The sequence below is a fragment of the Bradyrhizobium sp. 141 genome (genome assembly GCF_023074055.1).
GTDB lineage: Bacteria > Pseudomonadota > Alphaproteobacteria > Rhizobiales > Xanthobacteraceae > Bradyrhizobium.
The window spans coordinates 219,507-274,626 of sequence record NZ_JADPKR010000026.1; the positions used below are offsets into that span (position 1 = coordinate 219,507).

The 55,120-nt window shown below is 65.4% G+C and carries 55 protein-coding genes, 1 tRNA gene and 1 pseudogene (1 of these 57 running past the window's edge); 25 read left to right on the top strand and 32 right to left on the bottom strand.

Annotation, left to right across the window (positions count from 1 at the left end):
- Nucleotides 1-225: 225 nt before the first annotated feature.
- Entirely contained in the window at nt 226-672 is a 447-nt protein-coding gene (locus IVA81_RS09640; RefSeq protein ID WP_247315086.1) for a hypothetical protein, read from the top strand.
- A gap of 56 nt (nt 673-728) precedes the next feature.
- Here the strand turns inward: IVA81_RS09640 and IVA81_RS09645 are convergent, their stop codons facing one another.
- Entirely contained in the window at nt 729-1,571 is an 843-nt protein-coding gene (locus IVA81_RS09645; RefSeq protein WP_247315087.1) for a GNAT family N-acetyltransferase, read from the bottom strand.
- 117 nt (nt 1,572-1,688) lie between these two features.
- Here IVA81_RS09645 and IVA81_RS09650 point away from each other — a divergent pair, with 117 nt between their 5' ends.
- Together IVA81_RS09650 and IVA81_RS09655 are read left to right on the top strand one after the other, a co-directional pair.
- Entirely contained in the window at nt 1,689-2,393 is a 705-nt protein-coding gene (locus IVA81_RS09650; protein ID WP_247315088.1) for an SDR family oxidoreductase, read from the top strand.
- Between the two features lie 272 nt (nt 2,394-2,665).
- Nucleotides 2,666-3,490 (top strand): outer membrane protein, encoded by an 825-nt coding sequence (locus IVA81_RS09655; RefSeq protein ID WP_247315093.1) that lies wholly within the window; start codon nt 2,666-2,668, stop codon nt 3,488-3,490.
- Nucleotides 3,491-3,544: 54 nt separating this feature from the next.
- On the opposite strand, the gene IVA81_RS09660 is transcribed toward IVA81_RS09655, so the two are convergent.
- On the bottom strand, nt 3,545-4,606 hold the full coding sequence (locus IVA81_RS09660) for a serine hydrolase (RefSeq protein WP_247315095.1): 1,062 nt from the start codon (nt 4,604-4,606) through the stop codon (nt 3,545-3,547).
- A gap of 281 nt (nt 4,607-4,887) precedes the next feature.
- On the opposite strand from IVA81_RS09660, the gene IVA81_RS09665 reads away from it, so the two are divergent.
- Entirely contained in the window at nt 4,888-5,277 is a 390-nt protein-coding gene (locus IVA81_RS09665; protein ID WP_247315097.1) for a metalloregulator ArsR/SmtB family transcription factor, read from the top strand.
- Nucleotides 5,277-5,768, top strand: a complete 492-nt coding sequence (locus IVA81_RS09670; RefSeq protein ID WP_247315099.1) for an SRPBCC family protein — start codon at nt 5,277-5,279, stop codon at nt 5,766-5,768. The genes IVA81_RS09665 and IVA81_RS09670 overlap by 1 nt, the downstream gene beginning before the upstream one ends.
- Nucleotides 5,769-5,858: 90 nt before the next feature.
- Here the strand turns inward: IVA81_RS09670 and IVA81_RS09675 are convergent, their stop codons facing one another.
- On the bottom strand, nt 5,859-6,191 hold the full coding sequence (locus tag IVA81_RS09675; RefSeq protein ID WP_247315102.1) for a hypothetical protein: 333 nt from the start codon (nt 6,189-6,191) through the stop codon (nt 5,859-5,861).
- 398 nt (nt 6,192-6,589) lie between these two features.
- Between IVA81_RS09675 and IVA81_RS09680 the strand changes: the two genes are divergently transcribed.
- Entirely contained in the window at nt 6,590-6,856 is a 267-nt protein-coding gene (locus IVA81_RS09680) for a hypothetical protein (protein WP_247315107.1), read from the top strand.
- 30 nt (nt 6,857-6,886) lie between these two features.
- On the opposite strand, the gene IVA81_RS09685 is transcribed toward IVA81_RS09680, so the two are convergent.
- The 4 genes from IVA81_RS09685 to IVA81_RS09700 are packed head-to-tail and all read right to left on the bottom strand — an operon-like array spanning nt 6,887 to nt 11,237.
- The gene (locus IVA81_RS09685) at nt 6,887-8,107 is read right to left on the bottom strand and encodes an ABC transporter substrate-binding protein (protein ID WP_247315109.1); all 1,221 of its coding nucleotides are present in this window, start codon (nt 8,105-8,107) and stop codon (nt 6,887-6,889) included.
- A 19-nt stretch (nt 8,108-8,126) separates the two neighbouring features.
- Nucleotides 8,127-9,113: a tripartite tricarboxylate transporter substrate binding protein gene (locus IVA81_RS09690; RefSeq protein WP_247315112.1), complete on the bottom strand. Its 987-nt coding sequence runs from the start codon at nt 9,111-9,113 to the stop codon at nt 8,127-8,129.
- A 41-nt stretch (nt 9,114-9,154) separates the two neighbouring features.
- Nucleotides 9,155-10,351, bottom strand: coding sequence for a CaiB/BaiF CoA-transferase family protein (locus IVA81_RS09695; protein ID WP_247315113.1), 1,197 nt, complete (start codon nt 10,349-10,351; stop codon nt 9,155-9,157).
- Between the two features lies 1 nt (nt 10,352).
- Entirely contained in the window at nt 10,353-11,237 is an 885-nt protein-coding gene (locus IVA81_RS09700; RefSeq protein WP_247315116.1) for an IclR family transcriptional regulator, read from the bottom strand.
- 211 nt (nt 11,238-11,448) lie between these two features.
- Here IVA81_RS09700 and IVA81_RS09705 point away from each other — a divergent pair, with 211 nt between their 5' ends.
- Nucleotides 11,449-12,291 carry a hypothetical protein gene (locus IVA81_RS09705; protein WP_247315119.1) on the top strand — a complete coding sequence of 281 codons (843 nt, stop codon included), beginning with the start codon at nt 11,449-11,451 and terminating at the stop codon, nt 12,289-12,291.
- A gap of 4 nt (nt 12,292-12,295) precedes the next feature.
- On the opposite strand, the gene IVA81_RS09710 is transcribed toward IVA81_RS09705, so the two are convergent.
- Entirely contained in the window at nt 12,296-12,958 is a 663-nt protein-coding gene (locus IVA81_RS09710) for a response regulator transcription factor (RefSeq protein ID WP_247315120.1), read from the bottom strand.
- Entirely contained in the window at nt 12,955-14,337 is a 1,383-nt protein-coding gene (locus tag IVA81_RS09715) for a HAMP domain-containing sensor histidine kinase (protein ID WP_247315124.1), read from the bottom strand. The genes IVA81_RS09710 and IVA81_RS09715 overlap by 4 nt, the downstream gene beginning before the upstream one ends.
- A gap of 191 nt (nt 14,338-14,528) precedes the next feature.
- Between IVA81_RS09715 and IVA81_RS09720 the strand changes: the two genes are divergently transcribed.
- Nucleotides 14,529-15,446, top strand: a complete 918-nt coding sequence (locus tag IVA81_RS09720) for a DUF3280 domain-containing protein (protein ID WP_247315127.1) — start codon at nt 14,529-14,531, stop codon at nt 15,444-15,446.
- Nucleotides 15,447-15,521: 75 nt separating this feature from the next.
- Here the strand turns inward: IVA81_RS09720 and IVA81_RS09725 are convergent, their stop codons facing one another.
- From IVA81_RS09725 to IVA81_RS09735, 3 genes are read right to left on the bottom strand one after another with little or no spacing between them, the layout of a single operon-like run.
- The gene (locus tag IVA81_RS09725; RefSeq protein WP_247315129.1) at nt 15,522-16,553 is read right to left on the bottom strand and encodes an L-idonate 5-dehydrogenase; all 1,032 of its coding nucleotides are present in this window, start codon (nt 16,551-16,553) and stop codon (nt 15,522-15,524) included.
- A gap of 23 nt (nt 16,554-16,576) precedes the next feature.
- A complete protein-coding gene (locus IVA81_RS09730; RefSeq protein WP_247315130.1) occupies nt 16,577-17,344 on the bottom strand; it encodes an SDR family oxidoreductase in 768 nt (255 codons plus the stop codon).
- A gap of 11 nt (nt 17,345-17,355) precedes the next feature.
- Nucleotides 17,356-18,555 carry a mandelate racemase/muconate lactonizing enzyme family protein gene (locus IVA81_RS09735; protein WP_247315133.1) on the bottom strand — a complete coding sequence of 400 codons (1,200 nt, stop codon included), beginning with the start codon at nt 18,553-18,555 and terminating at the stop codon, nt 17,356-17,358.
- 180 nt (nt 18,556-18,735) lie between these two features.
- Between IVA81_RS09735 and IVA81_RS09740 the strand changes: the two genes are divergently transcribed.
- Together IVA81_RS09740 and IVA81_RS09745 are read left to right on the top strand one after the other, a co-directional pair.
- A complete protein-coding gene (locus IVA81_RS09740) occupies nt 18,736-19,503 on the top strand; it encodes a GntR family transcriptional regulator (protein ID WP_247315135.1) in 768 nt (255 codons plus the stop codon).
- A 24-nt stretch (nt 19,504-19,527) separates the two neighbouring features.
- Nucleotides 19,528-20,892, top strand: a complete 1,365-nt coding sequence (locus IVA81_RS09745) for an MFS transporter (protein ID WP_247315136.1) — start codon at nt 19,528-19,530, stop codon at nt 20,890-20,892.
- A gap of 52 nt (nt 20,893-20,944) precedes the next feature.
- Here IVA81_RS09745 and IVA81_RS09750 read toward each other — a convergent pair whose 3' ends face one another.
- From IVA81_RS09750 to IVA81_RS09760, 3 genes are all read right to left on the bottom strand, one after another.
- Nucleotides 20,945-21,181, bottom strand: a complete 237-nt coding sequence (locus IVA81_RS09750; RefSeq protein ID WP_247315137.1) for a hypothetical protein — start codon at nt 21,179-21,181, stop codon at nt 20,945-20,947.
- A 97-nt stretch (nt 21,182-21,278) separates the two neighbouring features.
- Entirely contained in the window at nt 21,279-22,538 is a 1,260-nt protein-coding gene (locus tag IVA81_RS09755) for an arsenic transporter (protein WP_247315140.1), read from the bottom strand.
- A gap of 166 nt (nt 22,539-22,704) precedes the next feature.
- Nucleotides 22,705-25,182 carry a PAS domain S-box protein gene (locus tag IVA81_RS09760; protein ID WP_247315141.1) on the bottom strand — a complete coding sequence of 826 codons (2,478 nt, stop codon included), beginning with the start codon at nt 25,180-25,182 and terminating at the stop codon, nt 22,705-22,707.
- A 222-nt stretch (nt 25,183-25,404) separates the two neighbouring features.
- Between IVA81_RS09760 and IVA81_RS09765 the strand changes: the two genes are divergently transcribed.
- The 4 genes from IVA81_RS09765 to IVA81_RS09780 all read left to right on the top strand — a co-directional run bounded on the left by IVA81_RS09765 (nt 25,405) and on the right by IVA81_RS09780 (nt 30,006).
- Nucleotides 25,405-26,496: a putative zinc-binding peptidase gene (locus tag IVA81_RS09765; RefSeq protein WP_247315144.1), complete on the top strand. Its 1,092-nt coding sequence runs from the start codon at nt 25,405-25,407 to the stop codon at nt 26,494-26,496.
- A gap of 165 nt (nt 26,497-26,661) precedes the next feature.
- Nucleotides 26,662-28,677, top strand: a complete 2,016-nt coding sequence (locus IVA81_RS09770; protein ID WP_247315147.1) for an acetyl/propionyl/methylcrotonyl-CoA carboxylase subunit alpha — start codon at nt 26,662-26,664, stop codon at nt 28,675-28,677.
- A gap of 166 nt (nt 28,678-28,843) precedes the next feature.
- On the top strand, nt 28,844-29,710 hold the full coding sequence (locus IVA81_RS09775; protein WP_247315151.1) for an isocitrate lyase/PEP mutase family protein: 867 nt from the start codon (nt 28,844-28,846) through the stop codon (nt 29,708-29,710).
- Nucleotides 29,707-30,006, top strand: coding sequence for an acylphosphatase (locus tag IVA81_RS09780; protein WP_247315153.1), 300 nt, complete (start codon nt 29,707-29,709; stop codon nt 30,004-30,006). The genes IVA81_RS09775 and IVA81_RS09780 overlap by 4 nt, the downstream gene beginning before the upstream one ends.
- A 174-nt stretch (nt 30,007-30,180) precedes the next feature.
- Here IVA81_RS09780 and IVA81_RS09785 read toward each other — a convergent pair whose 3' ends face one another.
- A complete protein-coding gene (locus IVA81_RS09785; protein WP_247315156.1) occupies nt 30,181-31,701 on the bottom strand; it encodes a PAS domain-containing sensor histidine kinase in 1,521 nt (506 codons plus the stop codon).
- 144 nt (nt 31,702-31,845) lie between these two features.
- Here IVA81_RS09785 and IVA81_RS09790 point away from each other — a divergent pair, with 144 nt between their 5' ends.
- From IVA81_RS09790 to IVA81_RS09800, 3 genes are read left to right on the top strand one after another with little or no spacing between them, the layout of a single operon-like run.
- On the top strand, nt 31,846-32,403 hold the full coding sequence (locus IVA81_RS09790; RefSeq protein ID WP_246929627.1) for a MarR family transcriptional regulator: 558 nt from the start codon (nt 31,846-31,848) through the stop codon (nt 32,401-32,403).
- Between the two features lie 17 nt (nt 32,404-32,420).
- Nucleotides 32,421-33,086 (top strand): DUF4166 domain-containing protein, encoded by a 666-nt coding sequence (locus IVA81_RS09795; RefSeq protein WP_247315159.1) that lies wholly within the window; start codon nt 32,421-32,423, stop codon nt 33,084-33,086.
- Nucleotides 33,083-34,519, top strand: coding sequence for a TIGR01777 family oxidoreductase (locus tag IVA81_RS09800; RefSeq protein WP_247315160.1), 1,437 nt, complete (start codon nt 33,083-33,085; stop codon nt 34,517-34,519). Before IVA81_RS09795 ends, IVA81_RS09800 begins: the two co-directional genes overlap by 4 nt.
- Before the next feature lie 4 nt (nt 34,520-34,523).
- Here IVA81_RS09800 and IVA81_RS09805 read toward each other — a convergent pair whose 3' ends face one another.
- Nucleotides 34,524-35,378 (bottom strand): LysR family transcriptional regulator, encoded by an 855-nt coding sequence (locus tag IVA81_RS09805; protein WP_247315162.1) that lies wholly within the window; start codon nt 35,376-35,378, stop codon nt 34,524-34,526.
- A gap of 112 nt (nt 35,379-35,490) precedes the next feature.
- Here IVA81_RS09805 and IVA81_RS09810 point away from each other — a divergent pair, with 112 nt between their 5' ends.
- A complete protein-coding gene (locus tag IVA81_RS09810; protein ID WP_247315175.1) occupies nt 35,491-35,913 on the top strand; it encodes a 4-oxalocrotonate tautomerase family protein in 423 nt (140 codons plus the stop codon).
- A gap of 129 nt (nt 35,914-36,042) precedes the next feature.
- Here IVA81_RS09810 and lipB read toward each other — a convergent pair whose 3' ends face one another.
- A complete protein-coding gene (lipB, locus tag IVA81_RS09815) occupies nt 36,043-36,792 on the bottom strand; it encodes a lipoyl(octanoyl) transferase LipB (protein ID WP_247315195.1) in 750 nt (249 codons plus the stop codon).
- Nucleotides 36,793-36,859: 67 nt separating this feature from the next.
- On the opposite strand from lipB, the gene IVA81_RS09820 reads away from it, so the two are divergent.
- Together IVA81_RS09820 and IVA81_RS09825 are read left to right on the top strand one after the other, a co-directional pair.
- A complete protein-coding gene (locus IVA81_RS09820) occupies nt 36,860-37,102 on the top strand; it encodes a FliM/FliN family flagellar motor switch protein (protein WP_018647371.1) in 243 nt (80 codons plus the stop codon).
- A 182-nt stretch (nt 37,103-37,284) separates the two neighbouring features.
- Nucleotides 37,285-37,369, top strand: a tRNA-Leu gene (locus IVA81_RS09825).
- 129 nt (nt 37,370-37,498) lie between these two features.
- Here IVA81_RS09825 and IVA81_RS09830 read toward each other — a convergent pair.
- The 12 genes from IVA81_RS09830 to IVA81_RS09885 all read right to left on the bottom strand — a co-directional run bounded on the left by IVA81_RS09830 (nt 37,499) and on the right by IVA81_RS09885 (nt 49,549).
- Nucleotides 37,499-38,473: a tripartite tricarboxylate transporter substrate-binding protein gene (locus IVA81_RS09830; RefSeq protein WP_247315198.1), complete on the bottom strand. Its 975-nt coding sequence runs from the start codon at nt 38,471-38,473 to the stop codon at nt 37,499-37,501.
- Between the two features lie 23 nt (nt 38,474-38,496).
- Complete coding sequence (locus IVA81_RS09835) at nt 38,497-39,213, bottom strand: GntR family transcriptional regulator (protein WP_247315200.1); 717 nt, start codon at nt 39,211-39,213, stop codon at nt 38,497-38,499.
- A 23-nt stretch (nt 39,214-39,236) separates the two neighbouring features.
- A complete protein-coding gene (locus tag IVA81_RS09840) occupies nt 39,237-39,977 on the bottom strand; it encodes an SDR family oxidoreductase (RefSeq protein ID WP_247315203.1) in 741 nt (246 codons plus the stop codon).
- Nucleotides 39,978-40,001: 24 nt separating this feature from the next.
- Nucleotides 40,002-40,772 carry an SDR family oxidoreductase gene (locus tag IVA81_RS09845; protein ID WP_247315206.1) on the bottom strand — a complete coding sequence of 257 codons (771 nt, stop codon included), beginning with the start codon at nt 40,770-40,772 and terminating at the stop codon, nt 40,002-40,004.
- A gap of 15 nt (nt 40,773-40,787) precedes the next feature.
- Nucleotides 40,788-41,168 (bottom strand): carboxymuconolactone decarboxylase family protein, encoded by a 381-nt coding sequence (locus IVA81_RS09850; protein ID WP_097658866.1) that lies wholly within the window; start codon nt 41,166-41,168, stop codon nt 40,788-40,790.
- 29 nt (nt 41,169-41,197) lie between these two features.
- Entirely contained in the window at nt 41,198-42,433 is a 1,236-nt protein-coding gene (locus IVA81_RS09855; protein WP_247315227.1) for an ABC transporter substrate-binding protein, read from the bottom strand.
- Between the two features lie 35 nt (nt 42,434-42,468).
- Nucleotides 42,469-43,719: an ABC transporter substrate-binding protein gene (locus IVA81_RS09860; protein WP_247315229.1), complete on the bottom strand. Its 1,251-nt coding sequence runs from the start codon at nt 43,717-43,719 to the stop codon at nt 42,469-42,471.
- Between the two features lie 34 nt (nt 43,720-43,753).
- Complete coding sequence (locus IVA81_RS09865; protein WP_247315231.1) at nt 43,754-44,461, bottom strand: ABC transporter ATP-binding protein; 708 nt, start codon at nt 44,459-44,461, stop codon at nt 43,754-43,756.
- Nucleotides 44,448-46,220, bottom strand: coding sequence for a branched-chain amino acid ABC transporter ATP-binding protein/permease (locus IVA81_RS09870; RefSeq protein WP_247315468.1), 1,773 nt, complete (start codon nt 46,218-46,220; stop codon nt 44,448-44,450). The genes IVA81_RS09865 and IVA81_RS09870 overlap by 14 nt, the downstream gene beginning before the upstream one ends.
- A 2-nt stretch (nt 46,221-46,222) precedes the next feature.
- Complete coding sequence (locus IVA81_RS09875; protein ID WP_247315234.1) at nt 46,223-47,158, bottom strand: branched-chain amino acid ABC transporter permease; 936 nt, start codon at nt 47,156-47,158, stop codon at nt 46,223-46,225.
- A gap of 79 nt (nt 47,159-47,237) precedes the next feature.
- On the bottom strand, nt 47,238-48,623 hold the full coding sequence (locus IVA81_RS09880) for an MmgE/PrpD family protein (protein ID WP_247315237.1): 1,386 nt from the start codon (nt 48,621-48,623) through the stop codon (nt 47,238-47,240).
- A 32-nt stretch (nt 48,624-48,655) separates the two neighbouring features.
- On the bottom strand, nt 48,656-49,549 hold the full coding sequence (locus IVA81_RS09885; RefSeq protein WP_247315240.1) for an NAD(P)-dependent oxidoreductase: 894 nt from the start codon (nt 49,547-49,549) through the stop codon (nt 48,656-48,658).
- Between the two features lie 256 nt (nt 49,550-49,805).
- Between IVA81_RS09885 and IVA81_RS09890 the strand changes: the two are divergent.
- From IVA81_RS09890 to IVA81_RS09905, 4 genes and pseudogenes are all read left to right on the top strand, one after another.
- Nucleotides 49,806-51,065 (top strand): annotated as a pseudogene (locus tag IVA81_RS09890) (MmgE/PrpD family protein); the annotation flags it as partial.
- Between the two features lie 120 nt (nt 51,066-51,185).
- The gene (locus IVA81_RS09895; RefSeq protein ID WP_008557256.1) at nt 51,186-51,575 is read left to right on the top strand and encodes a carboxymuconolactone decarboxylase family protein; all 390 of its coding nucleotides are present in this window, start codon (nt 51,186-51,188) and stop codon (nt 51,573-51,575) included.
- A gap of 11 nt (nt 51,576-51,586) precedes the next feature.
- On the top strand, nt 51,587-52,402 hold the full coding sequence (locus tag IVA81_RS09900) for an N-acyl homoserine lactonase family protein (protein WP_247315243.1): 816 nt from the start codon (nt 51,587-51,589) through the stop codon (nt 52,400-52,402).
- A 130-nt stretch (nt 52,403-52,532) separates the two neighbouring features.
- Nucleotides 52,533-53,141 carry a cysteine hydrolase gene (locus tag IVA81_RS09905; RefSeq protein ID WP_247315245.1) on the top strand — a complete coding sequence of 203 codons (609 nt, stop codon included), beginning with the start codon at nt 52,533-52,535 and terminating at the stop codon, nt 53,139-53,141.
- A 342-nt stretch (nt 53,142-53,483) separates the two neighbouring features.
- Here the strand turns inward: IVA81_RS09905 and IVA81_RS09910 are convergent, their stop codons facing one another.
- Entirely contained in the window at nt 53,484-53,675 is a 192-nt protein-coding gene (locus IVA81_RS09910) for a hypothetical protein (RefSeq protein ID WP_247315248.1), read from the bottom strand.
- A gap of 59 nt (nt 53,676-53,734) precedes the next feature.
- Nucleotides 53,735-54,160, bottom strand: coding sequence for a response regulator (locus IVA81_RS09915; protein ID WP_247315251.1), 426 nt, complete (start codon nt 54,158-54,160; stop codon nt 53,735-53,737).
- A 95-nt stretch (nt 54,161-54,255) separates the two neighbouring features.
- On the opposite strand from IVA81_RS09915, the gene IVA81_RS09920 reads away from it, so the two are divergent.
- On the top strand, nt 54,256-55,120 hold the 5' portion of the coding sequence (locus IVA81_RS09920; RefSeq protein ID WP_247315253.1) for a chemotaxis protein CheB. It continues 143 nt past the right edge of the window; 865 of the gene's 1,008 nt are visible here — the first part of the coding sequence; its start codon is at nt 54,256-54,258; its stop codon lies off the right edge, out of view.

Genomic DNA, 55,120 nt, shown 5'->3' on the forward strand with positions numbered 1-55,120 from the left:
GCTGTTGGCCGCCCGCGATCAACTCCGATCAACTGGTTATGAGGCGCGTTTTTCGGAACGAAGTGCCTGTCAGCCGCGAATTACGGTCGACTTGCCGCAGCGGTTCCGCGGTTAATCCCGTGTCTTAACCAATAATTAATTATACGTTTGCGGGTGGGCGACGGCCCGGCCTAGCGTAGCTGCGGGGAGCCGCAATCGCTTAAGCCAAACGAGTTGGTGCGTATCATGACGTATAGAATGCATGGGGCCTTGCTCGCCTCGCTCAGCGCAGCCGCGCTGCTCCTTCCCGCCAATGACAGTTTTGCCAGACCCGGCGGCGCCGCGCCGCATGGGGTGACGGCTGCGCCGTCCGGCGCAATGGCGCGTGCGCCGATCGGGCCGGGAGGTCGGTTCCATCGGCGAAATAATCCCTGGGTCTATTGGCCCGGGGGCGGCGGATTCTTCTACGACGGCGCCGGCTACAGCCAGCCCTTCGTCGATGCCGGGCAGCCGGTCTCCACCGATGTGCGCTACACCTACACCTATGACGTTCCCTGGGACTGGACGCATCGCTTCCCGCCGAACGTCGTGCCGTCCGACCGGCCCTATGTGCCGAGCTGCCCGACGGAGCAGGTGACGGTGCCCGGCCGCGGCGGCAGCGAGCACACCGTCAACATCATGCGCTGCTACTGAGCGCTTTTGAGCATGATCTTTTCGGAAAACCGCTTCACACTTTTCCGGATCATGCTCTAGCCCAGCTCAAAGCTGGTCACGCCGAAGACGCGCTCGATGCGCAGCGGCGCGATCAGCCCCGTGTACATCCGCGCGGTCTCGAACACCGGCTTGAGCCCGAGCGCCTCCGCGAGCGCGATCGCCTCGGGATTGACGGCGGGGACGTCGAGGAAGACTTCGCCGATACCGGCACTCGCAAGCAGGGCCTGGACGATCGCCTCCGCCGCCGCGCGGTCGTCGGCGACGAGCGGGCCGATCTTGTGGCCGGTCCGGCACGGCCGGATCACGCCCCACGCGGCGAGCTTGCCGTCGCGCACCAGCGCTCGGCCGACATGGCCCGACGTGTTGATCCAGGCGCGCAGGAAGGCGCTGCGCCGCGCCGGGAAGACGGTGGCGTCGTCGGCTTCCACAAGCGCAAACGGGATCGTGTCGAGCGCAACGACATCGGCGGGCGGCCTCAAGGGTGCGGCGACGATGCCGCCATAGCGGATATTGGCGTAAGCGAGCTGGAAACCGGATTTCCTGTAATTGTCCTGCTGCGCCACGACGCCGTCGAGCCCGATCACGCGCGAGCCCGCATGCGCGATCGCCGCGTCCCAGATGCGCAGGCCGTGGCCAGAGCCGCGCAAGTCTGCGCGCACGATATAGAAGCCGAGGAAGGCGAAGCGGTCGTCGTAATTGACGCAGGAGATGGTTGCGGCCGGCTCGCCATCGATCTCGCCGACGAAGAAGCCTTGCGCGTCGGCGACCGCGAAGCAGCCAGCATCGGAGAGGCCCGGATTCCAGCCCTCGGCCGCGGCCCAGTCGATGGCGAGAAAGATCTCCTCGGGGCGCAAATTGCGGATCTGCAAATCACTCATCTCGCATTGCTCATGAGGTGCGTCCTTCGACCATGGACCTGCCGACGGATCTGGCTGTAGAAGGCCTCATGATAGGCCGAGCCTGTGGCTCGCCTCAACTCAAAGGGATGATCGGCCATGGCAGCAGAGAAGGTTGCGCTCGTTACCGCCGGCGGCAGCGGCATGGGGGCAGGGGCTGCGCGACGGCTGGCGGCGGACGGGTTTCGCGTCGCGATCCTGTCGTCGTCCGGCAAGGGCGAGGCGCTGGCGGCCGAGTTGGGCGGGCTCGGCATCACCGGCTCGAACAAGGAGAACGACGACCTGAAGCGTCTCGTCGACGGCGCCATGGCGAAGTGGGGACGGATCGACGTGCTCGTCAACAGCGCCGGGCACGGGCCGCGTGCGCCGATCACCGAGATCTCCGACGAGCAGTGGCATACCGGCCTCGATACGTATCTGCTGAACGTGATCCGTCCGACGCGGCTGGTGACGCCGATCATGCAGGCGCAAAAGGGTGGCGCCATCATCAACATCTCGACCGCCTGGGCGTTCGAGCCCAGCGCGATGTTCCCGACCTCGGCGGTGTTCCGCGCGGGCCTTGCCGCCTTCACCAAGATCTTCACCGACACCCATGCGGCCGACAACATCCGCATGAACAACGTTTTGCCGGGCTGGATCGACAGCCTCCCGCAGCTAGATGCGCGCCGCGACAGCGTGCCGATGAAGCGCTACGGCAAGGTCGAGGAGATCGCGGCGACGATCTCGTTCCTGGCCTCCGACGGCGCGGCTTACATCACCGGCCAGAACATCCGCGTCGACGGCGGACTGACGCGCTCGGTCTGAGGCACCCAGAGCCGAATCGCGCTCTGGCGGCCTTGTCGTGATACGACGCGGGTGCGCGCTGCGCGCCGGTGATGGTGGTTGATGCGTGGCTCTCAGGCCACACCCGTCATCCGTTCGCACGATCTGAGGCGCACACTACGTCACAGTCCTTGCGAACTTCGCCGCAGCCCAAGACGAGCAGCGGCGCACGCCCTATGCCCTCACTGCGCCGGTTGCCTTTGACCCGCGCGCATTCGAACGCGAGGTCAATCGCGTGGGGCAAGGAGACTGGAATGAACAAGTTTTTGCTGGCGATCGCTTCGGTTGTCTTGGGGACCGCATCCGTTCAGGCGGCCGACCTCGCGGCGCACTACACCAAGGCGCCGGTGATGGCGCCGGCCTATAACTGGACCGGCTTTTACGTCGGCGGCAATGTCGGCGGGCAGTGGGGCAGCGCGAACCCCGCCACCACCACCCTGTTTCCGGTGGCCGCCTATTTCGCGGACTCGAGCGTGACTGCCATCGGGTCGGTCGGCGCCCAACACATCAACAGCTCCGGCGTGACCGGCGGCTTCACCGCCGGCTACAACTGGCAGGTCAACAACGCCGTGCTCGGCCTCGAGGGCGACATCAACTATTTCGGCTTCAAGGGCAGCGCGAGCAGAACGGCATTGTATCCCTGCTGCGCTCCGACCACCTTCACCGTCAATTCGTCGGTCTCGGCCGATTGGCTCGCCACCATTCGCGGTCGCATCGGCTTTCTCGCGACACCGAGCTGGCTGATCTACGCCACCGGCGGTGCCGCCATCGCCGAGGTGAAGGGCAACTTCAGCTTCACGGACACCTTTGCAAGCGCGACCGAGTCCGGAACGATCCGCGACACCCGCGTCGGCTGGACAGCAGGCCTCGGCGGTGAATATGCCGTGGGCAACGGATGGTCGTTGAAGGCCGAATATCTCTACGTCGATCTTGGTCGCAGCAGCATGACCAGCAACAATTTGAATGTCGGTGTGGCGCTGCCGGCCCAGACCTTCACCCACTCGGTCGATCTGAAGTCGAACATCGTGCGCGTCGGCGTGAACTACAAGTTCGGCGGACCGGTCGTTGCCCGATACTGAGCATCCGTTCAGACTCTGGCGTGGAAAGCCCCGGCTCGGCCGGGGCTTTTCTTTTTAGCCAGCGTGCGATGCCACCAGATGCGCGAGCGCGGGCAGGATCTTGTAGCGGGCGATCTCGTGCGGATACTCGCCGCGATTGGCGAGCAGAACGATGGCGATCCGCCGCGCAGGCACGAGCCCAATATAGCCTGAGGCGTTGTTGAGGCCGCCTGGCTTGTCGACGACGGTGGCGTCCGGAAGATGCACGGTCTCCCAGGCCATGGCCTGTCCGAATTTTTCGTCGACGCGGACGGACTCACGCTGCGTCATCCGCAGCGCCTCGCGCAAATGCGGATCGATCGCCCGGCCGTCGACGCAGGCCGCTGCGAAAGCGGCAAGATCCCGGGCGGAGGAGAACATCTGGCCCGTGCCGGGAAAGTCGAAATAGCTCTGCTGGCTGCCGATTGGGCCGACCGCCATGCCCTGGTCGGAATAGCCCTGGACCACGCGCTGCATCCAGGCTTCGTCCATGACGGCGCGATTGTCTGCACCGCGCTCCGGGATGAAGGTGGCTTCCATGGCGAGGGGCCGGAGGATGCGGTGCTGGATCAGCGCGTGGATCGGCTTGCCGTAGCAGCGCTCGAGCACGAGCTGAAGCAGCACATAGCCGGCATGGGTGTAGATGCGCTGCCGGCCGGGCGCGATGCCGGGCGCTGGCGCGAAGGCATTCAGCATGGCGATGAACTGCTCGCGCGTGTACTGCTCGTTCGGCCAGGGCGGATGGTCGGTCGGCAGCAACAGCCCCGAGCTATGCGTGACCAACTGGCCAACGCTAACGTTGCGGATATAGTTGCCTTCGAGCTCGGGCAGATATTTCGGCAGGGGGTCGTCGAGCCGCAGCTCGCCGCGCAGCACGCCGAGCGCGACAAGCGCCGCCTCGAACGGTTTTCTTAAAGAGGCGAGGTTGAACAGCGTGTCCGGCGTCACCGGCCGCTTCGTGACATCGTCGGCAAGACCATAGCTGAAGAACTCGACATGGCGCCCGGCATAGAGGGCGGCGGCGAGGCCGCCCGCATGGTCCGGCGTCGCGGTCGGCGCCAGCTCGTTCGCGACGATGTCGCGCATTTGCGCGATCATGTCAGAATCTGCCGAGGCGCGGCGCGGCCAGGCGAGGGCGAGTGGAACGAGCGCTGCCCGGGAGAGCGCGCGCCGGGTGAGGTGCGATGAAGTGACAACGGCTGGCACGGCTTTGACGCATGTGTGATGCGCCCCCGGGGCCTTCTTAGCGTGAAGAGGCGGACGTCCCAATTCACGATTGCGCGTTGTCGGTTCCGCCTTGCGGGGCTCGCGACAAAATAACTTAGCCCTTCAGCTAACAATCATTGACGCCGGATAATGGCGGCTCTATAGTTAGCTTCATGGCTAACCAATTATCCCCCCTCGACCAGGTCTTCTCGGCGCTCGCCGATCCCACGCGGCGGGCGATCGTGATGCGGCTCTGCGCGGGGGAGGCGTCGGTCGGCGAGCTCGCCGATCCCTTCGACATGGCGCTGCCGAGCTTCATGAAGCACATCCATGTGCTGGAGACGAGCGGGCTCGTTCTGTCGGAGAAATCCGGCCGCGTGCGCACTTGCCGCCTCAGCCCGGATGCGCTCCTCGGTGCGGAGGACTGGTTCCAGCGGCAGCGCGCGATCTGGGAGGCGCGGCTCGACCGGTTCGAAGCCTACGTGACGAAGCTCAAGAAAGAGAAGGAGAGGGCGGCCGCCAAGCGGCCGTCCCGCACAACAAAGAAGAAAGGTTCTGAGTGATGACGAATTCTGCCAATCCCGCTCTGTCGCAATGGTCGCTCGAGCGCGAGATCGTGATGTCGCGCGTGATCGACGCGCCGCGCGATCTGGTGTTCGAGGCGTGGTCCGACCCGAAACATCTGCCGCAATGGTTCGGGCCGAAGGGGTTCAAGGTCGAGACCTTCGAGATCGACGTGCGGGTCGGTGGCGTCTGGCGCTTCAACATGATCGGCCCCGACGGCACCGTCTATCCAAACCGCATGCGCTTCCGCCGCATCGAGCGGCCGTCCCTGATGGAGATGGATCACGGTCTTGACCAGGACGAGGACCCCGGCATGTTCCGCTTCACCGTCACCTTTGCCGAGCAGAGCAATGGCAAGACCGTGCTGATGATGCGCCAGCTGGCCTCGAGCGCCGAGCAGCGTGACGGCATGATCGGTTTCGGTGCAGTCGAATACGGCTACCAGACGCTGGACAAGCTTGCAGCCTATGTGGCGGGCATGAAGGGGTGAGGACAGATGCGGTCCCGGCTGAGGACAAGCCGGGACCGTTCATGCGCGCACCGTCAAAGTTCGGTTGCCGAAGCGCGATCGACGGCGCAATTAGCGCCGTGGTGTAGTGCCGTTGGACCGTGGAGTGGTCTCGTTGCGCATGCCTGGAGCGCTGGAAGCGCCTTGTCCACCGCGTTCCGTATGGGTGATTCCGCCACTGCCGGAGCCGGAGCCATCTCCGGCGCTTCCTGAGCCAGCACCGCTACCGCCTGCACCGGCGCCTGCGCCTGCGCCCGCTCCTGCACCTCCCGCACCGCCGCCGGCGCCACCAGCACCGCCAGCGCCACCGCCCGCACCGCCACCGGCGCCTTGTGCGATCGCTGCGCCGACCGAAGCACCGGCCAGCATCGCGGCTGTGAAGATCGTCAGAATTGTCTTACGCATGTTGTTTCTCCTCGATGTTCATGTCGGACCAATCACGCCCGCCGCCAACCGTTCCTGCACGCGTTGATGTGGAGGGGCTGTGTCGGCGAAGGTGCTTGGCGGCGCTATCGCAGGTTAGTTTCGGGTCCCAAGTCCGGAACATCGTTCGGGATTAATGCCGGAGGCCAAGGCACCGCTGGAGACATCGTTGAAGGAAGAGCAACGCATGGCCGCCTGAATCGATTGCAATGTCGGGAAGGTGACGATGGAATCTGTCGCAGCAGCGCCAGGCGGCGTAATTATTCGCCTGCTTCGCCAGGATCGAACCATCGGCGCGCCAGCCGGTGGTGTTTCAGGCCTTCAGCCCCGGCCGTGCCCCGCCCGGTAGGAACGATCGTCGTGCTCCGGCTTTGCCAGTGATGACGCACATTATCTTCAGCGACTATCGCAATCCCGCCGCGGAGCAGGCTTACGAGATCGCCTGGGATTTTCTCGCCCGCACCGGCGCCATCCGCGACGAATTCCAGGCCTGCGTATTCCTGGCGCAGCGGATTACCATGATGGTCGAGCAGGGAGAGACGAACCGGATCCGCATGGCCAATCGCGCCATCTCGCTATATCAGCGCTACGTCGCGGAGAGCGACGACGTCATCCGCAGCGGCGGCCGTCGTGCGGAAGGGCGTTGAGCGCGGCACGCGAACCAGCCTCGCGCCGCCTCATTCCCTGGTCTCGTCCGTCACGATGTCGCCAAGCTTCTGCCAGCGCTGGCCGTCGAACTGCACCATCTGGAACTGCTTGTTGACGCGATAGTCGGTCGGCGAGGTCGTGACCGAGATTCCCGGCAGCGTCAGGTCGAGCTCGACGTTCCTCAGATTGGCCGCCTGCCGCATCACGTTGTCGCGGGTGAGGTCGTCGCCGCATTGCTTCAGCACCTGAATCAGGAGCTGCGCGGTGATGTAACCGTAGACGTTCAGGTTCGAATCCTTGTCGCCCTCGGGATAGTATTTGGCCATGAAGGCGAGATAGCGCTTCATGCCGGGATCGTCCTTCCATTCGGGATCGGCGGGATCCTTGACGTAACCGACGCTGACGACGCCCTTGGAATTGTCCAGGCCCGCCGGCTTCAGCACGGCGCTGAGCGAGGATGCGTTGATGTCGATGATGTGCAGCGGCTTCAAGCCGATCTCCGCGACCTTCTTGATCGCCTGCGCCGCCTGTTTCGGGGTCGTCGCGCTGAACAGCACGTCGGCACCGGCATCCCTAAGCCGCAGGATCTGCGAGTCGATCGTCGGCTCGGTGATCTCGTAGGACGTCTCGGCCACGATCATGTTCGCCTTGTCGCCGAGGCCGGCCTTGAGGCCGGCGAGATAATCCTTGCCGAGGTCGTCGTTCTGGTAGAGCACGCCGATTTTGGCATTCGGATGGTTCTTCAGCAGGTACTGCGCGTAGATGCGGCCCTCGACGAGGTAGGAGGGATTGAAGCCCATGGTCCAGGGAAAGTTCTTGGGATCGGTGAAGCGCGCCGCGCCGGTCGCGGCAAACAGCTGCGGGATTTTTTTGACGTTGAGATATTTCTGAACGGCGACGTTCGGCGCGGTGCCGATGATCTGGAACGTCAGCAGCACCTCGTCGCTTTCGACCAGCCTGCGGGTCTGCTCCACGGTTTTCGGCGGCGAGTAGGCATCGTCATACTGGATCAGGTCGACCTTGCGGCCGTTCACGCCGCCCTGGTCGTTGATCATCTTCATATAGGCGGCCTGGGTCTTGCCGATCACGGCATAGGCCGAGGCCGGGCCGCTGAGCGGCACGGTCTGACCGACCTTGATCGCCGTGTCGGAGGCGCCGGAATCGTATTTCTTCTGCGCCTGCGCTGCCGAAATCGAGAACGCGAGAAGCAGCGCGGAGGCTGTGATGCGTGCGAGAGAAGTGCTTGTCATGTCCGGTCCCTCCCGATTGCTATTCGCCCTTGAGACCGGCGTCGCGGATCAGCTTGGTCCATTTCTGTGTCTCGGCGTCGATGAACTGGCCGAACTCGGCCGCATTGCCGGCGCGCACTTCGAGGCCCTGAGCGGTCAGCTTGTCCCTGATCGCAGGTTCTGCCAGCGCGCGCAGAACTTCGGCCTGGAGCTTGTCGACGATCGCGCGCGGCGTCGTCGAGGGCGCCATGAAGCCGTACCAGCCGGCGGCAGCCACGTTGGGAAAGCCCTGCTCGCGCAGGGTCGGCGCCTGCGGGTAGAGTGCGCTGCGCGCCGGCGAGGCGACGCCGAGCACGATGAACTTGCCGCTCTGGATGTAGGGCAGGGCGGTCGGCAGCGCCGTCAGCGTGGCATCGACGCGGCCGGCAAGCAGCTCGGTGTAGGAGGCGGCATCGCCCCGGAACGGGATGTTGAGACCCTTGACGCCGGCGTCGCGAAACAGGAGCTCGCCGGCAAGGTGCGGCTGCGAGCCGGCGCCGGGCGAAGCGAAGGTCAGCCCATCCGGCTTTGACTTGCCGTAGGCAATCAGCTCGGGAAGCGTCTTGAACGGCGCGTCGGCGCTGATGATGAGAAACAGCGGCGCGACCACCGCCATTGCCACCGGCTGCAGATCCTTGCGGTCATAGGTCAGCTTGCCGAACAGCGCCTCGGCCGTGGCGTAGGGGGCCGCGACGTAGAGAATGGTGTAGCCGTCGCCCGGCGCATGCGCGAGCATGTCGTTGGCGATGCGGGTGCCGGCGCCCGGCTTGTTCTCGACGATGAATTGCTGATGCAGGCTGCGGCCGAACTCCTCGGCGAGTAGGCGCAGCGAGATGTCGTTGGAGCCGCCGGGCCCGTAGGGCGAGATCAGCCGCACCATTCGCGACGGCCACGCATCCTCGGCGCGTGCCTTCAGGCCCGGGCCGGCGGCCAGGCCACCTGCGATTGTGCCCAGCAGGGTTCGTCGCGTGACTTCGAGTGATGCCACGATCTTCTTCCTCACTTTTGTTGTCAGTCTTCTTGTTACGCTCAGATCACCTTTCGCTCGGTGAGCCGTTCGATCTCCTGGTCTGAAAGGCCGAGCCAGTCGCAATAGACTTCGTGATTGTCCTGGCCGATGTCGCCGGCGGCGTGACGCATGCGCGTGGGGTCGACGGTGAAGCGCGGAACGGCGTTGGTCATGGCAACCGTGCCGAAATCCTTGTCAGGGACACGCGTGATGACTTCGCGCGCCTTCACTTGCGGGTCGTCGGCGATCTGGTCGATGGAGTAGATCGGGGCGAGCGTTCCCTGCGCGGCGTTGAATCTCGCGAGCACCTCGTCGAGCGGATGCGCGGCGCACCAGTTGGCGAAGATGTCGTTGAGCTCGGCGGCATGCTTGACGCGCCGGTCGTTGGTGGCGAAGCGCGGATCGTCGATGAGGTCGGGCCGCTCGATCGCCCGGCAGTTCGCCGCAAACAGCGCGTTGGTCGAACCCGCGAGCGTCACCCAGTGATCGTCGCTGGTGCGAAACACGGCGGCCGGCGCCGAATAACCGTTGGCGTTGCCGATCCGGCTGCGAATGGCGCCGAGCTGATCGTGCTCGATGGCGAGGACGTCAAGCAGGCGGAAGGTGGCTTCGGTCAGCGAAAGATCGATCTCCTCGCCGGAAGCATTCGGGTCGCGCGCCCGTTTCCACAGCGCCGCGAGCACGCCGACGGCGCCGAACAGGCCGCCGATCGAATCTCCGATCGGGTATCCTGGATGGGTCGGCTCGCCGTCGCTCTCCCCCGTGATGTAGGTGAGCCCGCCCATGGCCTCGAAGATGCGGGCAAAGCCGGGTCGCTCGCGATAGGGGCCATCCTGCCCGAAAGCGGTGGCGCGCAGAATCACGAGGCGCGGCTGGACCGACCACAGCACCTCCTTCGACAGGCCCCATCGATCGAGCGTTCCCGGACGGAAATTCTCGATCAGCACGTCGAAGCGCGGAAGCAGCTGTTTGAACAGCGCAAGCCCGTCCGGCGTGCGCAGATCGAGCGTGGCGAACTTCTTGTTGCGGTTGGCCGCCTTCCACCACAGCGGCTTGCCGTCCTTGAACGGCGGAAAAGCCCGCACGCCGTCACCGTGCCCGGGCATCTCGATCTTGAGCACGTCCGCGCCGTAGTCGGCCAGCAGCGTTGCGGCAAAGGGTGCTGCGATGATCGTCGCGATGTCGAGAACCTTCAATCCCTCGAGTGGTCCAGCCATGTCATGTCCCGGCGCTTGTGATTTTCTTGGTTTTGCGCGGCGGCGTGAGCTCTGCCTGTCCGACGATGGCGCGGATGCTGTCGGCGAGTGCCGCGATGCGCGGCCCGATCTCGCCCTCCAGCTGGCCCGGCTGCAGCCGGAACGCGGGGATGCCGCAATTGATCGAGAACGACTGCTTCGATTCGCTGGCGTGAAACAGCGGCGCGGCGACCGCATGGATAGAGGCCATGTACTCGCCCCAGCAGGTGCAGAAGCCGCGGCTTTTGCCTTGCGCGATCCCGGCGCGGTATTTGTCACGAAACGCCGACCATAGCTCGGCGTCTTCGGCTGCGATGTTCCGTTCGAGCCGGTCCGCATCGGCCGGCGGCAAGGTCGCTGCGGCGGCGCGTCCCATCGCGGTCATCACCACGGGAATCGGCATGCCGATGTCGGGCACGTGCGGTCCGACATCGCCGGAGCGCGCGGTCTCGACATAGATCATCGAGGTGGCGTCGAGCAGGCCGATCGAGACCGTGCCGCGGACGCTGAGCGCCAGTTCCTGCATCATGGGCCGGGCCACTTGGCGGAATTGCATTCCGGCAAGCAGAGGATGCGCGATCCGCAGCGCCCGCGCGCCGACGCGGTACTTGGCTCGCTCGGCGTCGTAGCGGAGATAGCCGAGCTCGGCCAGCGTGTGGGTCAGCCGCGCGACCGTCGGCCGCGGGATGCCGGTCAGCGTCGACAGCTCCATGTTGCCGAGCAGCGTGCTGCCGGCCTTGAACGCCTCGAGCACGACGAGCCCTTTTGCCAGCGTCGTGGCGAAGGCGGCGTCATCGACACTCTCCGCCAGCACCGCGGCGGCGGAGGAAAGTGGATGTCGAGGTTTGGCGGAATCTATCCCGGGCATCCCTAACTATCGGACGGAGAGACTTCGAATGTCCAATAAATTCGACTATTTGGCACTAAATGTCCGCTATGTGGACGATGTGGCTACGCCGAGGTTTCGCTGAAGCATGCGCTCAACTGATCGAACACACAGATTTTTGTCGTGATTGCATGTCGTCCTGTGACAGGATTATTACGTCGGCATGTCAGATCGATAATTCTTGGAGCAGTTCATGTTGCAGTGGCAGGCGCGGTCGAATCCCCTCGCGTGGTGGTGGGGGTCCCTCACGCTCGTGAGCGGCGCCAACATCCTCGTTTGGTTCATGCTGTACCGCGAGTTCTACCCGACGCCTTTGGGAAGCCTCGGTGGCGGCTCGGACATCGGGCTGATGTTCCTATTGTGCGCCGGCTATGTGTTCGGCTGCGCGTTCCGCTCGATCCTGCCGCGCGCCGACGTGCAGCGCATCTGCCTGTTCGACACATGGCTGTCGAGCGTCGTCGTCGGCCGAACGGTCGCGACCGTGGCCGAGCTCTGCTTCGTCGCGCAATGGGCCATCATCCTGCACCAGCTCGGCAAGATGACAGGCGCCGAGACGGTCGTGAACATCGCGCTCGTGATCGTGCCCATCATCATCATCGCGGAGTGCTTCTCCTGGTACGCGGTCGTGACCACCAACTTCCTCTACAACGCGATCGAGAATTCGCTCTGGGCGGTCACCTTCTTCCTGGCGGGCATCGCGCTGTGCCGCCTCATGCCGGAATTCCAGGGCCTGGTGCGCTGGGCGCTGATGTCAGGCATCGTCGGCATCGCCTGCTTCCTGGCCTTCCTCGTCACCGTCGACGTACCCATGTATTTCAGCCGCTGGCGGGCAGGGCACGCCGAGGGCAATAGGTTTCTCGGCTTCCTCGAAGGCCTGCACGACGTTTCGACGCGCTGGGTGGTGACCCACGACATCGCGCATTGGAAGGGCGAGCTGACCTGGATGTTCCTGTATTTCAGCGCCGCGGTGTGGTCGAGCCTCGCGCTCTGCGCGCTCTATGCGATGGAAGGCTATCTCACGCGTTATCTGGCCTGAGCGATCAGGCCTCGCCGAGATCGAGCTGCGTCAACAGTCCCTGGCGGAGCGCCAGGCGGACCAGCTCGATGTCGGAGCCGACGCCGAGCTTGTCCTTGATCAGGGAATGCAGGTTCGCCACCGTCTTCGGGCTGACGTGGAGCGTCTCTGCGATCTCGTCGGTCGTCTTCTCCGCGAGCAGCAGCCGCAGCACCTCGAACTCTCGGGCGGTGAGGACGTCGGCAGCCGAGCTTTCGCCGCCGAGCCGGCTCAACGCCAGCTCGTGGTCGATGTCGGGGCTGATCGCGATCTTGCCGGCGAGCACGTCCATCACGGCGCGCACCAGCGTCTCGGGCGGGCTGGTCTTGGTGACGTAACCCCTGGCGCCGGCGCGGATCGCCTGCACGGCGAAGCCCGCATTCTGGTGCATGGTGAAGATGAGAATCTTTGCGCCCTTGTCCCACTGCCTGATCCGCCTGACGGCCTCGATGCCGCCGATGCCGGGCATGCTGAGGTCCATGATGACGAGATCGGGCGCCTCGGATTTGTACAGACGATAGGCTTCCGCGCCGTCGGCCGCTTCAGCGATGACGCGCAGGCCCGGCTGCTTCTGGAGCACGGAGCGATAGCCCTCGCGGACGACGGAATGGTCGTCGACCAGCAGGATGGACGCGTCGGCCGCGCTCATGCCGCATGCTCCAGCGCCTGCCGGTCGGGGGCGGCGAGCGGAATGACGACGCGCAGCGCCGAGCCCCCGTTGAGGCCGACTTCAAAGTTCATCCGGCCGCGCAGGGCCGCAACGCGCTCGCGCATGCCGAGCAGGCCCATGCCGGATTTGACCGACGCATCGTTCGGCCGGCCGTCGTCGTCGATGGCAAGCGTGATCTCGTTTGCCGCCATCGTCAAATGCAGGCCGACCTTGATGGCGCCGGCATGCTTGGCGGCGTTGGTGAGCGCCTCCTGCACGATGCGGTAGAGGTTGGCGCTGATCGCGGCGGGCAGGGTCTCGAACGCGCCGTCGAAATGGATCGTGAAGCGCGTCTCGCCGCGGCTGCGTCCGTTCCAGCCCGCGACGAGGCCTTCCAGGCTCGCAACCAGCCCGAGCTCCTCGACGTCGGGCGGGCGAAGCCGGAACAGCGCGCCGCGCAGCGTCTCCATCATGCCGGTCGCGGTCCGCGCGATACCGTCGCATTCGGACAGCAAAGCGGGGCAGTCCTGCGCGGCGGTCTGGCGGGCGGACGAGGCCAGCGCGCGGATCGCGGCCAGCGACTGGCCGAACTCGTCGTGCAGCTCGCGGGCGAGATGGCGGCGCTCGTCGTCCTGCAGCGCGATCAGCTTTCGCGTCAGCTCGCTGCGTTCGGCAAGCGCATTGTCGAGGCTTTCTGCGAGATGGTTGAAGCCGTCGCGGATCGCGGAGAGTTCGGCGAGATCGAACGGCGGCAACCGCGCCGTGAGGTCGTTGGCCGCGATCCGCTCGAGGCCGGTGCAGATCAGGCGCGTCGGCCGCAGCGCGCGCGCCAGCGCGGCATAGACCAGCAAGCACAACAGCGGCAGCGCGATCGCAAGCGCAATCATCAGGCGGCCGGCCTCATGCCACGCCTCCGCCGTCTGCACGGCCGGATCGACCGACACCACGGTCTCGCCGAGCTTGGCTCCGCGCACGATCACAGGCCGTGCCGCTTCGCGGCCGGGATCGAACAGGCTGCGATAGAAGGCCGCGAAGGCCTGCGGCGGCGGGCTCGCCGGGGCCGGCGCACCGCTGCAGAACCGCTGCAGCATCTCGCCGCTCGCGCCGCGGAAAGCCAGACACAGGCCGGGCGTCATCACATAGGCCGCGACGGGGTCGAGATTGGGAAAATCGCGCGGGCCGGCCACCCATTGGATCTTGCCTTGTTGCAGCTCCAGCGATTTCGCCACGATCGCGGCGATGCCGTCGATGCGCGCGTGCACCGCGCGGTCGGCCGCGATCAGGAAATAGGCGGAGATTGCGGCGAAGCAGGCGGCCGTGATGGCGGCCACGCGCAACGTCAGACGGACCTTGAGATCGAATCTCGGGCGGTTCCACATCGAGGACACCTGGCGCGAACGGGTTTGTCGCAACCGCATTAAACGGCAGAACGCCAGTCGCGGAAAGCGCTACGCTCTGCCGCAGTGCAATGTCGTGAAATTTTCCCGGCGCTCGCCGGGACGCTCGCCGTTGCAGGGGCTCGGGCTGGCCGCCGAGATTTGCGAACCGCTTCCTGCTGCGAGGCCCGCACATGCACCTCTTCCGGTTGATTCTCTCTGCTTTGCTCCTCGCTGTCCTCGTGGCTGTCCGGCCTGCCGACGCGGGCCCGGAGGCGGCCGCGGCAGCACCGGCCGGCGTGTCGATCGAGGATTTCCAGTATCTGGATACGTCCGGCGAGCCGGTCGACCAGACCGCCGCCCACGAGAAGCGGCTGGCCGCATTCATGGTCGCGCTGCGGCGGGATGTCGGGGCGGACAAGCGCTATCAGCTCACGCCCGCGGGACAAGCCGACGCGAAATTCAAGGTCGTCGGCGGCGTTCAGAAGACGAGCACGCTGGTGCAATGGGCGCGGGTCGCCGTGATCGATACCGGCGCCAGGAAGGTCCTGTTCGAGAAGCTCTACACGTTCCGCGGTGACAACGACGAGGCCTGGGACCGCGCCGAGGCGTTCCTCGCCCGCGAGGTTATCGCGGCGCTCGCGCAGCCTGCGCCGGTCGCGCTTGCCGTGTTCGATTTCGAGCTCGAGGACATGACCGCCGCCTCGGGAGGCACCTTAGCCGCTTCAGACGCCTCGTACCTGGCCGAGGTCACTGGCGGCGTGCGTGACGTCCTCGGCCAATCCGGGCGCTACCGCATCGTCGACGTCGGCAGCGCGAGCGGCGATGCGGCGAAGGCGGGCGCTTTACGCGACTGCGGCGGTTGCGAGGCGGCGATTGCGCAGAAGCTGGGCGCCGATCAATCGCTGATCGGCGTGGTGAGGCGGGTCAGCCGCACCGAATACACGCTCGGCTTCCAGGTGCGCGACGCCAGCACCGGCGCGGTGCTGGCGCGTGGCGACAGCGGCCTGCGCCTGGGCGCGGACTATTCCTGGAAACGGGGCGCCGTGCGGCTGGTGAGCGATCGGCTGATCGAGAGCCAGCAGGCCGCCGACGGGGCTAAAGAGCGATGAGATTCATCGCTCTTTAGATCTTTTGTTTGAGCATGATCTTATCGGAAAACCGCTGCACACTTTGCCGGATCATGCTCAGAAAGTAAGCTGCACCTTCATCGATTGCGAGCGGTCGCTGGCAAGCTCGAAGGCGGCGACCGCGTTCTCGAACGGCATGGTGGCCGTGATCAGCGGCTTGACGTCGATCAGGCCTTCGCCCATCAGCCGCACCGCAAGCTCGAACTCGGGGTCGAAGCGGAAGGTGCCGCGGAGCTGCAATTCCTTGGCGACGATGGAATTGATCGGCAGCGTCATCTCGCCGCCGAGGCCGAGCTGCACCAGGGTAGCGCCAGGGCGCAGCAGGTCGAGCGCGGTGCGCAGCGCAGCCTGATTGCCGGAGGCTTCGAACAGCGTATCGAACACGCCCTTGCCGGCACGCCAGGGATCGAGCGCGGTGGCATCAGTCGCGACGTTGATGGCGTGACTGGCGCCGAGCTTTTTGGCGACCGCGAGCGGCGCGTCAGCGACATCGGTCACCACGATCTCAGCGGCGCCGCCGAAGCGCGCGACCAAAATCATCAGCGCGCCGATCGGACCGCAGCCGGTGATCAGCACGCGCTTGCCGAGCAGGGGGCCGGCCTGCCTGCCGGCATGCAGGCACACCGCCAGCGGCTCGGCGACCGCAGCTTCCGCCAGCGAGAGCTTGTCCGCGATCGGCACGGCCTGCGTGGCGTCGACCGTGATGAACTCGCGGAAACCACCTTGCACATGGGGAAAGCGCATCGCGCTGCCGAGGAAGCGCATGTCGAGGCACTGGTTGCGGATGCCCTCCTGGCAATGCAGGCACTGGCCGCACGGCTTGCTCGGATTGACGGCGACGCGCGTGCCTGCCGTCACGCTGGTGACGCCGTCACCGACGGCGGCGACCACGCCGGCGATCTCATGCCCCAGCGCCATCGGCTGCTGGATGCGCACGACGCCGAAACCGCCATGATGGTAGTAGTGCAAGTCGGAGCCGCAGATGCCGCCGTTGGCGATCTTGACACGGACCTCGCCCGGGCCGGGTGCCGGATCGGGATAGAGGTCGATCCGCAGGTCTTTCGGGGCGTGAATGACGACGGCGCGCATGGTCTCGTTCCCTGTTTCGCGGGTTACATCGCGGCGATCATGCCGCCATCGACATAGATGATCTGGCCGTTGACGTAAGTGGAGGCATCCGACGCGAGGAAGATCGCCGCGCCCACCAGCTCGTCCGGCTTGCCCCAGCGCTTCGACGGGATACGGCCCATCAGCCAATTGTTGAACTCGGTGTTGTTGACCAGCGCCTCGTTCATGTCGGTCAGCATGTAGCCGGGGCCGATCGCGTTGGCCTGGATGCCGTGCTGGGCCCATTCCACCGCCATCGAGCGGGTCAGGTTCTTGATGCCGCCCTTGGCGGCGGTGTAGGGCGCGATGGTGGGACGCGCGAGCTCGCTGCCGAGCGAGCCGATATTGATGATCTTGCCGTGCTTGCGCGGGATCATGCGCTTGGCTGCCTCGCGCCCGATCACGAAGGCGCTGGTGAGGTTGGTCTCGATCACCTTGCGCCATTCGTCGGTGGTGAATTCGACCAGCGGCTTGCGATGCTGGATGCCGGCATTGTTGACGATGATGTCGACGGCAATCCCCTTTTTGTCGAAGTCGTTGAACGCGGCGACGATCGCCGGCTCGTCGGTGACGTTGAACGCGGCGCCTTCGGCCTGATGCCCGGCGGCGCGAAACTCGGCGACAGCCTGCTCGACTCGCTTGGGATCGACGCCGTTGACGATGATCCTGGCGCCTGCCTTCGCCATGCCCTCGGCGATGGCGCGGCCGAGCCCGCGGGAGGAGCCGGTCACGAGCGCGGTGCGGCCAGAGAGATCGAAAAGGGACGTGCTCATCTCGAGAATCCTTAAGAGTTGGAGCGGCGCACGCTCAGATCGGTGCGGTCGAAGACGGCGGGTAGGAGGTCGACGCCAAGGCCGGGTCCTTCCATCGGATAGACAAAACCGTCCTTGATCACGGGCATTGTGGTGACGAGTTCGTTGTACCAGCCTTTGTAGAACGCACGCACCGATTCCTGGATCAGCGTGTTGGGCTGGCTGAACGACATGTGGATGGCGGCGACGAAGCCGATCGGGCCGATGCAATCGTGCGGCGCGAAGGGACGGTGATAGGTCTCGGCCATCGCCGCGATCTTGCGGCCCTCGGTGAGGCCGCCGGTCCAGCACAGATCCGCCATCACCACGTGCATGGCGTCGCGGTCGAGCATGTCCTTGTAGGGGAAGCGCGAGCCGAGCGTCTCGCTGGCGCAGACCCAGACGTCGGTCGAGCGCGCATATTCGGCGAGCGCCTGCGGCGAGTTCATCCGGATCGGGTCCTCGTACCAGGTCGGTTTGTAGGGTTCGAGCGCGCGCGCGATCTGCTTGGCGGTCGGCAGATTCCACAGCGAATGGAGCTCGACCATGATCTCCATCTTGTCGCCGACGGCTTTGCGGATCTTCTCGAACGGCTCGATCGCCTGCTTCATCTGCGCTGCGGTGATGTAGAGGCCCTTGTTCTCCTGGGCCGCCGGATCGAACGGCCAGATCTTCATCGCGGAGATGCCGCTTTCCAAAAGGCTTTCAGCCAGCGCGTCGGCGCGGTGCATGAAGCCGTCGAGATCCTCGTAAGGTCCTTTGGAGGCGCCGAGATTCCAGTTCGCGACCGGGCTGATATTGGTCGAGCGGACATATTGCGTGCCGGCGCAAGTGTTGTAGATGCGCTGCTTGTCGCGGCAGAGGCCGCCGAGCATCTGGTGCACCGGCTGGCCGCAAACCTTGCCGAACAAGTCCCACAGCGCGATGTCGATCGCGGAGGCCGCGCGATATTCCACGCCCGTGGATGACTGCGCCATCGGCAGGTTCAACATGTCGCGATGGATGGCCTCGATGTGCAGGGGATTGCGGCCGATCAGGCGGCCGGCAAAGGTGTCGTGGATCTGCGCTTCGACCGCGCCCGCGCCATAGAAGGTCTCACCGAGCCCGATCACGCCCGTGTCGGTATGGACGCGCACCCAGATGACGTTGGAGAACTCCTCGGTGCGCAGGGTTTCGATCGACGTGATCTTCACGGCAACAATCCTCCCGTCGGGTCCATAGCGCCCGCTTTGTTTGTCATTTCTGCGCCGCCATTGCCGGCGGGACCCGGGGGAGTCTTACGCCCGCTTGTAATATATCACAACATGTTTTAGGGATATCACAAACAAGGTGCCGCCGCGCGAGGCGAGAACGCGGGCTGACGGGAGGACGACATGGCACGGCGCAAGCGCGCGCTCGAAGTGGTGAGAAACGACGGCGACGGCGAGGGCAGGCCCTCCCGGCGCAACCGCCTCAACTTCTTCGAGCTGGCCTATCAGAAGATCGAGGAGCTCCTCGTCCATTGCGAGCTCAAGCCCGGCCAATTCATGACCATGCTGGAATTGCAGGAGATAACGGGCTTCGGCCGCACGCCGGTGCACCACGCGGTCAATCGTCTCTCCGCCGATACGCTCATCATCATCCGTCCGCGTCACGGGCTGCACATCGCGCCGATCGATCTGGCGCGTGAACGCATGCTGCTGGCCCTGCGCCGCGACATGGAGCGTTTCGTGATCCGCCTCGCGGCCGATCGCGCCAGCCTCTCGCATCGCAATCAGGCGCTTCACATCGAGCGCCTCCTGCGCGAGCGCCGCGCCAACCTGACGCTCGACGAATTCAACAGCATAGATCGCCGCATCGACGCGCTGGTGCTGGAGGCGGCCGGGGAGCCGTTCCTGGTGCACACGCTGCGGCCGCTGCACACGCTGTACCGGCGCATCGGCTACATCCACCACCGCTTCATGCCGGGGCAGGCCGACCTGTCAGGCACGATCGATCATCATCTCGCCATTCTCAACGCGGTGGCCAACCGCCGCGTCGATGACGCCGTGAAGGCGAGCGATGCGCTGATCGACTACATGGGCGAGATGTTCACGGGCATGGAGGTGGGGATCGACCCGCGCCTGCTCGATTGCAGCATCGAGCCGCTGCTCGGGGCGTAAAGAGTTCTAGGGAGAAGACCAGACATGTCAACGATGGTGATGCCAAAACCGACCGCGAGCGAAGCCGCGGTCCGCTACCTCATCACGAACTACAGCCCCAAGGGCAACAAGGTCGGCTGGCTGATGATGGCCTCGATCCTGGTCGAAGCCTGGGACCTCTATTCGATCGCCTTCGTGCTGATCTTCATCAAGGAGCAATACAATCCCGATCCGCTGATGCTGGGCCTGGCCGCGGCGGGCACGCAAGGAGGCGCCCTGATCGGCGCGCTGCTCGGCGGCTGGCTGTCCGACAAGATCGGCCGCCGCGTCATGTTCCTGGCGACGATGGTGCTGTTCATCGTGCTGGCGCTGGCTCAGGCCTTCGTGCCCGATGTGTTCTGGCTCGTCGTGATCCGCTTCCTGCTGGGCATCCCGCTCGGCTCGGACATCTCGACCGGCTACACCTACATCATGGAATCCATGGCCAAGGGTGAGCGCGAGGTTATGGGCAACCGCTGGCAGTTCATGTTCGCCGTCGGCGAAGTCCTCACCATCGGCGTCATCGTGATCTTCCTGCTGATCGACATGCAGCACGAGATGCTGTGGCGCGTGACGCTCGGTCTCGGCGCGCTGCCGGCGCTGATCATTCTGATCATGCGCCACGACGTGCCTGAGACCGCTGTCTGGCTGGTGCAGAAGGGACGCTACCGCGAGGCCAAGCAGGTCGCGCGCGAGATGTTCAATGACAATCTCGACATGCTGCCGGACCGGGACGTCGAGGTGCCGAAGGTCTCGACCCGCGCCTTCCTCGCCGACCTCAGGAAGGATCCGATTCGCTGGCGCGCCACGGTGTACGGCTGGATCGCCTGCTTCGCGCAAGCCAGCGAATTCTCGACTTTCGCGTTCTATCTGCCGGTGCTGTTCGTGATGGTCGGCGTGTCGAGCGTGCTCGGCATCAATCTGGTGACGATGGCGCTGTTCTCCTTCGCCGCCCTGTCGGGCTGGGTCGGTCCGCTGCTGACGCCGAAGATCGGCCACCGCGGCATCTCGATCGCGGGCTTCTCGATCGTGCTGGCCGCGCTGCTGGTCGCGGCCTTCGCGCTCTACACCGACAACAAGATCCTGCTGCCGTTCGCGGCCGCCGCGATGCTGTGGGGCCATTATTGGGACGCGTCGAATTGCATGACGATCCCGACCATGGTCGCCAAGCCGAAATATCGCGGCACCGCCAGCGGCTTCGCCTACATGTTCGTGAAGCTGCCGTCGTTCCTGGCGATCTTCCTGTTCCCGACGGTGTTCGCCGCGATCGGGCAGGCGAATGCCACGCTGATGGTGGCGATCTTCCCGCTGATCGGATTGCTCGCCGCAATCTTCATCCTGCCGGAAGTCTACGGCTACGAGAACGACTGACGACGCGCGGGCCCGGTCGCGGCGTCATCGCCGCGATCGGATCCCGACGGGGCTACGGGCTCAGGAAGACGGGATCAATCCCGACGCCATGGCCGAGCAGGCCAATCGCCTGGAGCTGGGCGCTGTGCAGGTCGATCTCCACGATCGCGAACAGGGTCAGCAGCACCACGGCCGAGACGAGGAGCAGTGGGTGGGACCTTTCCGCCCCGCCCTGGCTCGGCGCGGTGAAGCTCTGAAACGCGCGACGCAGGGAAAAGCTCTGCGGCAATGCCTTTGACTGGATCTGCATGATGAACCTCCTTGCCGCGCCCTAAGAGGCCGCGCGACAAGTTGAAGGATAGCTCCGGCCTCAGCGGCGACATTGATACGCCGCAAAGAGCTTGCGTTTATCGGATCGCAGCTGCCAGCGCCGCGACCAGGGCGGGCGGCGTGACCAGCAGGCCGAGCTTGAGGAACGGCCAGGCGCCGACCTCGATCTTCTCCCGGCGGAGCGCGACCAGCCAGAGGATGGTGGCGAGCGATCCTGTCACCGACAGATTGGGGCCGAGATCGACGCCGATCAGGATGGCGCTGACGACCGGGGCGGGCAAATGATCGTTGGCGGCGACCGAGCCGGCGACGAGGCCGACGGGAAGGTTGTTGGCGATATTCGTGGCGATTGCGGTGGCGATGCCCACGCTCCAGGCCGCCTGCGGGACCGATTGCGCCACCGCCTGATGCAGCAGCGCGCTGAGCTGCGCGATCACGCCGGTCTTGATCAGCGCCTCCACCATGACGAACAGCCCGCCGACCAGCGGCAGCACGCTCCAGGACACGCCGCGCAGCACCGGCAATGGCGATTGCCGGCTGAGCAGCAGCACGATCGCGGCCGTCACGCCGCCGCAGATGAAGGTCGGCAGGCCCAGTTGCTTGTCCAGCGCCGACGCTGTGACCAGCACGACGCCGATCGCGACGATGCCGATGGCCGTCAGCTTGCCGCCGCGGCCGAGCTTGGGATGCGGCACGCTGCGCGCGATCGTCTCCTCTTTCAGCGCCCGGTGCTGGGTCAGGCGCAGCACGATATAGGTCAGCAGGATCGAGGCCGCCGAGGGCAGGGCGAACAGGCGCAGCCATTCGGTGAGCTCGGGCATGCGGGCGCCGAACACGACGAGATTGGCGGGGTTGGAGATCGGCAGCACGAAGCTTGCGGCATTCGCAATGAAAGCGCAGACGAACAGATAGGGCAGCGGTTTTGCGCCGGCCGCGCGCGTCGCGGCATAGACGGCCGGCGTCAGCACGATCGCGGTGGCATCGTTGGAGAGCAGCACCGTCACGAGCGTGCCGACGAGATAGATCAGCAGGAACAGCCGCTGCGGCGAGCCGTCAGCATATTCCACCGCGAGCGCGGCGAGATAGTCGAACAGGCCCTCGAGCCGCGCCAGCTCGGCGATCAGCATCATGCCGATCAGGAAGAGGTAGACGTCGACGCCTTTTTCGATGCCGGTGAGCGCGTCCCGCCATGGCAGCAAGCCTGATAGCACCAGGGTGCTCGCACCGATCACGGCCCAGACCGCCTCGGGCAGGCGAAAGGGACGGATGATGACGCAAGCGGTCGCGACGACAATGATGCTCCAGGCCCAGATGGCGTCAGACGGCGGGGTCGGCAAGTGGATCTCCAGAATCCGTTCCTGACTACCGTGCCCGGAACGGGGCCGCCAGCCTCAAAAATTCACTACCGCCAAGTAATCCAGACTGCTTCTGCGGAAAGATTCTGGATTGCTTCGCTTCGCTCGTAACGACGGAGTTTGGGGTAGCCTCCAGCACCCATAACGATCACCGCGTCAGTGACAGCTTCTCCGTGATCGCCTTGCGCAGAATCCGCGACAGCGATTCCACCGAATACGGTTTCTGGATCAGCTCGAACCCGCGATGCGCGTTTTCGGCGAGCACGTTGCTGTAACCGGAGGTGAGCACCACGGGCAGGCCCGGATAGCGCTCGCGGATGATGCCGGCGAGCTCGACGCCGTTCATGCCGGGCATGATGACGTCGGAGAACACGAGGTCGACGGCGAATTCGTTCTCGCCGAGGATCGCGAGCGCCGCGTTGGCGTTGGCGACGCGGCGGACGACATAGCCGAGATCTTCCAGAAGCTCGGTCGAGAACTGGCCGACATCGTCATTGTCCTCGACCACGAGCACGCGGTAGCCGCGCCCGGTGGTCGCAGCCTCGTGGGTCAGCGCCGCGGCTTCCTTCTCGGCGGTGGGGCTCTGCGCCTGGGGCAAATAGATGGTGAAGGTCGCGCCTTTGCCTTGCGTGCTCGTCACCGCGATGTCGCCCTCGGACTGCTTTGCGAAGCCGAAGGCCTGGCTGAGGCCGAGGCCGGTGCCCTTGCCGACCTCCTTGGTGGTGAAGAACGGCTCGAAGATGGAGTCGAGATGGTCCGGCGCGATGCCGCTGCCGGTATCCGAGACCGAGATTGCGACATAGTCGCCGCCGCGCGCCGATTGCGCGCGCAGGCTTGGAATGCCAGAGACGTTGCGCACGGCGATGGTGAGGCGGCCTTCGCCGTCCATGGCGTCGCGGGCGTTGATGGCGAGGTTGATGAGCGCGGTCTCGAACTGGGCGATGTCGGCGACGGTGAAGCAGTCGGCATCGTCGATCTCGACGACGATCTCGATGCGGCCGCCGACCAGCGGCCGGACCAATTGCGCGACGCCCTCGACCTGGCTGCCGACGTTGAAGATCTGGGGTTTCAGCGGCTGCCGGCGCGCGAACGCCAGAAGCTGCGCGGTCAGCTTGGAGGCGCGCTCGACCGTCTCGGAGATGGCATCGACATAGCGGCGGCGGCGCTCTTCCGGCAGCTCGCGCCGGCGCAGGAAGTCGGTGGCCGAGCGGATGATGGTGAGGAGGTTGTTGAAATCGTGCGCGACACCGCCGGTGAGCTGGCCGATCGCCTCCATCTTCTGCGACTGCCGCAATGCTTCCTCGCCGCGGCGGCGCTCGGTGATGTCGACGGCCTCGGGCACGGCGCCTGTGATGTTGCCGTGGCGGTCGAGCACCGGGCGCATGCCGAAGTCGAAATCACGCTCGCCGACGGGAAGGCGCAGCCGCATCTCAAGCCGCACAGCTTCGCCCTTGAGCACGGTGTGGAAGGCGTCCTGCACCAGCGCACTCATGCCTTCCGTCGCGCTGAACCAGGGGGTCTCCCACAACGGCTTTCCGATCACATCTGCAGAGCTGGCCTTGATGCCGTCGAGTGTGGTTCTGTTGGCGTAGAGCAGCTCGCCCCTGAGATTGACCAGGCCCTGATACTGGTTGCTGGTTTCCAGGATCGCGCGCAGCCGGGCCTCGTTGAATTCGAGCTCGGCGGTGCGCTCGGCGATGCGTTCTTCCAGCGTCTCGTTGAGCCGCCTGAGCTCGATCTCGGCCTGCTTGGCGACGGTGACGTCGTGGGCAACGCCGATGAAGCCGATATGCTTGCCGGTCGGGTCCCAGCGTGGCTGCGATTCCGAGCGCAGCCAGCGCCATTCGCCGCTGGCGTTCTTGTAACGCGCTTCCAGCACGAAGGGTTTGAGTGACGCTTCGCCTTGCACGGATTGCTGGAGCACGTGCGGCAGGTCGTCCGGATGCAGCACCTTGCGCCAGTCGAAGTCGATGGCCTGATCATAGGGCAGGCCAACGAAGTCGACATAGGCCTGGTTGGCGAAGGACCGCTTGCGATCGAGCTTGGTCACCCAGATCGGCACCGGCGCGCTGTCGGCGATCAGCCGGAAGCGATCCTCGCTCTCGCGCAGGGTCTCGCGCGCGAGCATCTGGCCGGTGATGTCGATATGGGCGCCGACGAGGCGGATGGCGCGGCCGTCCTTGTCGCGCTCGATCTTGGCGACGACTCGGATCCAGCGGGTCTCGCCGTCATTGGGGCGGATGATGCGGTATTCGGCGGTGTAGTCTTCGCTCGTGCCGGCGAGAGCCTCGAAGAAATGCTTGACCGTCGCTTCGCGATCCTCAGGATGGAGGCGATTGACCCAATCCTCATGTGACTCGTCGGCGGCCTCGAGCGGCAGGCCATGAATCATCAGATATTCGGGCGAGCGGCGGTTCTTGAATCCTTCGCGAAAGTCGACCTCGACGCCGCCGACCTTACCGATGCGCTGGATGCGCGCGAGCTCGGCCTCGCGCTCCTGGAGCGCGCGATAGGCGTTGTCGCGCTCGCGCGCGACGTCTTCGAGGTGCTGGCGCAGCCTTTCGGCGGCGATGGTTTCGGGCAAGGGATCGTTCAAGGCGTCGGCCGTTGTCATGCGGTTGCGCACGTGCCGGACCGATATTCACACAGACGGAGCGTGATGGCCATTGTTTAGAGGAAATAGACTGTCTGGAAGGGCCGGTGCCGAGCCGGGACGTGCGGAAAGTGCAGTCAGGCAACCCCGGGTCTGGCATTTTGTTCCTGAAGTTGGAACGATGCAGCTGCGGATGCGTCTTCGCGAGGCGCCACGACTCTCATTCGTCAGACTCCTTTCCGAAGAGGCTAAAACTTGAAGCTCTTTGTCTGCCAGGCCTGCGGCAACGTCCTCTATTTCGAGAACCGTGCCTGCGAACGCTGCGGTCATCGGGTCGCCTTCCTCCCCGAGAAGGAGACGATGTCGGCGATCGAGTCTGACGAAGAGGCCTGGAGGACACTGGCGGGCAAGGGCGAAAGCCGGATGCTGTGCCGGAATGCCGAGTACGATTCCTGCAACTGGCTGACGGATCCAGGCGAGGGCAACGGCTATTGCCGCGCCTGCCGCCACAACGGCATCGTCCCGGATTTGTCCGACCCCGCCCAGCTTGCCGGCTGGCGCGAGCTGGAGGTGGCAAAACACCGTCTGTTCTATTCCCTGATCCGCTGGAAGCTGCCGCTCCAGACCCGGCAAGACGACCCCGAGCATGGCCTGATCTTCAATTTCCTCGCCGACGATCCGAACAGCGGAGAGAAGATCCTGACCGGCCACGACAACGGCCTGATCACGATTGCGCTCACCGAGGCCGATGCCATCGTGCGCGAGCGGCGCAGGCTCGAGATGGGCGAGCCCTACCGCACGCTGCTCGGACATTTCCGCCACGAGGTCGGGCACTATTTCTGGGACGTGCTGGTGCAGGGCGGCGGCAAGCTCGATGAATGCCGCGCGGTATTCGGTGATGATTCCGCCGATTACGGCCAGGCCTTGCAGCGCCACTATGCCGAAGGCCCGCCGCCGGACTGGCTGCAGAATTACGTCTCGGCCTATGCCACGACCCATCCCTGGGAAGACTTCGCCGAGACCTGGGCGCACTATCTCCACATCGTGGATGCTCTGGAGATGGCCGGCGAGTTCGGCATGGAGGTGCGCCCCAAGGTCGACCGCGACGGAGAGTTGACGGCGCGCATCCGCTTCAACCCCTACGAGGCAAGGGACGTCGAGGCGCTGGTTGGCGCATGGCTGCCCTTCACCTTCGCCATGAACAGCGTCAACCGCGCCATGGGCCTGCGCGACCTCTATCCCTTCATCCTGTCGCCCGCGGTGGTCGGCAAGCTCGGCTTCATTCACGGCCTGGTCCGGGACGTGGCCAAGGCCAGGAAGGCCCAGGACGCTGCAGGACGTCCCTAGGGTTTGCCAAGCCCGTTTGGTCTTGCGCTGGTACGCCAGAGCGGGCCGGATTTAGACCGTTGCCTCCGGCCCATTTTGATGTACCACGGAAGCCACACGGCCCGTCCCTCATAGGCCCCAACGGCCAGGGAAGGGTCCCGCCCAAGGTCGAGACTCAAGAAAAGCATGTTCAAACGCATCCTGATCGCCAATCGCGGCGAAATCGCCTGCCGGGTCATCAAGACTGCCCGCAAGATGGGAATTCAGACGGTTGCGGTCTATTCCGAGGCCGATCGCGACGCCCTCCATGTCGAGATGGCCGACGAGGCCGTGCTGATCGGACCGCCCGCGGCGGCCGAGAGCTATCTGGTGATCGAGAAGATCGTGGAGGCCTGCCGCAAGACGGGCGCTGAGGCCGTGCATCCCGGCTACGGCTTCCTATCCGAGCGCGAGGCGTTTCCGCGCGCGCTGGAGGCGGCCGGCATCGTCTTCATCGGCCCGAACCCGGGCGCGATTGCGGCGATGGGCGACAAGATCGAGTCGAAGAAGGCGGCGGCCAAGGCCAAGGTCTCGACCGTGCCCGGCTATCTCGGGGTCATCGAGGATGACAGGCACGCCGTCAAGATCGCCGACGAGATCGGCTACCCCGTGATGATCAAGGCTTCCGCCGGCGGCGGCGGCAAGGGCATGCGCATCGCGCATTCGACCTCCGAGGTCGCGGAAGGCTTCAACCTCGCCAAGGCCGAGGCCAAGGCCTCGTTCGGCGACGACCGCGTCTTTGTCGAGAAGTTCATCGTCGATCCCCGCCACATCGAGATCCAGGTGCTGGGCGACAAGCACGGCAACGTCATCTATCTCGGCGAGCGCGAATGCTCGATCCAGCGCCGCAACCAGAAGGTCATCGAGGAGGCGCCATCGCCGCTCCTCGACGAGGCCACCCGCCGCAAGATGGGCGAGCAGGCGGTCGCGCTCGCGAAAGCCGTGAATTACGACTCCGCCGGCACCGTCGAGTTCGTCGCCGGACAAGACAAGAGCTTCTATTTCCTGGAGATGAACACGCGCCTCCAGGTCGAGCATCCCGTCACCGAGCTCGTCACCGGCATCGACCTCGTCGAGCAGATGATCCGCGTTGCCGCCGGCGAGAAGCTCGCGCTGGCGCAGAAGGACGTCACGCTGACGGGCTGGGCGGTGGAATCGCGCCTCTATGCCGAAGACCCGTTCCGCAACTTCCTGCCCTCGATCGGGCGTCTGGTAAAATATCGTCCGCCGGCGGAAGCCAGCCAGGACGGCATCACCATCCGCAACGACACCGGCGTGCAGGAGGGCGGCGAGATCTCGATCCATTACGATCCGATGATCGCCAAGCTGGTCACGCATGCGCCCTCGCGCGCGGCCGCGATCGAGGCGCAAGCGACCGCGCTGGATTCGTTCTATGTCGACGGCATCCGCCACAACATCCCGTTCCTCTCGGCGCTGATGCATCATCCGCGCTGGCGCGAGGGGCGGCTCTCGACCGGTTTCATCGCCGAGGAATTTCCCAAGGGCTTTGCGGTGCGCGTGCCCGAAGGCGAGGTCGCGCGGCGGATCGCCGCGGTCGGCGCCGCCATCGATCACGTGCTCGGGGAGCGCAAGCGGCAGATCTCCGGCCAGATGGGCGGCCGCGTCGTGCAGCGCGAGCGGCGCCGCGCGGTCTGGCTCGACCGCCAGGAGATCCAGCTCGAGGTCGGCCGTGAGGGTGAGGCGATCGCGGTGCGTTTCGTCGATGCCGCCGGCAAGGCCGGCAATGCGCATCTGCTGCAATCGCCGTGGAAGCCGGGCGATCCGGTCTGGCAGGGCACCATCGACGGCCATTTCGTCGCGGTGCAGACGCGGCCGATTCCCAATGGCATTCGTCTGGCGCATCAGGGCGTCGAGGTGCCGGTCTATGTCTGGACCGAGACGGAAGCAACCTCCGCCCGCCTGATGCCGGTGACGACGGCCTCCGACAGCGGCAAGAAACTGCTCTGTCCGATGCCCGGTCTCGTGGTCTCGATCGCGGTGACCGAGGGACAGGAGGTCAAGGCCGGCGAGACGCTCGCGGTGGTCGAAGCCATGAAGATGCAGAACGTGCTTCGCGCCGAGCAGGACGGCACCGTGAAGAAAGTCCACGCCAGCGCGGGGGCAACGCTTGCGGTAGATGCGCTGATTTTGGAGTTTGCGTAAAGCGCGCGAGGGGGCCTTCCGAAGGTCCCACCAACGCCGTCATTGCGAGGAGCCCTTCGCGACGAAGCAATCCAGTCTGTCTCCGCGGATGCATTCCTGGATTGCTTCGCTTCGCTCGCAATGACGGAGTATGCTGCGGGCCCCGTGACCTAATCGAGACAGCACCATGGCCTTTCGTTCCCGCCGCGAAAAACTGCGCTTCGTCCTGTCGGGCGCAACTTGTGTCCATCCCGGCTCGGTGTACGACGCCATCTCGATCCGCATCGCCGAGGACCTCGGCTTTCCGCTCGGCATGTTCGGCGGTTCGGTCGCCTCGCTCGCGGTGCTTGGCGACCCCGACATCACCCTGATCACGCTCACCGAACTCGCCGAGCAGATGCGGCGGATGTCGCGCGCCTCCGCGCTGCCGGTGCTGGTCGATGCCGATCACGGCTATGGCAATGCGCTCAATGTGCGCCGCACCGTGCAGGAGCTGGAGGCGGCGGGCGCCGCCGGTCTCACCATCGAGGACACGCTGCTGCCGGCCGCCTTTGGCGAGGCGAAGACGCAACTGATCTCGCTCGAGGAGGGCGTCGGCAAGATGAAGGCCGCGCTTGGCGGCCGCAGCGATGGCTCGCTGGTCATCATGGGCCGCACGGGAGCTGCTTCGATCACCTCGATCGAGGACGCGATCCGCCGCGCCAAGGCATATGAAGCCGCCGGTGTCGATGCGCTGTTCTTCACCGGCATCAAGTCGCGCGCCGAGCTCGAGGCGGTCACCGCTGCGACGCGCCTGCCGATCGTGCTCGGCGGCGCGCCGGAAGAGCTGAACGCGATCGACTACCTCGCGAGTCAGCGCGTACGCATCGCGCTCCAGGGACATGCGCCGTTCGCAGCCGCGACGCAGGCCGTCTACGCGACGCTGAGGGCGCTCGCTGAGGGTACGCCGCCGAAAAGCCTCAAGGGGCTCGCATCGTCGGAGCTGACGGCCCGCGTCATCCGCGAGGCCGATGCTAGGGCGCGCAGCGCCGACGTCCTCGGATTGAAAAAATGAGCCGGGCGATTCTCCAGGTCATGATCCGCGGGCGCGTGCAGGGCGTCGGCTATCGGGCCTGGGTCGAGCACCAGGCGACAACGAGCGGCCTCGAAGGCTGGGTCCGCAACCGCCGCGACGGCGGCGTGGAAGCGCTGTTCGCCGGCCCGCCGATGCACGTCGCCGACATGGTCGCGCTCTGCCGCCACGGCCCGCCATCCTCGCGCGTCGACAGTGTCACCAGCGAGACTGCGAGCGTCGACGAACTGGACCTGCGCAGGGCAGGGGAGAAGTTCTCGGTGCTGCCGACGGTGTAGGCGCGTTGTCTGCGCGCCGTCGCCGGCCGCGGCGGTGAAGCAGGCGCCGAAGGCAGTCTTGTAGGGTGGGCAAAGGCGCCCTTGCGCCGTGCCCACCATGACTTGCGCGATCGTGGTGAGATGGTGGGCACGCTCCGCTTTGCCCACCCTACGAGTGTTCACCTCTTGAGAACCTCACCTTGGCAGCTTGGCGATCGCTTCGCTCAGCTCATGGATCTCATAGGGCTTGCGCAGGATCGGGAAATCCCCGCGCACGCCGGCGGCGACCTCGCTGTAGCCGGTGGCGAGCAGGATCGGCAGGCCGGGGCGGATCTGGCGGAGATGATGGGCGAGGGTGAGGCCGTCCATCTTGCCGGGCATGACGATGTCCGAGAACACGAAGTCGACGCCGTTGTTCTCAATCTCGCGCAGGGCGGCTTCGGCATCGGCGACCCGGCGCACGTGGTAGCCGAGCTGCTCCAGCAGGCCGATGCTGACGAGGGCGACGTCCGGATTGTCCTCCACCAGCAACACCGTGCCGCTGCCTTGGAACGCCGGCTCCCCCGTCGCGTCGGACGATGGCACGTCTTCTCCGCGCGGCAGCAGGATGGTGAATGTCGTGCCCTTGCCGAGTTCGCTTGCGACACTTACCGTGCCGCCGGCCTGGTGCGCGAAGCCGTGCACCTGAGACAGGCCGAGGCCCGTGCCCTTTCCGATCGGCTTGGTCGTGAAGAACGGCTCGAAGATCTTGTCGAGAACGTCACCGGGAATGCCGAGCCCGGTATCGGTGACGTCGATCGCGACGAAATCGCCGGCGAGGGACGCCTCGGCCAGCACGACGTTGCGCGCGCTGATCGTCACCGTGCCGCCGTCGGGCATCGCGTCGCGGGCATTGATGACGAGGTTGAGCAGCGCGGTCTCGAGTTCGGAGACGTCGGCCTTGATCGGCCAGACGTCGCGGTCGGTGTCGAAGGCCAGGCGCACGGAGCTGCCGACGCCGGCATCGAGCACCTCGCGAATCGCCGTGATGCGTTCGGCGAAATCGATCGCCTGCGGATTGACGCTCTGCCGCCGCGCGAAGGTGAGGAGCTGGTTGGTCAGCGCCGCGCCGCGCTTGGTGGCGGTCTCGATGGCGGAGATCGCGCGCTGAAGCTTGGCCGCGTCGTCGGCCCCTCGCTTCAGCATGTGGAGGCTGCCGCTGATGATCATCAGGAGGTTGTTGAAGTCGTGGGCGACCCCGCCGGTGAGTTGTCCGAGCGCGTCGAACTTCTGGGACTCGGCGAGCTGCTTCTGCATCGCCTCGAGCTTGATCTGCGTATTGCGGCGTTCGGTGATGTCGCGCGTGATCTTGGCGAATCCGACCAGTTCGCCGTCCTCGTAGATCGGATCGATCACGACGCTGGCCCAGAAGAAGGTGCCGTCCCTGCGAACGCGCCAGCCTTCCTCCTCGTAGCGGCCCTTTTCCCTGGCGATGCCGAGCGCACGGGCCGGCTTGCCGTTGGCGCGGTCGGTTTCGGTGTAGAAGCGGGAGAAATGCTGGCCGAGGATCTCCTCGGGTGGATAGCCCTTGATGCGCTCGCCGCCGATGTTCCAGCTGGTGATGATCCCGTTGGGATCGAGCATGTAGAGCGCGTAGTCAGCAACTCCCTCAACCAACAGCCGGAAACTGCGTTCGCTCTCGAACAAGTCTCTCTGTTGACTGAACTTTTTCACCATTCCCGGACCCTGCGTCGACCGGAGCAAACGCCACAGATGGCGGATGGTTCCCTGAACTTGGGACATTTTTAGGCAGATATCCCCGCGTCGTATATGGATCGGCGCCCACTTGACAGGGGAACGGTATTGTCAGATATTTCTGTCATGACAGAAATAACCGGAAAGAAGAAACTCCCCGTCGCCGTCGAGCGCTTCATCCTGCATTGGGGCGACATGGGGGATGAGTGGGGCGTCAATCGCTCGGTCAGCCAGATCCACGGGCTGCTCTACCTGGCCGAAGCGCCGATGACCGCCGAGGATATCGCCGACACGCTCGGCATGGCGCGCTCCAACGTCTCCAACTCGCTGAAGGAGCTGCTCGCCTGGAATCTGATCCGGCGGGTGCCGATCCTTGGTGATCGCCGCGACCATTATGAGGCCGAGACCGACATCTGGGAGGTCGCGGCCAGAATCGCGGCGCGGCGCAAGGAGCGGGAGCTCGATCCGGCGATCGCGGCGCTCAGGGCGTGCGTATCCGACGCCGCCGGCGATCCGGCCATCAATCCGGTCGCGAGCAAGCGGCTGAAGGAAATGCTGGCCTTCACCGAGCTCGCCGACCACTGGTTCATGCAGATGCTGAAGGTGCCGCGGCCGCGGCTGGTCGCCTTGATGCGGCTTGGCGAGAAGATCGCCAACCTGCTGCCGCTGGGCAAGACCAAATAGCCTCGGAGGAGGGTACGATGACGTCGGCAAGATTATCAGGCTGCAACGCATCGACCTCCGCTCATACCAGACTGCTCGACGATCGCCGGTTCCGCGCGCTGCTGTCGGACGAGGATTGGGGCCGCCTGCCGCTCGCGACCTGGCGGCGCTTCTCCAAGCGCGTCGCCGATGGCGACAGCGTCGTCTATGTCGGCGTGGTCGACGAAATCTGCTTCAGCGACATTGGCTGGTGGGTCGCACAGGCCGCACGCGTGATCGGCGGGCCGCTGCCGACCGGCCGTGACACCGGCGTGCCGATGATCGTGACTGTTACCGAGGATGCCGCAACTGGCGGTCAGACCTGGACGCGCATCTGCGCGCGCAAGCGTGGCTTTCCGCAAGTGATCCATTCCGCCAAGCGGTTTGCCGGTCCGACCGGGCTCGAAGAATATGTCGGCTTCGGCGTTTCGATGGCGCTCCGCATCGCGGTCGAGGACCAGGCGCTGACCTTTCGCAGCGCTGGTTATGGGCTTCAGCTTGGACGCCTGTGGATCCCGTTGCCGCGCTGGCTCACGCCGGGCGATCTCACGGTGACGCACCGCGACCTCGGCGAGGGCGCGTTCCGCTTCACCCTCGATGTCATTCATCCGCGTTACGGCGCGCTGATCCACCAGTCCGCCACCTTCAGGGAGGCCGTGTCATGACACAGCTGTTGTGGACGCTCATCGCCATCCAGATCGCGATGGGCGTGTTCGACACCTTCTACCATCACGAATTCACCGAGCGCCTGGCGTGGCGACCATCGCAACGCTTCGAGCTGAAGCTGCACAGCATCCGCAACATGCTCTATGCGCTGCTGTTCCTGCTGCTCGGCTGGCTGGAAGTCTACGGCGTGCTGGCACTCCTGATCGTCGCGGTGCTGATCGCCGAGATCGTGATCACGCTGATGGATTTCGTCGAGGAGGATCTGAGCCGGAAGCTGCCGCCGAGCGAACGCATCAATCACACGCTGCTCGCGATCAACTATGGTGCCATTCTCGTCCTGCTGCTGCCGGTACTGATCGACTGGGCGATGCAGCCGTTCGGCGTGATGGTCGTCTATCAGGGCCTGCTCAGCATCGCCGCGACGGCCTGCGCCGTTGGCGCGGCGCTCTGCGGTATCAGGGATTTTGCGGCGATGCGCCGGCTCGGCCGCATGCGAAGCGTGCCCGCAGACGGGCTCGTCGAAAGGCTGCCCGGCCGCAAGACCGTGCTGATATCAGGCGCCACCGGCTTCATCGGCAGCCGGCTCGCCGCGAGCCTCAGCGGGGCAGGGCATCATGTCATCGCGCTGATCCGCAACCCCGCCAAGGCCGAGATGCTGCCACCACCGGTCACGCTGATCACGAGCCTCGATCAGCTTGCGTCAGACACGAGGATCGACGCCATCGTCAATCTCGCGGGCGAGCCGATCGGCAATGGCCTCTGGACCGAGGCGAAGCGCGCGAAGATCATCGGCTCGCGCATCGACATGACCGGCGAAATCGTCAAGCTGATCGCGCGGCTCGAGCGCAAGCCCGAGGTGCTGGTCAGCGGTTCCGCGATCGGCTGGTATGGCCTGTGGGCCGACCAGGTGCTGACCGAGTCGGCGAAGTCGCACGCCTGCTTCAGCCACGAACTCTGCGCGGCCTGGGAGACGGCGGCGCGGCCGGCCGAGGAGCTCGGCGTGCGCGTGGTCTGTTTGCGCATCGGCCTCGTGCTCGGCACGGAAGGCGGCTTCATCACGCGCATGCTGACGCCGTTCGAGTTCGGCCTTGGCGGCCCGCTCGGCACCGGGCGGCAGTGGATGTCCTGGATCGAGCGCGACGATCTGATCCGGCTGATCGCCTATGTGATGGCAACGCCCGATCTCGCCGGCCCCGTCAACGCCACCGCACCAATCCCGGTGACCAACGCCAAGTTCACCGAGGAGCTCGGCCGCCGACTGCACCGGCCGGCGGTGTTTCGTATCCCCGGCGGCCTGCTGCGCCGGGTCGGCGGCGGCTTTGCCGACGAACTCCTGCTCGGCGGCCAGCGCGTGCTGCCCAACAAGGCGCTGAGCCGCGGTTTTGTCTTTCGGCACGAGACGCTGCGCAGCGCGTTCGAGGCGATTTTGTGAGACTTCAGGTGGCGGCTACACTTCGAAACGTCGCCGCCACCGCACGCAGCGCAGCAAGCTTCGCGGGATCGCTGACCTTCGAATGCAGCATCACCTTCGAGCTGCCGAGCTTTGGCAGCTTGTGCGCGGGCCCGATGTCGACCAGCCCGGGCGGCGCGATCCGCCGCGCTAGCGGCGCAATCGCAAGTCCGGCAAGTGCTGCGGCGACCACCGCCGTGACGCCGCCGCCGACGAAGCGCTCGCGCCAGGCGATGCCGGCCTTGTCGAGTGCGCGCGCCGCGACGGCGCGGACGCCGCAGGGTGGGGCGAGCGTCGCAAGCGGCAGCGCCTCACCTTTCGGCAGGGTGAAACGCCGTGCTGCGAACCAGCCGAACTCGTCCTCGGTCAGCTTCTCGCCGCCGCGCCGGCTGCCTTCTTGGCGGACGATCACCGCATCGAGCTGGCCCGCGTCATAGGCATCCTGCATTTCGCGCGAGAAGCCGATGGTGACGGCGAGGGTGAGATTTGCTGACATTGCATGCAGCCGCTCGAGCAGCGGCACCAGTTCGGGGCCCGCGGCGTGATCGGAGATGCCGAGCGAGAGTGACTGTGCGGCTGAAACCTCGCCCGAAAGAGCGCGGTCATGCGCCGCGATCAGCGCGCGGGCGCGATCGAGGAAGCCGGCGCCGTCGGCGGTGAGCCGGACCGCGCGCGGCGAGCGCTCGACGAGGCGTTTTCCCAGCAACGTCTCCAGCCGTTGCAGCTTGAGACTGACCGCGGCCTGCGTCGTGCCCAGCGCTTCGGCGGCACGGGTAAAGCTCTGGAGGTCGGCGACCAGCAGGAAGGCTTTGATGGTGGCGATGTCGAGCGTCGGCGTCATTATGAATACTTATCATTGATATCAACATAGATAAGATACCAAAATGATGAGCGGAGGTCTAGTTTCTCACCAACGCCGCGCTAACCGGCGCAGCATCTTGAGGAGAGCCACCATGCCCCTGATCACCGTGTCCTACACCACCTCCCGCCAGTCGCCGACCCTGAAGGCCGACATCGCGAACGCGGTGTCCGAGCTCACCGCAAACATCCTGCACAAGGATCCGAAGGTGACCGCCATCATCGTCAAGTCGGTGGAGGCCGATGACTGGTTCGCCGGCGGCAGGTCGCTCGCCGAGCAGGGGCTCGCCAGCTACTGGATCGACATCCATGTCAGCGAAGGCACCAACACCAAGGACGAGAAGGCAGCCTATCTCGCCGCGATGTTCCAGCGCATGGCCGAAATTCTGGGCCCGCTGCATCCCGAGACGTACCTGCACGTCGACGAGGTCAAGGGCGACGCCTACGGTTTTGGCGGCCTGACCCAGGAGCGCCGCTACATCGCCGGCAAGCTCGAGGTTGCGCTGAAGGCGGCATAAGGCAACTGGCCGCGGGTGAGCCATCTCACCCGCGGCCGGGCCGATGGCGCGCGGTCGTCGGTCGATCTGCGAAATGAAGACGACGATCAGCCCTTGAGAACGCGGGCGTGCGTCTCCAACAGGAAGACGTCAGGCGGCCACTTCGGGCAGCAGCGCGCGGGTCGGCCCGAACAGCTCTTCGAAGGCCTGCCGGAGCGCGACGTCGACATCGGCCATGGTCACGAGCTGGCCGAGATCGACCAGCGAGGTGACGCCGTAGCGGGCATCGGTGACGCCGCACGGCACGATGCCGGCGAAATGCGATAGCTCAGGCTCGACATTGATCGCGATGCCATGGAACGAGACCCAGCGCTTCAGCCGCACGCCGATCGCCGCGATCTTGTCCTCGTGGTCCGCACCCTTGTCGGGCCGCTTGACCCAGACGCCGACCCGGTCCTCGCGCCGCTCGCCGCGGACGTTGAAGGCGGCGAGCGTGCGCAGAATCAGCTCCTCCAGGCTCGCGACATAGGCCCGGACGTCCGGCCGCCGGCGCTTGAGGTCCAGCATGACATAGGCCACCCGCTGGCCCGGCCCGTGATAGGTGAGCTGACCGCCCCGTCCGGTGGCGAAGATCGGGAATCGGGGATCGAGCAGGTCGGTGGCCTTGCCCGAGGTGCCGGAGGTGTAGAGCGAGGGGTGTTCGAGCAGCCAGACCAGCTCCGCGGCTTCGCCGGCCGCAATGGCGGCGACCCGGGCTTCCATGGCGGCCACCGCCTCGGCATAGGGCACCGGCGTGTCCGAGATTCGCCACTCCACCGGTTCGCCGCCTGCGGCGGAGAACGACGTCAAATCGAGCTCTTGACGCTGGTTTTGGCGGGGGTTTTGAGGCGAATTAACCATTGGCTAACCATAACGTGGTGATCATCTCGGGAGCAAATGCCAGTCTCAAGTTGCGGCGGTCCTGACAGTGCCCACCCTCGATAAAGTTACCGTGGATCTCATGGTCGTCCTCGGAACGACCACCATGCCGATCCATCAAGTGTTACGTCTTTCCCGCGGCGCCATCATCGAGCTGGACGCAACCGAGGCCGACGAGGTCAAGGTTTTGGCCAATAATCTGCCGGTCGCTTCCGGCGTCGTCCTGGTCGACCGCAACCGGATCGCGGTCGAGGTCAAGCAGATGCTGCCGCGTTCACCGGGCACGAGGTAGCGGCCTGGGCAAGCGGTAGCGGCCCGGGCACCGGGCCAAGGCCGATTCGGGTGAGGGGCCCGAACTTTCCTGCAAAGCTTGTGGAATTCAGGGCCTTTGCAGGCTTGTACCCCTCTGATGGATTTGTTAGATCGGCGCCGTTGATCCGGCCGGCCCTCAAGCCTCAAGCCGGCATCCCCAAAGCGCTCGTGGCGGAACTGGTAGACGCGCTGCCTTGAGGTGGCAGTGAGTAAAATCGTGGGGGTTCGAGTCCCTCCGAGCGCACCAAGGCTCTTTCTTTCATTGAAATCATTGAGTTTTCCAGACGAAATCCCCGGGATTGCGTCGTTGCGGTCGATTCCGCCGCACTGGATTTGTGCGACCTAGCGAAAGCTCGCCAGTCGCATCGGCGCAAGCCTATTGCGGCTCGATTCCGGCGGCTTTGATGATCCGTCCCCATTTGCCGATCTCGGCTTTCAGGAACGCCTCGAGCGCTTCCGGCGTCGCACGCTGGGGCTCGACCGGGGCCATGCTGAGCTCGGCAAACCGGCTGATCAGGGCGGGATCCTTCAGCGCCGTTTGCAGCGCGCCCACGAGATGGTCGATCACGGGTTTCGGTGTCCCCTTCGGCGCGTAGAGACCATACCACGTCGTCACGTCGAACGCGGGAACGCCGGCTTCCGTCGAGGTCGGCACGCCGGGCAACGTCGCCACGCGCGTCTTGCTGGTGATCGCGTAGCCCTTGATCGTGTTCGCCTGGATATAGGGCGTGGGTCCGGTCGCGGGATCGCAATAGACGTCGATATGGCCGGCGATGACGTCGTTCAGCGCCGGTCCGCCGCCCTTGTAGTAGATCGGGGTGAGCTTGGTATCGGTGGCGCTCATGAACATCAGGCCGCAGAGCTGCGAGGCCGAGCCGAGACCGACATTGCCGAAGGTGATCTTGTCGCCGGCGTTGCGAATGGTCGCCACCAGATCGCGAAGATCCTTGGCCGGAAAGTTCGGTCGCGCCACGAGGATCATCGGGACGTCGGTGACGAGCCCGATCGGGGCGAAATCGCCGACCGGGTCGAACGGCAGCTTGGCGTAAAGGGCGGGCGCGGTGGCTTGACCGACATGCATCAGGAGGACCGTGTAACCATCGGGGGCGGCCTTGGCGACGCGGTTGGTGCCGAGCGTGCCGCCGGCTCCGACGACATTCTCGATCACGATGGACTGTTTCAGCGTCGCGCTCATGGCGCTGCCGAGGATGCGGGCGATGACGTCGCCGGGGCCGCCGGCGGAGAACGGCACGATGACCGTGACCGGGCGGGCGGGGTAGTCGTCCGCGATCGCCGCGTCGCGAGGGCAGAGCAGGAGGAACAGGATCAGCGATCGTACGAGAAACTTCATCGAACACTCCCTGGCGGCATTTCTTAGTCGTCGGAAGGCGCCGCCTCCTTGGCCGCCGACGATTTTTCGATCATGTCGAGCGCGGCCACCGCAGCCGCATTGATGTGGTCGACGCAACAACGCTCGGCGAGGTCTGCATCGCCGTTCTGGATCGCGCGCCAGATCGCCGTGACCTCGCGAAGGCTCTTGTTGATCCGCTTCGGCTGCGACATCGAGGTGATCCGCAACAGCTGGATCCGGTCGTGGAGCGGCTTGAGCGCGCGCTCGATGAAGGCATTGCGGCAGCCACCGATCAGCGCGGCGTAAAAGTCGGTCTTGGCCTCAAGACACCCGATGAGATCCTGTTTGGCCGCCGCGGCCTTCAGGCGTGTCAGGGCGTCCCCGATTCGGCGTGCCACTTCCGGGTCATGCAGCCTGGCGCATTCGCGGCCGGCGAAGCCTTCGAGCACCGCGCGTGCGGCGTAGAGCTGCCGGGCCTCTTCGAGGCTGATCGTGGAAACCACGGGGCCGCGGTGCGGGACCATGTTGACCAGCCCGTCGGCTTCGAGCGCACGCAGCGCTTCGCGGATCGAGGGGCGGCTGACGCCCATCATCTCGCAGAGCTCGCGCTCGACCAGGCGCTGGCCCGGCTTCAGCGTTCCCGACATGATCGCCGCGCGCAGCTTTTGCGCCACCATCGCCCGGACGGTCGGGACGTCCTCGATGCGGAGTGTCGACTGCAATTCGCGACGTCTTTCCATGTCCGGGCCTTGGTTGGAATGATTCAATATCGATTTACAGGCAGAATCATCATTTCGGCAATTTGAACGTGGGCGGGCTGGTCGAGAGCGAAGACGATCGAGCGGGCGATATCGGCCGGATCCAGCGCCATCCTGAACTGGTCGAAATAGTCCTTTTCCTTCTGCTGATCGCCGCGGTAGCGGGTCAGGATGATGTTGGTCCGGGTCAGGCCGGGCTGCAGCTCGGTCACCCGGATTGCGGTTTCCGCGAGCTCGCCCCGGAGGGTCTCGGTGAACATGTGCACGCCCGCCTTGCTGGTGCTGTAGGCGGCCATGTCAGGCACGATCCGGACCGCGTTGATGGAGCTGATGTTGACGACATGACCGGCGTTGCGCTGGACCATGCCCGGCAGGATCGCACGCGTGACACGCATCAGGCCGATCAGATTGGTCTGGATGATGTTGGACCAGTCGTCCGCGGAACCAATGTCGAAGCGCGTCCGGCCGCCGATGTCGTGGCCGGCATTGTTGATGAGAACGTCGACCGGCTTGAAATGAGCGGGAATGGCATCGGGCAGGCGATCGACGGCGTTTGCATCGCTGACGTCGAGCTGGATCGGAAACACCGCGTTGCCTGCCGCAGCTGCCAGCTCCTGAAGAGCCTTGGCGTCGCGGTCGACCAGCACGACGCGGCGGCCGCTGTCCAGCAGCGCCTTGGTGATGGCGCGTCCCATGCCGCCGGCGGCACCCGTCAGCACGACGGTCTGGCCCGATGGTTCAGTCATCGCAGCACTCCCATTCCAATGCTCTCATGCGACCGACCAGCCGCCGTCGATCGGCAGGCTGGCGCCGGTGATGTCGTTTGCGGCGGGGCCACAGAGAAAGACGACCATGCCGGCGACGGCATCCAATTCGATGAAACGCTGCGTCGGCTGGCGCTCACCGAGATATTCGCTCGTGACGTCCGCGACGGGACGGCCGCTGTTCGATGCCATCGTCGCGATCTTGTTCAGGATAGCCGGCGTCGGCAGCGTGCCGGGGCAGAGCGTGTTGCAGGTGATGCCGCTGCGGGCGGTCTCGATGGCCACAGCGCGGGTCATGCCGAGAATTGCCGTCTTGGTGGTGACGTAGTCGATGCGGTCCTCGACCGCGCGGGTCGAATAGATCGACCCCATGTTGATGATCCGGCCCCAGCCGCGCTGCTTCATCGCCGGCAGCGCCAGGCGGATGAGGTGGAACGGCGCCGACAGGTTCACGGCGAGCGCCTCGTCCCAGCGATCCGGCGGAAACTGCTCGATTGCTGAAAAATGCCTGGTGACCGCGTTGTTGACGAGGATGTCGATGGCGCCGCAGCGGTCGAGCAGGTCCGCCATCATGGCCTCGATCGCCTCGCGTCGGGACAGATCGACGCCGGCTGCGACGACCTCGACGCTGAAGCGGGCGCGAAGCTCATCCGCAACCTGTTTCGGCTGAGCGAGGTCGTGCAGGACAATGTTGGCGCCCGCGCCGGCCAGGCCTTCCGCCACGGCGAGGCCAAGGCCTGCGGTCGCACCGGTCACGAGCGCCCATTTGCCCTTCATTGCAGCCACGCTCCGCTATGTCTTGTCGAGCTCGGCGAAGACTTCCTTCGCGTTCCGGAACGCGTCCACGCCGGCCGGCACGCCGCAATAGATCGCGACCTGCATGAAGACTTCGCGGATTTCCTCCCGGGTCGCGCCATTGGCGAGCGCGCCGCGGACGTGCGTCTTCAGCTCGTGCGGACGGTTGAGCGCGCAGAGCATCGCCAGATTGAGGAAGCTGCGGGTCTTTCGTGTCAGGCCCTCGCGGCCCCAGACGTAACCCCAGCAATACTCGGTGGTGAGGTCCTGCATCGGGCGGTTGAACTCGTCCGCGGAGGCGATCGCCTTGTCGACGAACTCGTTGCCGAGCACGCTTTTGCGAATTTCGAGGCCGCGGTCGTAGGTCGCCTTGTCCATCTTGTTCTCCGTTTCTTGTTCGGGCGGTATCAGCTCTTGGGCCAGAACGGTTTTGCCAGCGCCAGTTCGGGCGGGAACACCGTCACCGGCACACCGGATTGCCACTGCACGATGGTCATGCCGGCGCCGACGCGGCGGCCTTTCTCGTCGAACTTGATCTCGCCCAGCGGGTAATATTTCGAGGGGCCGCCATCCATGGTGCGCAGCGCTTCGCCGACGGCGACGCGATCGGCCTTGCCGGCCTTCTCCAGCGCGTCCTTGATCACCCACATGTCGCCATAGGTGGAGATCGCGTTCTGCGTCATCCACGGCTCCTTGTAGCGGGTCTTCAATTCGGCGATCAGGGCCTCATGGCCCTTGGCGCCCCAGCTTGCGACGCAGGTCAAGACGCCCTGGAGCAGCTCGGGGCTGACGGTCTGCAGCATGTCCGGCTCGGCGATCGCGATGCCGAACGAGATCGTCGGAATTTTGCCCTGGCCGAGGCCGAACTCGTTCATCTTCTCCAGCAGCAGCTTGGCATCCGAGATCACGGTCGGCAGGAAGAACAGCAGGTCGGGCTTGGCCGAGCGGATCTTCTGCACCAGCGAGGTTGCGTCGGCCAGCGGCGGTGTGAACGTCTCGTCGACGATCAGCTGCAGCTGGTTCTCCGCCAGCAGGCCCTCGCGCATCGCCTTGGCGGAGGCGATCGAGGCCCCCGTGTTGTCGGTCAGGATCGCGACCGTCTTCGGCCGCTTGCCTGAGGTCGTCTCCGCCAGCTTGACGATCTGGGGCAGCGCTTGCCGTGCCTGCGAACCGGCGGTGGCCGCGGTCTGGAACACGTACTTGAATCCGCGCTCGGTGATCAGGTCGGAGTAGGAGAGGGTGAGCATGGGCAGGTTCGCGCGCTCGGTCACCTCCGTTACCGCGAGGGTGAACGAGGACAGATAGGCGCCGCTGGCCGCGACGAGATCGGTCTCCTGCGCCACCATGCGCTGCGCCGCGTTCTTGGCCTTCTCGGTGGTGTCGCCGGAATCGAGCACGACGAGCTTCATCTTGGCGCCGCCGAGCGCCTTGATGCCGCCTTGCGCGTTGATGTGATCGATCGCCATCTCGGCGCCTTCGCGCATCACTGTTCCCGGACGGGCATAGAGGCCGGAGATCGGCACCAGCAGGCCGACTTTGACCTCGGCAGGCTGTTGGCCCCAGGCGCGGGATGCGATCAGCGTGCCGGAGGCGCCGGCAAGCAATGTTCGCCGCGAGATCGTGAACTTGCTGTTTGCAGTCATGACAATTCTCCTCCCTGAAAAATTGCGCGACGCTGTCAGGATTTCTTCGGCCAGAACGGCTGCGCCTGCGCGAGCTCGGGCGGATAAACGGTGACAGGCACGCCCGATTGCCATTGCACGATGACGACGCCGGCGCCGACTCTGCGGCCTTTCTCGTCGAATTTGAGCTGGCCGCCCGGATAATATTTGGAGGGGCCGGCATCCATGGTGCGGAAGGCCTGCGCGACCGCGTTGCGTTCGGCCTTGCCGGCCTTCTCCAGCGCTTCCTTCATCAGCCACATGTCGCCATAGGTCGAGATGACGTTTTGCGTCATCCAGGGCTCCTTGTATTTGGCCTTGAGCTCGGCGATCAGGGCCTCGTGGCCCTTCGAGCCCCAGTTGGCGACGATGGTCATGATGCCTTGCACCGTCTCCGGGCTCACGCTCTGCAGCATGTCGGGCTCGGCAATGGTGATGCTGAAGGACACCGTCGGAATCTTGCCCTGGCCGAGGCCGAACTCGCTGATCTTCTCGAGGCCGAGCTTGGCGTCCGACACCGCATTGGGCATGAACAGCAGCAGATCGGGCTTGGCCGAGCGAACCTTCTGGATCAGCGGCGTCGCATCCGATAGCGGCGGGGTCCAGACCTCCTCGACCACGAGCTGGAGGCCTTCCTGCGCGAGCAGCTTTTCCTTGAGCGCCTTGGCCGTGGCCACGGACGTCGCGGTGTTGTCCATCAGCATCGCCACGGTCTTGGGCTTCTTGCCCGAGGCATTCTCGGCGAGCTTCATCAGCGTCGGCAGGCCGAGTTCGGACTGGCGGCTCGCGGTCGCCGCGGTCTGGAAGATGTATTTGAAGCCGCGGTCGGTCAAAAGGTCGGAATAGGATAGCGTCAGCACCGGCAGTTCGGCGCGCTCGGTCACCTCGGTGACCGCGAGCGTGAAGGAGGAGAGGTAGGAGCCGGTGGCGGCGACGAGGTCGGGCTCCTGCGCCACCATGCGCTGTGCTGCGTTCTTGGCCTTCTCGGTGGTGTCGCCGCAGTCGATCACGACGAGTTTCAGCTTGGCGCCGCCGAGCGCCTTGATGCCGCCTTGCGAGTTGATGTGCTCGATGCCCATCTCGGCGCCCATCTTCATCACCTGGCCGGGGCGGGTGTAGATGCCCGACAGTGGCACGATCAGGCCGACCTTGATCTCGCCAGGGGCCTGCGCGCGCGCCACGCCGGCGAGGCCGACGGCGGCGGCGCCCGACAGCACGGTCCGGCGCGTCAGGCCCGTCGATATCCCGCCCTTTGATGTCTTGTTCATTTTGTCTGCTCCCTGGTCTTTGTTTTTATGGTCGTCACATGCCGAGATAGGCCTTCCGCACGCGGTCGTCGGCGCGCAGCGTGGCGTTGTTGCCTTGGAGCACGACGTGTCCGGCTTCGAGGACGTAGCCGTGATCGGCGGATTCCAGCGCTTCCGCGACGCGCTGCTCGACCAGCAGCATGGTCAGCCCGGCCTGGCGCCGGATCTCGATCAGGCGCTCGAAGATGAAGTCCGCGGTCGAGGGCGCCAGCCCCATCGAGGGCTCGTCGAGCATCAGTAGCTTTGGCGAGGAGGCGAGGCCGCGGCCGATCGCGAGCATCTGCTGCTGGCCGCCGGACATCGTGCCCGCGAACTGATCGCGGCGCTCCTTCAGCACCGGCAGCCATTCGAAGATGCGCTCGATATTGGCTTGCCAGTCACGGCGGCCGCTTTCGGTCATCGCACCCATTTCCAAATTCTCCATCACCGTCAGGGACGGGAAGACCTGGCGCCCCTCCGGGACGTGGGCAATGCCAAGATGGGCGCGCTGCGGCGGCGGCACCGCGAGCAGGTCGACGCCGTCGAAGGTGATCGCGCCGCCGCTGGGCTTGACGATGCCGGAGATGGTCTTGAACAGCGTGGTCTTGCCGGCGCCGTTGGGCCCGACGATCGCGACGAACTCGCCCGCGCCGACATTGATCGAGACGTCGTTCAGGACGGGCTTTGCCGAATAGCCCGCGCTCAATCCCTCAATTCGCAGCATGGCCCACCCACTTTTTGCCGAGATAGGCCTCGATCACGCGGCTGTCGCGTGTCACTACCTCCGGCAGGCCCTCGGTGATGACGGCGCCGTGGTCGAGCACGAGGAAGCTGTCGACCAGGCGGACCATGGCCTGCATCGTGTGCTCGATGATGGCGATGGTCATGCCGTCGCGCGCGAGCTGCTGGATCACGGCGACGACCTCGTCCGCCTCGCCATGGCCGAGGCCGGCGAGCGTCTCGTCGAGCAGCAGAATGCGCGGCTGGCCGGCAATCGCGCGGGCGAGCTCCATCAGCCGCAGCTCCTTGGTCGAGAGCTCGCCGGCGACACGGTTCGCTACGGCAGAGAGCCCGACGCGGGCAACCGCGTCGGCGGCCAGCTTGCGGGCCTCGTCGTCGGAGCGTGCGCGCACATAGGCGCCGACCACGACATTGTCGAGGATCGACATGCGCAGGAACGGCCGCATGATTTGGAAGGTGCGGCCGATGCCGGCCTCGCAGATCACGTGCGGCCGCTGGCCCGACATGTTGCGGCCGTCGATCAGCACCTCGCCCTGGCTCGGCTTCAGAAAGCCGTTGAGGAGATTGAACAGCGTGGTCTTGCCGGCGCCGTTGGGCCCGATGATGCCGAGGATCTCGTTCTTGTGCAGCTTGAAGCTGACGTCCTGCACCGCCTTGAGGCCGCCGAAGGACCGCGAGAGGTTACGCACTTCGAGCACGACCTCGCCGGTCGCCGCGCGCGGTCGCGCGACTGGCTTCAGGGCCGTCACGTTGGCAACTGCTGGTTCCAGAGTTTCGCCGGCCGTTGATTTGGAAACACTCCGCTTGCGCAGGAGATCGCGCAGCTTCCAGAACAGTCCTTCCGGGGCCAGCAGGATGACGCAGACGATGGCAATGCCGAAGATCACGCCCTGAATGCCGGGGATACGCGCACCGGCCTCCGCGTGCAGGATCTCGGCGAGGGGGATCAGGATCACCGAGCCGATCACCGGACCCCAGACAGTGCCGACGCCGCCGAACATCGCAACCGTCAGCGCCTGCGCCGACACCAGCATGCCGAACACCGATTGCGGGGTCACGACCAGCAGCACCTGCGCGTAGAAGCCGCCGATCGCAGCGGCGATGGCCCCGCTCAGCGTGATCGCGCGCAGCTTCCAGGCCAGCGTGTTGATGCCGGCTGCCTCGGCCGCAGCCTCGTTCTGCTTGATCGCGAGCAGCGCCATGCCGAAGCGGGATCGCTCGATCAATTGCGTCAGCACGATGGTGGCAAGCATGATGGCCAGCCCGAGCAGAGTGTAGAGATGCGGGTCGGCGAACTGCATATAGGCGATCGGCGCGTCGCGCTTGATCGGAAGCGTCACCTCCTGGAAGCCCAGCCACTCGAACACGTAGAGAATGGCGAGCGGATAGGCCAGCATCGCGAGCGCGAAGTAGTGCCCCTGGAGGCGGAAGGTCGGAAAGCCGATCAGCAGCCCGGCAATGCCGCCGAGCATGGCGGCGACCGGGATCAGCAGCCAGGGCGAGATGTCGAAATAGATCTGGCCGAGCGCGGTCGCATAGGCGCCGATGCCGAAGAAGGCGGCGTGGCCGAACGAGATCAGGCCGGTGTAGCCGCTGAGCAGATTCCACGACAGCCCGAACACCGCCCACACCGGCACCAGCGTCAGGATGAGCTGGTAGTAGGAGTTGGTGACGCCGAGCGAGATCCCGGCGTAAGCGAGCGTGAAGAGCAGGGGAGGCAGAAAGGAGCGCATCCGGAGCATGGTCACGTCCTCTCCACCATGCGCCCGAAGAAGCCTTGCGGGCGGAAGAAGATGATGAGGAGGAAGACGGCGAAGATCGCGGCGTTCTGCAACTGCGTCGGCAGGATCAGCGTCGACATCTGCTGCACGAGGCCGATCGTCATGCCGCCCCAGAAGGCGCCGATGATGCTGCCCATGCCGCCGAGCACGACGCCCGCATACATGACGATGACATATTCGAGGCCGACGAAGGGGTGGAACGGATAGTTAGTGGCGAGCAGGCCGCCGGCAATCGCCGTGATGCCGCAGCCGAGCGCGAAGGCGGTGCGGTGGGCGCGGTCGACGTCGATGCCCATATAGGTCGCGGCGGTCGGATTGTCCGCGGCGGCGCGGAGCGACTTGCCGATCCGGGTCCGCGTGATCAGCAGCGAAAGCAGGATCATGATCGCGAGCGAAACGACCATATCGATGCTGCGGGCCTTGTTGAGGAAGATGCTCATGTCGAAGAAGGGGCCGAGCTCCCAGGCCGAGCTCGACAGCGGCGTGCGGATCGAGGCCAGCACCGAGCCGAACACGATGAGGCCGCCGTTCTGCAGGATCAGCGCGATGCCGAGCGTGAGGATGAGCTGGGCGTAATGGCCTTCGCCTTCGAGCGAGGCGGTGCGCGTCCCCGAGACGTGCGAGATCAACGCCCGATGGACGAAATAGCCGAACACGGCGAGCACGGGCCCGGCCAGCAGGATGGCGACGAACGGCCCCACCGTGTTGCCGAACGTCGCTTGAACGCCGGCCGCGGTGAAGAGATAGAAGGCGGTGTACATGCCGAGCATCATGAAGTCGCCATGGGCGAAGTTGATGACGCGCATGACGCCGAAGATCAGGCCGAGCCCGACGCACATCAGGCCGTAGACCGCGCCGATCAGAAGGCCCGCGGCGAGCGCTTGAAAGAATCCTTCCATCAGCCCCGTCTCCGCGTAGCTGACGATTCTAAGCTGGTCTCCAAGTCGACCATGTTTCCCCCGTACTCTCCGGCAATTCTTATGATGCCGATCGTAAAGCCCGTTCGGTTGCGTTCAGGCGGCATTGCGCGGCGATGGCGCCGGCATTGCCGAGCTGCTCGCAATCGTCGATGAGTTGCTCGAGCCGGCGCGCGCGGTCCTCGCCGAGGGCGCCGGCTGCCGAGCTGCGGAAGCGTGCGCGAATATGCGAAGGTGTAGCGGCGATGATGTCGGGCAAAGCGTGCCGGATGGTCCGGCCGTCGCGCAGCTGCACGGTCACCTCCGCGCCCTGCTTGCCCGGGAAGGCGGCCGTGAAGCCGGCATCTGCCTTGAGCTCCGTGACCGCAACCAGGCGGATGATGTCGGCATCATCGAGCTCGGAATAGTTCTCTTCCTCGATCTCGCCCCGCGCCAGCGTCGCCGCGACACTGAACGGAATGCTCATCTTGGCCTGGAGCGCGTTGCGATAGGGCCCTGCGGAATCGCAGCCGGGATAGCGAACGGCGGCATCCGGCGCGCGAATGATGACGCGATCGATCTCGTCGGTGCCGGCGAGCTCGTGCGAGACGCGGAGCGCCGCTTGAGCTGCGGTCTGCGCGAAATTGCAGGCCGGGACCGGCTTGTTGTAGACGGCCATGATCTCGCACTCGCCGTTCGGGAACAGCGCGATGCTGTCCGGCGCGGCTTGGCGGCGATAGGCGGCGAACAGGCCGGCTTCGCCCTCGAGGATGGTCTCCGAGCCGAAGGCGCCGGCCGCGGCAAGGCCGATCGCCTTGCTGGCGGCAAACCCCGGATGGAAATACATGTCGGAGCCGCCGGCATGCGGCCATTCGTTGAGTCCGCTGGACGTATTGGCTGCGATCGCGATAGCGCTGGTTGCCTGGTCCTCGGAGAGGTCGAGCGCGAAACTCCCCGCGAGCGCCGCGCCCGGAGGTGCCACGAGGCCGGTCGGGCGGTAGAGACGCGCGAGGTCGGAGGTCAGCAGCGCGCGGCCGATCCGCGCGCCGGTCTCATAGCCGATGATGGCGGCTGCCAGCAGTCTGGCGCCGTGCAGCGGCGTCTGTTCGGACAGGGCGAGAAGGGTCGGCCAGATCACGACGCCGTGGTGTGCGATGCTGGCTGCATGCATGTCTTCGCGCACGAGGCCGTGCCCCATGACGGCATTGGCGAACGCCGCGTCGGCGGGCGAGGAGAGTTGCGAGGTCCCGATGATCGTTGCAGGGCCGCCGGCTTGCGCGATGGAAACCGCCTGACGGCTCCAGGGATGGTGGCCGGCTTCGAACGCACAGGACAGAAAGTCGAGCAGGCAGAGCTTTGCCTTGGCGACGATTTCGGGCCCGAAATCGCCGAGATCGACAGCAAGTGCGCTCCGCGCCATCTGGCGCGCGAGCGATATTTTGCCGGATACGGTCGGGCCGATCGTCATCGCGGGTTGCTCTCCCCAACAGGCTCGCGCGCTCAGCCGCGCATCTCCACTCCGGCCCACTCCTCGAGTACCTTGGCGATCGAGGTGAAGTCGGATGACGCGCCATATTTGGCGTTGGTGATCGCGAGCATCTGCCGCACCACGGCGCCGCAGACCATCGGCACGCCCATCGCCTCGGCCTCGTCCACGCAGAGACGGACGTCCTTGTAGGAAAGGCCGGTCGTGAAGCCGAAATCGAACGTGCCGGGCAGCACAGCGCGCGGGAATTTGTCCTCGGACGCGCTGTTGCGGCCGCTGCTGGCGTTGATGATGTCGATCAGCACCTTCGCGTTGACGCCGCCCTTGACGCCCATCGCGACGGCTTCCGACGTGATCACCAGCGCTGCGGCCGCCATCAGATTGTTGGCGAGCTTGGCGGTCTGCGCCACGCCGGGCTTGTCGCCGGTGTAGAACAGCTTGCCGAAATTTTTCAGGATCGGCTGCACGGTTTCGTAGGTGGACTGCGGGCACGACACCATCACGGCCAGCGTGCCGTTGACGGCGCCCTTGATGCCGCCGCTCACGGGCGCATCGACCAGCGTCATGCCCTTGGCCTTCAGGCCTTCCGCGACGAACTTCGCCGCGCCGGGTCCCGAAGTCGAGAGATCGATGACGATCTTGGCGCGGTTGCCGCTGCTGATGCCGTCCGGGCCGAGCGCGACGGCCTTGACGATGTCGGGCGTCGGCAGGCTCGCAAGCACGATGTCGGCGCGCGAGGCGACTTCGGCCGGCGAGCTGGCGAGGAGGGCGCCGCGCTTGACCAGCGGCTGGGTTGCCTCGGCCTGCGTGTCATAAACGACGAGCGAATAGCCCGCGTCCATCAATCGTCCCGCCATGGGACCGCCCATGCGGCCCGTGCCGATTACGCCGAGCGTTTCTCCCGCCATCGTTCACTCCCTGTCGCGCGCGATCCCGTGACGGGCGCGCCTTCTTGATCTTCTGGTCGATCGTTTCGCGGTCGGTCTCGCCTGCCGCAATCGTAATCGTTGCGGCGAGGGCACCCCGCGCCAGCGGGCCGGATTGTTATGATTGTCAGACAAGCTGTCAAGCATAACATTTGGGGTCGACAGTTTGCCGCGGATCGGCATAAGGTCCGGGAAAACGAGGAAGACGCCCCGCGTGCCGCAAGACTCAATTCCAAGCGTGAGCAGGACGCTCGCTGATTTCGTCGCGGCCTCGTCGTGGGCGGAGGTGGAGGCGCAGAGTTTTGAGGCGCGACGATCGATCCTCAATTTCTTTGCGACCGCGCTCGGCTCTGCACGCGATCCGGTGGTCGCGGCCGCGATGCGCACGCTGTCGCAGTTCAGCGGTGCCGCGACTGCGACGGTCATCGGCCATTCGGAGCGAATGGACGCGATGTGCGCCTCGTTCCTCAATGCCATCTCGGCGAATCTGCTCGACTTCGACGACACCCACCCCGACACGATCATTCATCCGGCAGCACCGGTGGCCGCTCCCGTGCTGGCGCTCGCGGAAGCGCGCGGCATGACAGGGCGCGAGGTGCTGACCGCGTTCATCCTCGGGGTCGACGTGGAATGCCGGATCGGCAATGCGGTGTCGCCGCGCCACTATGCGCGCGGCTGGCACATCACCTCGACCTGCGGCATTTTCGGCGCAGCGGCGGCGTGCGCCAAACTGCTGGGGCTGCCGGCGGAGGGGATCGCGAATGCGATCGGGCTAGCGGCGAGCCAGTCGGCCGGCAATGTCGAGAACCTGCCCAGTGCCGCCAAGAATGTCAGCGTGGGCAATGCTGCGCGGAACGGATTGTTCGCCGCGCTGCTGGCGCAGCAGGGCTATGAGGCGGCCCCTCGCGCCATTGAAGGCCCGCTCGGTTGGGCGCGCACCATGGGCGACGAGCCGGATATTGCTCGCCTGCTCGACGGTCTCGGCAAGACCTGGGAGATCGCGAAGAACACTTACAAGCCTTACCCCGCCGGCATCGTCTTCCATTCGGTCATCGATGCCAGCCTTGTTTTGCGCGAGCGCATCGGTCGGCAGGTCGATCAGATCGAGTCGGTGACGGTACAGGGCTCGGCGCTGCTGCTTGCCCGCGGCGATCGCCCCGTCAACAACGAGCGCGATGCGCGCGTCAGCATCCATCATTGCGTGGCGTGCGGATTGTTGCTCGGCGCGGCCGGCGTCAAAGAATTCGGACAGACGACCGTGGTCCGGCCCGATATAGCCCAACTGCGGCAGAAGGTGAGGGCGGAGCTGGACCGCGAGATGCCGGATGGCGCCGCGCGCGTGACGTTGCGCCTGTCATCCGGTGAGGTCTTCACCGAGACCGTCATATCGCCCCGTGGCAGCCAGGCGGCGCCGCTCGCAGATGGGGACTTCGAGGCCAAGCTGCGCGAGGGCGTGCGGACCGGTCGAAGCGATTGGGATGCAGACCGTGTCATCGAAGCGGTCTGGCGACTCGACGCGGTCGATGACATCGCCGGCTTCATGCAATCACTGCGGCCGCCGTCGGCGTCGCGCCGGACGGCTTCCACTAGAATCTCTCAAGACCTGAAAGGGACGATCATGAGCAAGACCGAACTGTTCGAAAAGGGCCTCAAGGTTCGCAAAGAGGTGCTCGGCGAGGACTACGTCAACAAGTCGATCGCCGGTGCCGACGAGTTCACGCGCACCATGGCGGAGTGGTCGACCGAATTCTGCTGGGGCGCGCTGTGGACGCGGCCCGGCGTCGACCGGCGCACGCGCTCGATCGTCAATCTGGCGATGCTCGGCGCGCTGAACCGGCCGCACGAGCTGAAGCTGCACGTCAAGGGCGCCCTGAAGAACGGGCTCACCAAGGAGGAGATCAAGGAAATCCTGCTCCAGGTCGCGGTCTATTGCGGCGTTCCGGCCGGCATCGATGCCTTCCGCAATGCGCGCGAGGCCTTCAATGAGGTCGACGCGGCAGGTTCTTGAGCGCGAGTGCCATGGCTGACCCGGAATACGAGCTCTTCGCCATCCGCTACGCAACGCGCGATGCCCAGCGCAGCGAGCACTTCATCGGCGGCGATCCGCATGAGGGGCCGATGCCGATGGACTATTTCATGTGGCTGGCGCGGGGAGGCGGGCGCACCTTCGTCATCGATACCGGCTTCAACGGGGAAATTGCCAAGCAGCGCAGGCGGAATTTCCTGCGCTGCCCGGTCGAAACGCTTCGCGCATTCGATGTCGATCCTGCCGACGTCAAGGATGTGATCCTCACGCACCTGCACTATGACCATGCCGGCAATTTCGACCGGTTTCCGAACGCGCGGTTTCATCTTCAGGAGCGCGAGCTTGCCTACGCCACCGGACGCTATATGCAATATCCGAGATTGTCGCATTCGTTCGAGGTCAAGGACGTCTGCGGGATCGTGCGGCTGAACTACGCGCGCCGGGTGCTGTTCTACGACGGCGACGCCGAGATTGCGCCCGGGTTGACGGTCCACGCGGCCGGCGGCCACTCAGCCGGTCTTCAATTCGTCCGCGTCAACACACGCCGCGGTCTTGTCGTGCTCGCCTCCGACGTCAGTCATTTCTACGAGAACATGACCAGCGAGCGTCCGTTCACGACGGCGTTTCACGTCGGCGACATGCTGGTGGGCTTCGACAAGCTGCGCGCCGCGGCACCTGACGCGGACCACATCGTTCCCGGCCACGATCCGCTCGTCATGAAGCTCTACCCGGCGCCACGCCCGGACCTGAATGGCATCGCGGTTCGTCTCGACGTGGCGCCGGCAGACGCCAAGGGCGAGGGCGTCTAGGGAACGCGGCGCGACCGGGCCCAGCGTCGTGCTCGCGGAACCAAAGCCCTTCCATTGGCATTGCAGCCGCTGAGCTCGTCGCGGAGGACCGACTGACGGCTTGCGGTGCAGCGCTTGACGGTGGAGACCAATGAGGGACAGCGCTTCGGAAGTCGCCGACATCACGCAGGCCATTCACCTTTGCATCGACATGCAGAACATTTTCGCCCCCGGCGGTTTGTGGGCGACACCGTGGATGGAACGGGTCCTGCCGGCGATCGTCTCGATCGTTTCGCGCCACCAGGCCAGAACCATCTTCACGCGTTTCATCACGCCGCAGGATCCGGAAGATCGGCCCGGCCAGTGGCGGAGCTATTTTCATCGCTGGCGCGAGGCGACCCGCAATCGTCTTCCGCCATCCGCGCTCGAGCTCGTGCCGGCCCTGAACAAGTTCGTTCCGCCGGCTGCCATCATCGACAAGCCGGCCTATTCCGCGTTCAGCAATCCCGCCCTCGCGACCCTGCTGGTCGACAAGAATGTCGGCACGGTCGTGATATCAGGGGCAGAGACGGACGTCTGCGTGCTGTCGACGGTCTTGAGCGCCGTCGATCTCGGCTTCAGGGTCGTCATCGTCGAGGATGCGCTGTGCAGCTCGTCCGACGTCGGGCATGACGCGCTCATGACGATGTACCGCACCCGCTTTCACGGCCAGGTCGACCTGATGACCGCGGAGGAACTGTCGGAGTTCTGGCACGAGTAGGGGGCGGCCGCTGATCCGGGTCGCGCCCAGGGCCGAAAAATGCGCCGCGGCCGATTCACATAGCCTAATGCGCGGCAGCTCCGAAGCGGTCACATTGCGCGGGCTGGAAAGGGGGCTGAGATGGCGATGGATCGCATCGAACAGGCCTTTGTCGCGACCGCGATCACGGGTTTCCTCGTGATGATAGTGGCATTTGCCTGGATGATGATGAGCTGACGCGGGGAGGCTTGCTGTCTTGCGCGTCGCGTTACCCTACGCCGCGGTTCTGCTCTGCCTGGCGGTGACCGCCTGGCTCGCCTTCGCGCATCTGTTTTGATCGTCGATCGGCTGCGAACCCGCAGATCAGTGCTCGGCTCCGGATTTCCGGCTGACCCGGCGCGGCGGGTTGCGGCGTTCCTGCTCCAGTTCGTCGCGCAGGCGCATGGCATTCACGAGATGGTCACTGCGGCGCAGCAGCGCCATGGCCTCGCGAACCAACTCGCGCGAATGGCTCAGCAGTTGTTTGTCGACAGTCGTATCGGGCGCGTAGATCATCGAATGTCACTCCATGTTTGCAAGAGATGCTTGCAAAGCATGTTCGTTTGCAGCCGCGGTCACGGCGCCGCTGCGCCGCCCTTCGCCGGCTGATCGCCGACGAGGCTCGCAAGGTTCTGCACCATGGCCACGACGTCGATCGGCTTCTCCCAGAGCGGCACGTCCTGGAATTCCGTCTCGATGCTGATCTTGTCGTAACCCGTGGTGAACACGAACGGCACGTGGCGTGCCCTGAGCTCGCGGGCGATCGGAAAGATCGGCTCGGCGTGGATGTTCACGTCGAGGACCGCGGCATCGAGGGCACCGCCATTGTGCAGCATCTCGACCGCATCCTCGATGTGACCGACGGGACCGGCGATCTCCGCGCCGAGCGTGCGCAGCGCGTTGCCGATGTCATCGGCCAGAAAATATTCGTCCTCGACCACGAGGATGCGGCGGCCCATCAGCGGCGCGCGTTGACGAGACGACGTGGGCGATACCGGCATGATCCCTCCAGCGTTCCCTCCTCACCGTCAGTTACCATTAGGAACATAAGGCCGGAGGGCGCCTTGGTGCAACGAAACAGCCAAAGGCGGGTTCCATGAGCCACCGCGATATCATCGTCATCGGAGGCTCGGCCGGAGCCACCCAGCCGTTGAAGCAGATTCTGAGCCGTCTGCCCGCGGACCTGCCGGCCGCCATCTTCGTCGTCCTGCACATTCCGGCGCAGGGCATCGGCATCCTCTCGACGGTTGCCAGCAGCGCCGGCCCGCTTCCGGTCCGGCAGGCCGAGAACGGCATGAAGATCGAGCCGGGTCACGTCTATCTGGGCGCGCCGGATCATCATCTCCTGCTTGCGGAGAATCACGTTTTCCTCGGGCGCGGGCCGCGTGAGAACATGGTGCGGCCGGCGATCGACGCCCTGTTCCGGTCGGCGGCCCTCCATCACGGGCCGCGCGTGATCGGGGTGCTGCTGAGCGGCCTGTTGTCCGACGGGGCGGCTGGCCTCAACGCCATCAAGCGCTGCGGCGGGATGACCGTGGTCCAGGACCCCGCGGACGCCATTTCCGATGAGATGCCGCGGCGGGCGATGGAGGCGACCACCATCGATCTCTGCGTCCCCGGCGCGGGTATGGGCGACGTCCTGTCCGACCTCGTCAGGGAACAGGCAGGAGCCGCTTTGCCGATCCCGCCCGAGATCAGGCTCGAGGTCGAGATTGCTGCCGGAGACCGGATCGGCAGCGACAAGCTCGTCTCCATGGCTCAACCGGTGGCCTTGACCTGTCCGGCGTGCGGCGGCGTCATGTCCGAGGTCAAGGAAGCGCGCCCGCTGCGCTTCCGCTGCCAGGTCGGTCACGCCTATACGGCCGATGCGCTCGCCAAGGAGCAGGAGGGCCGGGTGGACGAAGCCCTCCGGGTCGCGCTGCGCATCATCGAGGAGCGGGCCGAACTGGTGCATCGCATGG

What these genes read in the sequence shown, in the direction of transcription:
- IVA81_RS09640 (WP_247315086.1), top strand. Translation starts at nt 226, where the DNA reads ATGACGTATAGAATGCATGGGGCCTTGCTCGCCTCGCTCAGCGCAGCC.
- IVA81_RS09645 (WP_247315087.1), bottom strand. Translation starts at nt 1,571, where the DNA reads ATGAGTGATTTGCAGATCCGCAATTTGCGCCCCGAGGAGATCTTTCTC.
- IVA81_RS09650 (WP_247315088.1), top strand. Translation starts at nt 1,689, where the DNA reads ATGGCAGCAGAGAAGGTTGCGCTCGTTACCGCCGGCGGCAGCGGCATG.
- IVA81_RS09655 (WP_247315093.1), top strand. Translation starts at nt 2,666, where the DNA reads ATGAACAAGTTTTTGCTGGCGATCGCTTCGGTTGTCTTGGGGACCGCA.
- IVA81_RS09660 (WP_247315095.1), bottom strand. Translation starts at nt 4,606, where the DNA reads ATGATCGCGCAAATGCGCGACATCGTCGCGAACGAGCTGGCGCCGACC.
- IVA81_RS09665 (WP_247315097.1), top strand. Translation starts at nt 4,888, where the DNA reads ATGGCTAACCAATTATCCCCCCTCGACCAGGTCTTCTCGGCGCTCGCC.
- IVA81_RS09670 (WP_247315099.1), top strand. Translation starts at nt 5,277, where the DNA reads ATGACGAATTCTGCCAATCCCGCTCTGTCGCAATGGTCGCTCGAGCGC.
- IVA81_RS09675 (WP_247315102.1), bottom strand. Translation starts at nt 6,191, where the DNA reads ATGCGTAAGACAATTCTGACGATCTTCACAGCCGCGATGCTGGCCGGT.
- IVA81_RS09680 (WP_247315107.1), top strand. Translation starts at nt 6,590, where the DNA reads ATGACGCACATTATCTTCAGCGACTATCGCAATCCCGCCGCGGAGCAG.
- IVA81_RS09685 (WP_247315109.1), bottom strand. Translation starts at nt 8,107, where the DNA reads ATGACAAGCACTTCTCTCGCACGCATCACAGCCTCCGCGCTGCTTCTC.
- IVA81_RS09695 (WP_247315113.1), bottom strand. Translation starts at nt 10,351, where the DNA reads ATGGCTGGACCACTCGAGGGATTGAAGGTTCTCGACATCGCGACGATC.
- IVA81_RS09700 (WP_247315116.1), bottom strand. Translation starts at nt 11,237, where the DNA reads ATGCCCGGGATAGATTCCGCCAAACCTCGACATCCACTTTCCTCCGCC.
- IVA81_RS09705 (WP_247315119.1), top strand. Translation starts at nt 11,449, where the DNA reads ATGTTGCAGTGGCAGGCGCGGTCGAATCCCCTCGCGTGGTGGTGGGGG.
- IVA81_RS09710 (WP_247315120.1), bottom strand. Translation starts at nt 12,958, where the DNA reads ATGAGCGCGGCCGACGCGTCCATCCTGCTGGTCGACGACCATTCCGTC.
- IVA81_RS09715 (WP_247315124.1), bottom strand. Translation starts at nt 14,337, where the DNA reads ATGTGGAACCGCCCGAGATTCGATCTCAAGGTCCGTCTGACGTTGCGC.
- IVA81_RS09720 (WP_247315127.1), top strand. Translation starts at nt 14,529, where the DNA reads ATGCACCTCTTCCGGTTGATTCTCTCTGCTTTGCTCCTCGCTGTCCTC.
- IVA81_RS09725 (WP_247315129.1), bottom strand. Translation starts at nt 16,553, where the DNA reads ATGCGCGCCGTCGTCATTCACGCCCCGAAAGACCTGCGGATCGACCTC.
- IVA81_RS09730 (WP_247315130.1), bottom strand. Translation starts at nt 17,344, where the DNA reads ATGAGCACGTCCCTTTTCGATCTCTCTGGCCGCACCGCGCTCGTGACC.
- IVA81_RS09740 (WP_247315135.1), top strand. Translation starts at nt 18,736, where the DNA reads ATGGCACGGCGCAAGCGCGCGCTCGAAGTGGTGAGAAACGACGGCGAC.
- IVA81_RS09745 (WP_247315136.1), top strand. Translation starts at nt 19,528, where the DNA reads ATGTCAACGATGGTGATGCCAAAACCGACCGCGAGCGAAGCCGCGGTC.
- IVA81_RS09750 (WP_247315137.1), bottom strand. Translation starts at nt 21,181, where the DNA reads ATGCAGATCCAGTCAAAGGCATTGCCGCAGAGCTTTTCCCTGCGTCGC.
- IVA81_RS09770 (WP_247315147.1), top strand. Translation starts at nt 26,662, where the DNA reads ATGTTCAAACGCATCCTGATCGCCAATCGCGGCGAAATCGCCTGCCGG.
- IVA81_RS09775 (WP_247315151.1), top strand. Translation starts at nt 28,844, where the DNA reads ATGGCCTTTCGTTCCCGCCGCGAAAAACTGCGCTTCGTCCTGTCGGGC.
- IVA81_RS09780 (WP_247315153.1), top strand. Translation starts at nt 29,707, where the DNA reads ATGAGCCGGGCGATTCTCCAGGTCATGATCCGCGGGCGCGTGCAGGGC.
- IVA81_RS09785 (WP_247315156.1), bottom strand. Translation starts at nt 31,701, where the DNA reads ATGGTGAAAAAGTTCAGTCAACAGAGAGACTTGTTCGAGAGCGAACGC.
- IVA81_RS09790 (WP_246929627.1), top strand. Translation starts at nt 31,846, where the DNA reads ATGACAGAAATAACCGGAAAGAAGAAACTCCCCGTCGCCGTCGAGCGC.
- IVA81_RS09795 (WP_247315159.1), top strand. Translation starts at nt 32,421, where the DNA reads ATGACGTCGGCAAGATTATCAGGCTGCAACGCATCGACCTCCGCTCAT.
- IVA81_RS09800 (WP_247315160.1), top strand. Translation starts at nt 33,083, where the DNA reads ATGACACAGCTGTTGTGGACGCTCATCGCCATCCAGATCGCGATGGGC.
- IVA81_RS09805 (WP_247315162.1), bottom strand. Translation starts at nt 35,378, where the DNA reads ATGACGCCGACGCTCGACATCGCCACCATCAAAGCCTTCCTGCTGGTC.
- IVA81_RS09810 (WP_247315175.1), top strand. Translation starts at nt 35,491, where the DNA reads ATGCCCCTGATCACCGTGTCCTACACCACCTCCCGCCAGTCGCCGACC.
- lipB (WP_247315195.1), bottom strand. Translation starts at nt 36,792, where the DNA reads ATGGTTAATTCGCCTCAAAACCCCCGCCAAAACCAGCGTCAAGAGCTC.
- IVA81_RS09830 (WP_247315198.1), bottom strand. Translation starts at nt 38,473, where the DNA reads ATGAAGTTTCTCGTACGATCGCTGATCCTGTTCCTCCTGCTCTGCCCT.
- IVA81_RS09835 (WP_247315200.1), bottom strand. Translation starts at nt 39,213, where the DNA reads ATGGAAAGACGTCGCGAATTGCAGTCGACACTCCGCATCGAGGACGTC.
- IVA81_RS09840 (WP_247315203.1), bottom strand. Translation starts at nt 39,977, where the DNA reads ATGACTGAACCATCGGGCCAGACCGTCGTGCTGACGGGTGCCGCCGGC.
- IVA81_RS09845 (WP_247315206.1), bottom strand. Translation starts at nt 40,772, where the DNA reads ATGAAGGGCAAATGGGCGCTCGTGACCGGTGCGACCGCAGGCCTTGGC.
- IVA81_RS09850 (WP_097658866.1), bottom strand. Translation starts at nt 41,168, where the DNA reads ATGGACAAGGCGACCTACGACCGCGGCCTCGAAATTCGCAAAAGCGTG.
- IVA81_RS09855 (WP_247315227.1), bottom strand. Translation starts at nt 42,433, where the DNA reads ATGACTGCAAACAGCAAGTTCACGATCTCGCGGCGAACATTGCTTGCC.
- IVA81_RS09860 (WP_247315229.1), bottom strand. Translation starts at nt 43,719, where the DNA reads ATGAACAAGACATCAAAGGGCGGGATATCGACGGGCCTGACGCGCCGG.
- IVA81_RS09865 (WP_247315231.1), bottom strand. Translation starts at nt 44,461, where the DNA reads ATGCTGCGAATTGAGGGATTGAGCGCGGGCTATTCGGCAAAGCCCGTC.
- IVA81_RS09870 (WP_247315468.1), bottom strand. Translation starts at nt 46,220, where the DNA reads ATGCTCCGGATGCGCTCCTTTCTGCCTCCCCTGCTCTTCACGCTCGCT.
- IVA81_RS09875 (WP_247315234.1), bottom strand. Translation starts at nt 47,158, where the DNA reads ATGGAAGGATTCTTTCAAGCGCTCGCCGCGGGCCTTCTGATCGGCGCG.
- IVA81_RS09880 (WP_247315237.1), bottom strand. Translation starts at nt 48,623, where the DNA reads ATGACGATCGGCCCGACCGTATCCGGCAAAATATCGCTCGCGCGCCAG.
- IVA81_RS09885 (WP_247315240.1), bottom strand. Translation starts at nt 49,549, where the DNA reads ATGGCGGGAGAAACGCTCGGCGTAATCGGCACGGGCCGCATGGGCGGT.
- IVA81_RS09895 (WP_008557256.1), top strand. Translation starts at nt 51,186, where the DNA reads ATGAGCAAGACCGAACTGTTCGAAAAGGGCCTCAAGGTTCGCAAAGAG.
- IVA81_RS09900 (WP_247315243.1), top strand. Translation starts at nt 51,587, where the DNA reads ATGGCTGACCCGGAATACGAGCTCTTCGCCATCCGCTACGCAACGCGC.
- IVA81_RS09905 (WP_247315245.1), top strand. Translation starts at nt 52,533, where the DNA reads ATGAGGGACAGCGCTTCGGAAGTCGCCGACATCACGCAGGCCATTCAC.
- IVA81_RS09910 (WP_247315248.1), bottom strand. Translation starts at nt 53,675, where the DNA reads ATGATCTACGCGCCCGATACGACTGTCGACAAACAACTGCTGAGCCAT.
- IVA81_RS09915 (WP_247315251.1), bottom strand. Translation starts at nt 54,160, where the DNA reads ATGCCGGTATCGCCCACGTCGTCTCGTCAACGCGCGCCGCTGATGGGC.